This is a genomic window from Actinomadura luzonensis (assembly GCF_022664455.2).
Taxonomy (GTDB): Bacteria; Actinomycetota; Actinomycetes; order Streptosporangiales; family Streptosporangiaceae; genus Nonomuraea; species Nonomuraea luzonensis.
The window spans coordinates 4,458,410-4,516,080 of sequence record NZ_JAKRKC020000001.1; the positions used below are offsets into that span (position 1 = coordinate 4,458,410).

General features: G+C 70.2%; 46 protein-coding genes and 1 pseudogene (1 of these 47 cut by a window edge). 27 read left to right on the top strand and 20 right to left on the bottom strand.

Going from position 1 to position 57,671, the window contains the following annotated elements; all coding sequences use genetic code 11:
* Nucleotides 1–250 precede the first annotated feature (250 nt).
* The 7 genes from MF672_RS21370 (at nt 251) to MF672_RS21400 (ending at nt 8,308) form a co-directional block, all read left to right on the top strand.
* A complete protein-coding gene (locus tag MF672_RS21370; protein ID WP_242379309.1) occupies nt 251–2,743 on the top strand; it encodes a glycoside hydrolase family 2 protein in 2,493 nt (830 codons plus the stop codon).
* A complete protein-coding gene (locus tag MF672_RS21375) occupies nt 2,740–3,780 on the top strand; it encodes a LacI family DNA-binding transcriptional regulator (protein WP_242379307.1) in 1,041 nt (346 codons plus the stop codon). Before MF672_RS21370 ends, MF672_RS21375 begins: the two co-directional genes overlap by 4 nt.
* A gap of 216 nt (nt 3,781–3,996) precedes the next feature.
* Entirely contained in the window at nt 3,997–5,301 is a 1,305-nt protein-coding gene (locus MF672_RS21380) for an ABC transporter substrate-binding protein (RefSeq protein ID WP_242379305.1), read from the top strand.
* A gap of 59 nt (nt 5,302–5,360) precedes the next feature.
* Nucleotides 5,361–6,317 (top strand): carbohydrate ABC transporter permease, encoded by a 957-nt coding sequence (locus MF672_RS21385; RefSeq protein ID WP_242379303.1) that lies wholly within the window; start codon nt 5,361–5,363, stop codon nt 6,315–6,317.
* Nucleotides 6,314–7,150: a carbohydrate ABC transporter permease gene (locus MF672_RS21390; protein WP_242379301.1), complete on the top strand. Its 837-nt coding sequence runs from the start codon at nt 6,314–6,316 to the stop codon at nt 7,148–7,150. The genes MF672_RS21385 and MF672_RS21390 overlap by 4 nt, the downstream gene beginning before the upstream one ends.
* Before the next feature lie 40 nt (nt 7,151–7,190).
* Nucleotides 7,191–7,832, top strand: coding sequence for a GntR family transcriptional regulator (locus MF672_RS21395; protein WP_242379299.1), 642 nt, complete (start codon nt 7,191–7,193; stop codon nt 7,830–7,832).
* Entirely contained in the window at nt 7,829–8,308 is a 480-nt protein-coding gene (locus tag MF672_RS21400) for an OsmC family protein (protein ID WP_242379297.1), read from the top strand. Before MF672_RS21395 ends, MF672_RS21400 begins: the two co-directional genes overlap by 4 nt.
* An 18-nt stretch (nt 8,309–8,326) precedes the next feature.
* On the opposite strand, the gene MF672_RS21405 is transcribed toward MF672_RS21400, so the two are convergent.
* Nucleotides 8,327–8,659 (bottom strand): DUF3040 domain-containing protein, encoded by a 333-nt coding sequence (locus tag MF672_RS21405; protein ID WP_242379294.1) that lies wholly within the window; start codon nt 8,657–8,659, stop codon nt 8,327–8,329.
* 134 nt (nt 8,660–8,793) lie between these two features.
* Between MF672_RS21405 and MF672_RS21410 the strand changes: the two genes are divergently transcribed.
* The 5 genes from MF672_RS21410 (at nt 8,794) to MF672_RS21425 (ending at nt 16,831) form a co-directional block, all read left to right on the top strand.
* On the top strand, nt 8,794–9,834 hold the full coding sequence (locus MF672_RS21410; RefSeq protein ID WP_242379292.1) for an Rv2578c family radical SAM protein: 1,041 nt from the start codon (nt 8,794–8,796) through the stop codon (nt 9,832–9,834).
* Between the two features lie 161 nt (nt 9,835–9,995).
* Nucleotides 9,996–11,873 (top strand): elongation factor G, encoded by a 1,878-nt coding sequence (locus tag MF672_RS21415; RefSeq protein WP_242379290.1) that lies wholly within the window; start codon nt 9,996–9,998, stop codon nt 11,871–11,873.
* A 90-nt stretch (nt 11,874–11,963) separates the two neighbouring features.
* A complete protein-coding gene (locus MF672_RS51450) occupies nt 11,964–12,086 on the top strand; it encodes a hypothetical protein (protein WP_302893243.1) in 123 nt (40 codons plus the stop codon).
* 84 nt (nt 12,087–12,170) lie between these two features.
* The gene (locus MF672_RS21420) at nt 12,171–15,314 is read left to right on the top strand and encodes a S41 family peptidase (RefSeq protein ID WP_242379287.1); all 3,144 of its coding nucleotides are present in this window, start codon (nt 12,171–12,173) and stop codon (nt 15,312–15,314) included.
* Nucleotides 15,315–15,472: 158 nt separating this feature from the next.
* Nucleotides 15,473–16,831, top strand: a complete 1,359-nt coding sequence (locus MF672_RS21425; RefSeq protein ID WP_242379285.1) for a glycosyltransferase family 4 protein — start codon at nt 15,473–15,475, stop codon at nt 16,829–16,831.
* On the opposite strand, the gene MF672_RS21430 is transcribed toward MF672_RS21425, so the two are convergent.
* Nucleotides 16,812–17,735, bottom strand: a complete 924-nt coding sequence (locus MF672_RS21430) for a S1C family serine protease (RefSeq protein ID WP_242379283.1) — start codon at nt 17,733–17,735, stop codon at nt 16,812–16,814. The genes MF672_RS21425 and MF672_RS21430 overlap by 20 nt on opposite strands.
* Before the next feature lie 129 nt (nt 17,736–17,864).
* Between MF672_RS21430 and MF672_RS21435 the strand changes: the two genes are divergently transcribed.
* Both MF672_RS21435 and MF672_RS21440 read left to right on the top strand, forming a co-directional pair.
* The gene (locus MF672_RS21435; protein WP_242379281.1) at nt 17,865–18,473 is read left to right on the top strand and encodes an ArsR/SmtB family transcription factor; all 609 of its coding nucleotides are present in this window, start codon (nt 17,865–17,867) and stop codon (nt 18,471–18,473) included.
* Nucleotides 18,470–19,861 carry an MFS transporter gene (locus MF672_RS21440; protein ID WP_242379279.1) on the top strand — a complete coding sequence of 464 codons (1,392 nt, stop codon included), beginning with the start codon at nt 18,470–18,472 and terminating at the stop codon, nt 19,859–19,861. Before MF672_RS21435 ends, MF672_RS21440 begins: the two co-directional genes overlap by 4 nt.
* Here MF672_RS21440 and MF672_RS21445 read toward each other — a convergent pair.
* Genes MF672_RS21445 through MF672_RS21455 form a run of 3 tightly spaced genes read right to left on the bottom strand, consistent with a single transcriptional unit; the run spans nt 19,825 to nt 23,858 of the window.
* Nucleotides 19,825–21,417 carry a hydantoinase B/oxoprolinase family protein gene (locus MF672_RS21445; protein ID WP_242379276.1) on the bottom strand — a complete coding sequence of 531 codons (1,593 nt, stop codon included), beginning with the start codon at nt 21,415–21,417 and terminating at the stop codon, nt 19,825–19,827. The genes MF672_RS21440 and MF672_RS21445 overlap by 37 nt on opposite strands.
* Nucleotides 21,414–23,462, bottom strand: a complete 2,049-nt coding sequence (locus MF672_RS21450) for a hydantoinase/oxoprolinase family protein (RefSeq protein ID WP_242379274.1) — start codon at nt 23,460–23,462, stop codon at nt 21,414–21,416. The genes MF672_RS21445 and MF672_RS21450 overlap by 4 nt, the downstream gene beginning before the upstream one ends.
* A gap of 51 nt (nt 23,463–23,513) precedes the next feature.
* Entirely contained in the window at nt 23,514–23,858 is a 345-nt protein-coding gene (locus MF672_RS21455) for a hypothetical protein (RefSeq protein ID WP_242379272.1), read from the bottom strand.
* A 74-nt stretch (nt 23,859–23,932) separates the two neighbouring features.
* Between MF672_RS21455 and MF672_RS21460 the strand changes: the two genes are divergently transcribed.
* Nucleotides 23,933–24,553, top strand: a complete 621-nt coding sequence (locus MF672_RS21460) for a YigZ family protein (protein ID WP_242379270.1) — start codon at nt 23,933–23,935, stop codon at nt 24,551–24,553.
* Between the two features lie 64 nt (nt 24,554–24,617).
* Here the strand turns inward: MF672_RS21460 and MF672_RS21465 are convergent, their stop codons facing one another.
* The gene (locus tag MF672_RS21465) at nt 24,618–25,865 is read right to left on the bottom strand and encodes an isochorismate synthase (RefSeq protein ID WP_242379268.1); all 1,248 of its coding nucleotides are present in this window, start codon (nt 25,863–25,865) and stop codon (nt 24,618–24,620) included.
* Nucleotides 25,866–26,085: 220 nt separating this feature from the next.
* Here MF672_RS21465 and MF672_RS21470 point away from each other — a divergent pair, with 220 nt between their 5' ends.
* Nucleotides 26,086–26,922, top strand: coding sequence for a GDSL-type esterase/lipase family protein (locus MF672_RS21470; protein ID WP_242379266.1), 837 nt, complete (start codon nt 26,086–26,088; stop codon nt 26,920–26,922).
* Between the two features lie 9 nt (nt 26,923–26,931).
* Here MF672_RS21470 and MF672_RS21475 read toward each other — a convergent pair whose 3' ends face one another.
* Entirely contained in the window at nt 26,932–27,645 is a 714-nt protein-coding gene (locus MF672_RS21475; RefSeq protein ID WP_242379264.1) for an HNH endonuclease family protein, read from the bottom strand.
* Nucleotides 27,646–27,717: 72 nt separating this feature from the next.
* Here MF672_RS21475 and crcB point away from each other — a divergent pair, with 72 nt between their 5' ends.
* Both crcB and MF672_RS21485 read left to right on the top strand, forming a co-directional pair.
* The gene (crcB, locus tag MF672_RS21480) at nt 27,718–28,179 is read left to right on the top strand and encodes a fluoride efflux transporter CrcB (RefSeq protein ID WP_242379262.1); all 462 of its coding nucleotides are present in this window, start codon (nt 27,718–27,720) and stop codon (nt 28,177–28,179) included.
* Complete coding sequence (locus tag MF672_RS21485) at nt 28,176–28,535, top strand: fluoride efflux transporter FluC (RefSeq protein WP_242379260.1); 360 nt, start codon at nt 28,176–28,178, stop codon at nt 28,533–28,535. The genes crcB and MF672_RS21485 overlap by 4 nt, the downstream gene beginning before the upstream one ends.
* A 7-nt stretch (nt 28,536–28,542) precedes the next feature.
* Here MF672_RS21485 and MF672_RS21490 read toward each other — a convergent pair whose 3' ends face one another.
* The 5 genes from MF672_RS21490 to MF672_RS21510 form a co-directional block, all read right to left on the bottom strand.
* Nucleotides 28,543–29,382, bottom strand: coding sequence for a metallophosphoesterase family protein (locus tag MF672_RS21490; RefSeq protein WP_242379258.1), 840 nt, complete (start codon nt 29,380–29,382; stop codon nt 28,543–28,545).
* Nucleotides 29,383–29,574: 192 nt separating this feature from the next.
* Nucleotides 29,575–30,534: an alpha/beta hydrolase gene (locus tag MF672_RS21495; RefSeq protein ID WP_242379322.1), complete on the bottom strand. Its 960-nt coding sequence runs from the start codon at nt 30,532–30,534 to the stop codon at nt 29,575–29,577.
* A 118-nt stretch (nt 30,535–30,652) separates the two neighbouring features.
* A complete protein-coding gene (locus tag MF672_RS21500) occupies nt 30,653–31,408 on the bottom strand; it encodes an ATP-binding cassette domain-containing protein (protein WP_242379256.1) in 756 nt (251 codons plus the stop codon).
* The gene (locus tag MF672_RS21505; RefSeq protein ID WP_242379254.1) at nt 31,405–32,439 is read right to left on the bottom strand and encodes an ABC transporter permease; all 1,035 of its coding nucleotides are present in this window, start codon (nt 32,437–32,439) and stop codon (nt 31,405–31,407) included. The genes MF672_RS21500 and MF672_RS21505 overlap by 4 nt, the downstream gene beginning before the upstream one ends.
* Nucleotides 32,436–33,422 (bottom strand): sugar ABC transporter substrate-binding protein, encoded by a 987-nt coding sequence (locus MF672_RS21510; protein WP_242379252.1) that lies wholly within the window; start codon nt 33,420–33,422, stop codon nt 32,436–32,438. The genes MF672_RS21505 and MF672_RS21510 overlap by 4 nt, the downstream gene beginning before the upstream one ends.
* 428 nt (nt 33,423–33,850) lie before the next feature.
* On the opposite strand from MF672_RS21510, the gene MF672_RS21515 reads away from it, so the two are divergent.
* Complete coding sequence (locus MF672_RS21515) at nt 33,851–35,203, top strand: IS256 family transposase (RefSeq protein ID WP_247815366.1); 1,353 nt, start codon at nt 33,851–33,853, stop codon at nt 35,201–35,203.
* 195 nt (nt 35,204–35,398) lie between these two features.
* Nucleotides 35,399–37,043, top strand: a pseudogene (locus tag MF672_RS21520) (IS1182 family transposase).
* A gap of 48 nt (nt 37,044–37,091) precedes the next feature.
* Here MF672_RS21520 and MF672_RS21525 read toward each other — a convergent pair.
* The gene (locus MF672_RS21525; RefSeq protein ID WP_407654735.1) at nt 37,092–37,415 is read right to left on the bottom strand and encodes a transposase; all 324 of its coding nucleotides are present in this window, start codon (nt 37,413–37,415) and stop codon (nt 37,092–37,094) included.
* Nucleotides 37,416–37,531: 116 nt separating this feature from the next.
* On the opposite strand from MF672_RS21525, the gene MF672_RS21530 reads away from it, so the two are divergent.
* Together MF672_RS21530 and MF672_RS21535 are read left to right on the top strand one after the other, a co-directional pair.
* The gene (locus MF672_RS21530) at nt 37,532–37,900 is read left to right on the top strand and encodes a transposase (protein ID WP_302893244.1); all 369 of its coding nucleotides are present in this window, start codon (nt 37,532–37,534) and stop codon (nt 37,898–37,900) included.
* 58 nt (nt 37,901–37,958) lie between these two features.
* Nucleotides 37,959–38,807: an IS3 family transposase gene (locus MF672_RS21535; protein ID WP_302893303.1), complete on the top strand. Its 849-nt coding sequence runs from the start codon at nt 37,959–37,961 to the stop codon at nt 38,805–38,807.
* A 560-nt stretch (nt 38,808–39,367) separates the two neighbouring features.
* Here the strand turns inward: MF672_RS21535 and MF672_RS21540 are convergent.
* Nucleotides 39,368–40,735 (bottom strand): IS256 family transposase, encoded by a 1,368-nt coding sequence (locus tag MF672_RS21540; protein WP_247815236.1) that lies wholly within the window; start codon nt 40,733–40,735, stop codon nt 39,368–39,370.
* 579 nt (nt 40,736–41,314) lie between these two features.
* Here MF672_RS21540 and MF672_RS21545 point away from each other — a divergent pair.
* Together MF672_RS21545 and MF672_RS21550 are read left to right on the top strand one after the other, a co-directional pair.
* Complete coding sequence (locus MF672_RS21545; protein ID WP_247815367.1) at nt 41,315–49,663, top strand: DNRLRE domain-containing protein; 8,349 nt, start codon at nt 41,315–41,317, stop codon at nt 49,661–49,663.
* 62 nt (nt 49,664–49,725) lie between these two features.
* The gene (locus tag MF672_RS21550) at nt 49,726–50,349 is read left to right on the top strand and encodes a hypothetical protein (protein WP_242384107.1); all 624 of its coding nucleotides are present in this window, start codon (nt 49,726–49,728) and stop codon (nt 50,347–50,349) included.
* Nucleotides 50,350–50,561: 212 nt separating this feature from the next.
* Here MF672_RS21550 and MF672_RS21555 read toward each other — a convergent pair whose 3' ends face one another.
* From MF672_RS21555 to MF672_RS21565, 3 genes are all read right to left on the bottom strand, one after another.
* On the bottom strand, nt 50,562–50,738 hold the full coding sequence (locus MF672_RS21555; RefSeq protein WP_247815368.1) for a hypothetical protein: 177 nt from the start codon (nt 50,736–50,738) through the stop codon (nt 50,562–50,564).
* On the bottom strand, nt 50,735–51,793 hold the full coding sequence (locus tag MF672_RS21560) for an IS4 family transposase (protein ID WP_308210534.1): 1,059 nt from the start codon (nt 51,791–51,793) through the stop codon (nt 50,735–50,737). Before MF672_RS21560 ends, MF672_RS21555 begins: the two co-directional genes overlap by 4 nt.
* 213 nt (nt 51,794–52,006) lie before the next feature.
* Complete coding sequence (locus MF672_RS21565) at nt 52,007–52,363, bottom strand: transposase domain-containing protein (RefSeq protein ID WP_302893245.1); 357 nt, start codon at nt 52,361–52,363, stop codon at nt 52,007–52,009.
* A 525-nt stretch (nt 52,364–52,888) separates the two neighbouring features.
* Here MF672_RS21565 and MF672_RS21570 point away from each other — a divergent pair.
* The 3 genes from MF672_RS21570 to MF672_RS21580 all read left to right on the top strand — a co-directional run bounded on the left by MF672_RS21570 (nt 52,889) and on the right by MF672_RS21580 (nt 55,594).
* On the top strand, nt 52,889–53,683 hold the full coding sequence (locus MF672_RS21570; protein ID WP_247815370.1) for an ISAs1 family transposase: 795 nt from the start codon (nt 52,889–52,891) through the stop codon (nt 53,681–53,683).
* Nucleotides 53,680–54,078 carry a hypothetical protein gene (locus tag MF672_RS21575; RefSeq protein ID WP_247815371.1) on the top strand — a complete coding sequence of 133 codons (399 nt, stop codon included), beginning with the start codon at nt 53,680–53,682 and terminating at the stop codon, nt 54,076–54,078. The genes MF672_RS21570 and MF672_RS21575 overlap by 4 nt, the downstream gene beginning before the upstream one ends.
* A gap of 67 nt (nt 54,079–54,145) precedes the next feature.
* Nucleotides 54,146–55,594 carry an IS4 family transposase gene (locus MF672_RS21580; protein ID WP_247815372.1) on the top strand — a complete coding sequence of 483 codons (1,449 nt, stop codon included), beginning with the start codon at nt 54,146–54,148 and terminating at the stop codon, nt 55,592–55,594.
* A 7-nt stretch (nt 55,595–55,601) separates the two neighbouring features.
* Here MF672_RS21580 and MF672_RS21585 read toward each other — a convergent pair whose 3' ends face one another.
* The 3 genes in view from MF672_RS21585 to MF672_RS21595 are tightly spaced (at most 57 nt apart) and all read right to left on the bottom strand, a layout consistent with a single transcriptional unit that may run on beyond the window.
* Nucleotides 55,602–55,982, bottom strand: coding sequence for a transposase (locus MF672_RS21585; RefSeq protein WP_242379514.1), 381 nt, complete (start codon nt 55,980–55,982; stop codon nt 55,602–55,604).
* Between the two features lie 57 nt (nt 55,983–56,039).
* Entirely contained in the window at nt 56,040–56,582 is a 543-nt protein-coding gene (locus tag MF672_RS21590) for a winged helix-turn-helix domain-containing protein (protein ID WP_242379515.1), read from the bottom strand.
* Between the two features lie 56 nt (nt 56,583–56,638).
* A protein-coding gene (locus MF672_RS21595) for a golvesin C-terminal-like domain-containing protein (RefSeq protein ID WP_247815373.1) crosses the window boundary here: on the bottom strand, nt 56,639–57,671 show its 3' portion. Its footprint extends 224 nt past the window's final position; only the last 1,033 of its 1,257 coding nucleotides appear in the window; its start codon lies off the right edge, out of view; its stop codon occupies nt 56,639–56,641.

Below are 57,671 nucleotides of genomic sequence, written 5' to 3' on the forward strand. Positions count from 1 at the left end.
AGTGACCCTGACCCTAGATCCGCGTGACAGCCGCGTCAACACCGGAAAACGCCTGGGTTACGCGTGCCGACCCATCACCTCACCGGTTCATAGCCTCACCAGGGCCGGCGCCCCGCGACCGCCTCGCCGTCGCGCTCGGCGACCTGCGCTTCCACCCGTTTACTGAAACGCTCTAGACAGGTTTAGCGCCCATCACCTACCTTGATCGGACGCCAAGGGACATTTGCCCCATTGCCTGAAGGAGCGCCGGTTGACGAAGCAGATCACGTTGGTGGACTCGGGGTGGACGCTCCGGCTGGCGGGCGGCACGGCGCCCGGCGGCCTGGCCCGGCTCCGCGACGAGCCCGTGCCCGCCCGGGTGCCCGGCTGCGTCCACGCCGACCTCCTGGCGGCCGGGCTGATCCCCGACCCGTACCGCGGCCTCGCCGAGCTGGAGGTGGCGTGGGTCGGCCGGGCCGACTGGCGCTACGACACCGCGCTGGCGGCGTCGCCGGCCGGCTTCGAGCGTACGGACCTGGTCTTCGACGGCCTCGACACCGTCGCGCAGGTGCTGCTGGACGGCGAGGAGCTGGGCCGCACCCGCAACATGCACCGCTCCTACCGCTTCGACGTGACCGGCCTGGCGCGCGCGGGCGCGGCGCTGTCGGTGCGCTTCACCTCGGCCTACACCGAGGCCGAGGCGCTGCGGGAACGCCTCGGCGAGCGGCCGAACGAGTACCCCGAGCCGTTCAACTACATCAGGAAGATGGCCGCCTCCTTCGGCTGGGACTGGGGCCCCACCCTGGTCACCGCGGGGATCTGGCGTCCCGTCCGGCTGGAGAGCTGGAGCACCGCCCGCCTGGCCACGGTCCGGCCGCTGGTGACCGTCAGCGGAGGCGACGGCAGAGGCGAGGGCAGGGTCACTGGCAGGGTCGAGGCGCACGTCGAGCTGGAACGCGCCCCCTCCGGCGCGGGCCGCGAGCTGCTGCTGACCGTCGAGGCGGCGGGCCGCTCCGTCACCGTGGCCGTCCCCCCGGGGGCGGACGGCGCGGTGGCCGTGCTGGAGGTGCCCGCGCCCGGCCTCTGGTGGCCGCGCGGCTACGGCGAACAGACCCTGTACGCGTGCCGCGTCGTCCTGGCCGACGCCGCGACCGGCCGCGCGCTGGACGTCTGGCAGCGCCGCGTCGGCTTCCGCGACGTGCGCCTCGACACCGCGCCCGACGAGCACGGCAGCGCCTTCACGCTGCGCGTCAACGGGCAGCCGGTCTTCGCCCGCGGCGTCAACTGGATCCCCGACGACGCCCTGCCCGCCCGCCTCACGCCGGAGCGCTACCGGCACCGGCTGGAGCAGGCGGCCGCGGCCGGCGTCGACCTGGTCCGGGTCTGGGGCGGCGGCATCTACGAGGACCACGCCTTCTACGACGCCTGCGACGAGCTCGGCCTCATGGTGTGGCAGGACTTCCTGTTCGCCTGCGCCGCCTACCCGGAGGAGCAGCCGCTGCGCGGCGAGGTCGAGGCCGAGGCCCGCGAGAACGTCACCAGGCTCGCCCCGCACCCCAGCCTCGTGCTGTGGAACGGCAACAACGAGAACCTGTGGGGCTTTCGCGACTGGGACTGGGAGCCCCGGCTGGCCGGCGAGAGCTGGGGCGAGGGCTACTACCTCGGGCTGCTGCCGCGCGTCGTCGCCGAGCTGGACCCGACCCGGCCCTACCAGGCGGGCAGCCCGTGGTCGGGCTCCTGGGACCACCACCCCAACGACCCCGCGCACGGCCCGTCGCACTTCTGGGAGGTGTGGAACCGCCGCGACTACGCCGACTACCTGAACGACGTGCCGCGCTTCGCCGCCGAGTTCGGCTGGCAGGCCCCGCCCGCCTACGCCACGCTGCGCGAATGGCTCGCCGACGACCCGCTCGCCGCCGGCTCCCCCGGCATGCTGCACCACCAGAAGGCCGAGGACGGCAACGGCAAGATCGAGCGCGGCCTGGCCCGCCACTTCGCCGTCCCCGAGGACTTCGACCGCTGGCACTACCTGGCCCAGGTCAACCAGGCGCGCGCGGTCGCGACCGGCGTCGCGCACTGGCGCTCGCACTGGCCGGTGTGCGCGGGCACGGTGGTGTGGCAGCTCAACGACTGCTGGCCGGTCACCTCGTGGTCGGCGATCGACGGGGCCGCCCGGCCGAAGCCGCTCTACCACGAGCTGCGCCGCCTGTACGCCGACCGGCTGCTGACGTTCCAGAGCAGGGACGGCGTGCGCGTGCTGGCCGCCGACAACCAGTCGCCGGAGCCGTGGCGGGGCGCCGCCGAGGTGCGCCGGCTGCGCGCCGACGGCACGGTCCTGGCCGGGGAGCGGGTGCCGTTCGAGGTGCCGCCGCGCTCGGTCGCGCTGCTGCCGCTGACGGTCGCGGAGTTCAAGGAGGCGCACGAGGAGCTGCTGGTGGCCGACGCGGACGGCCTGCGCGACGTGGTGCTCGGCCGCCCGGACAAGGAGTTCGCCTACCCGCCCGCCCGCTTCGGCCTGCGCCTGGGGGCCGCCGGCGGTACGCTCAAGGTTGTGATCACCGCCCACGCCTTCGTACGCGACCTGCTGCTGCAGGCCGACCGGCTCGGCCCGGCCGCCACGGCCGACCGCGGCCTGGTCACGCTCCTGCCGGGCGAGAGCGTGACGATCACGGTGCGCGGCGCGGACGCCGCCCGCGCCGGCGAGGCGGCCGTCAGGTCGGCGCTGTTCTGCGTCAACCCGGCGGGAGGGGCTGCCCGGTCATGAGTGCTGCCGCCCGGCCCGGCGGCAAGGTGACGATCGCCGAGGTCGCCCAGCGTGCCGGGGTGTCCAAGGGCGCGGTCTCGCTGGCCGTCAACGACAAGCCGGGCGTGTCGGCCGCCACCCGCGAGAAGGTGCTGAAGGCCGCCCGCGAGCTGGGCTGGCTGCCCAACCAGGCCGCCAAGTCGTTGTCGTCGGCCTCGGCGCAGGTCAGCAACGTCGGGCTGGTGATCGCCAGGCCGGCGCGCATGCTGGGCCTGGAGCCGTTCTACATGGAGTTCGTCTCGGGCATCGAGAGCGTGCTGGCCGAGCGGTCGCACTCGCTGCTGCTGCGGCTGGTGCGCGACGTGCGGGAGGAGATCGACGTCCTCGACGGGTGGGGCCGCAGCAAGCAGATCAGCGGCTCCATCATGGTGGACTTCACCCTCGACGACCCCCGCGTGGCCGCGGTGGGAGCGCTCCACCTGCCGGTGATCGCGGTGGGGCACCCCGACCTGACCGGCGGCCTGCCGTCGGTGTGGACCGACGACGGCGCGGCGGTCACCGAGGCGGTGCGCTACCTCGCGGCGCTGGGGCACCGCCGCCTGGCCCGGGTGGGCGGCCCGGCCACGCTGGGCCACAGCGCGATCAGGAGCGAGGCGTTCGCCAGGGCGGTCGCCGACCTCAACCTCGAGCCCGGCCGCATCCTGCCCACCGACTTCTCCGGCGAGCAGGGCGCCCGCGCCACGCGGGCGCTGCTCGCCTCCGCGCAGCGGCCCACGGCCATCCTGTACGACAACGACATCATGGCCGTGGCCGGCCTGTCGGTGGCGACGGAGATGGGCGTGTCGGTGCCGGCCGAGCTGTCGCTGCTGGCCTGGGACGACTCGCAGCTGTGCCGGCTCACGCATCCGCCGCTGTCGGCGATGAGCCACGACGTGTTCGCGTTCGGGGCCGAGGTGGCGCGGCGGCTGATGGACCTCGTCGACCGGGGCGAGACGGAGGCCGGCGCGGTGCCGACGCCGGTGCTCGTCCCGCGCGGCACCACGGCCAGGGCGCGCTGACCCCTCACCAGCGTTTCCCCCGCGGCTCTCGCACGCCCCGCCCTAACTAAAACGCTTTAGTAGCTGTTTTCCCAGCTCAGAGCCTATGAAATTCTGGCCTCCAGCCCGATTCCTGGTAACGGTTATGTATCGTCAACACTTCGTCCCTTTTACCACTAAACGCGGCGTGCCACTGTTCACCGCAACCACGGTGCTTCCGATAGGAGATGGTGTGAGATGCGCAGACTCGCGCTGACCGGTCTGGCCCTCGCGATGACCACGGCCCTGACCGCCTGCGGTGGCAGCGGCACGACCACGGCGCCCGCCACGGCGGCGGCGGACCCGGCCAAGGTCTCCGGCGACATCACGGTCCTGACCAACCGCACCGACCTGGTGAACGACGGGACGATGAAGAAGTACGCCGCCGAGTTCGCCAAGGTCTACCCCGGCGTGCGGGTCACCTTCGAGGCGATCACCGACTACGAGGGCGAAGTCAAGATCCGCATGAACACCGACAACTACGGCGACGTGCTGCTCATCCCCAACGCGATCGCCAAGGGCGACTACCCGAAGTTCTTCGCCCCGCTCGGCCCCGCCGCCGAGCTGTCGCGCAAGTACCAGTTCACCGGCTCCGGCACGGTCGGCGACCAGGTCTACGGCATCGTCTCCTTCGCCGCCGCCAACGGCTTCGTCTACAACAAGGACCTGTGGACCAAGGCCGGCGTCACCGCGTGGCCGAAGACGCCGGAGGAGTTCCTCACCGGGCTCAAGGCCGTCAAGGACAGGACCGGCGCGATCCCGCTCTACACCAACTACAAGGACGGCTGGCCACTGACCAACTGGACCAACGCCAACGGCTCGGTCTCCTGCGACCCCAAGGCCGACCAGGCGCTCGTCACCGAGGACCCGTGGGCCGCCGGCAAGGACCTCAACGTCATCGACTCGCTGCTGTTCAACGCCGTGCACCAGCGGCTCACCGAGAAGGACCCGACCACGACGAACTGGGAGGACTCCAAGAAGTTCCTCGCCACCGGCAAGATCGGCGCCATGTGGCTCGGGTCGTGGGCGATCCCGCAGATGCGGGCCGCCGCCGCCACGGCCGGGCAGAGCCCGGACTCCATCGCCTTCATGCCCTTCCCCTCGCAGGCCGGCGGCTCGTTCTGCTCGGTGCTGAACCCCGACTACCAGTACGCCGTCAACAGCCACTCCACGAACAAGGCGGCGGCGCGGGCCTGGCTCGACTGGTTCGTCGACAGGTCCGGCTTCTCCGCCACCAACCAGGGCGTCTCCCCCGTCAGGTCCGACCCGCTGCCCTCGGCGCTCAAGCCGTACAGCGACGCCGGCGTCAAGCTCATCGAGCTGGACACCAGCCGGCGGGTCACGGTGGACAACATCGACAAGGAGTCCGAGGTGGGCCTGAAGTCCCCCGACTATCGGCAGAAGCTCATCGACGTGGCCCGCGGCGCCGCCAAGGGCGACCTGAGCGGCCTCCTCGCCGACCTGTCCGCCCGGTGGAAGGCCGGCCAGCAGGCCGCCGCCTGACCCTCCCCGCGCCCGGTGCCGGCGCGCCGGCACCGGGGTCCGACCAACGAAAGGCAGAGATGACACGGACCTCGTCATCCCTGAGACGCGGCGCCGCGGAGGGCGACCGGCCGCGGGACCCGGCCCGGCGCTCCCGGCGCAGGCCGCGCCGCCCCTGGAGCCAGAGCCTGACCCCCTGGCTGTTCCTGCTCGTGCCGCTGGCCCTGCTGGCGACCTTCTCCTACGTGCCGATCATCAACATGGTCGTCTACAGCTTCACCGACTGGGACGGCGTCAGCCCCGGCTACACCTTCACCGGCCTGGAGAACTACGCCGAGATCCTCACCCGTCCCGAGCTGTTCAAGGTCTTCGTCGCCAGCGCTTACTATCTGGGCGCCTCCGTCGTGCAGATCGTGCTGGCGCTGTACTTCGCCACCGTGCTCAGCTTCAGCACCCGCTTCCGCAACCTGTTCAAGGGCATCCTGTTCTTCCCCTACCTGATCAACGGGGTGGCCATCGGCTTCGTCTTCCTCTACTTCTTCCAGGAGGGCGGCACCTTCGACACCGTGCTGCGGCTGTTCGGGATCGGCGGCGAGCACCTGTGGCTGGGCGACCCCGACCTGGTCAACTTCTCGCTGGCCGGGGTGTCGGTGTGGCGCTACCTCGGGCTGAACTTCGTGCTGTTCCTCGGCGCCATCCAGTCGATCGCGCCCGAGCTGTACGAGGCCGCCGAGCTGGACGGGGCGAGCCGGTGGCAGCAGTTCCGCTTCGTGATCGCGCCCAGCCTGCGGCCGATCATCGGCCTGACCGCGATCCTGGCGATCTCCGGCTCCCTGTCGGTCTTCGAGATCCCGTACATCATGACCGGCGGGGCGGGCGCGAGCGAGACCTTCGTGATCCAGACCATCAAGCTGGCCTTCCGCTTCAACAAGACCGGGCTGGCCTCGGCCGCCGCGGTGGTGCTGCTCGTCATCATCCTGCTGGTGGCGTGGGCGCAGCGGCGGCTCGTACCGGAGGAGAGGGTGACCCCGTCATGACGGCCGTCCGTGCGCGGGTGGCGAGCGCGCTGAAGTACCTGTCCCTGATCGTGGCGAGCGTGGTCGTCCTGCTGCCGCTCGGCGTGATGCTGCTGACCTCGCTGAAGACCTCGGGCGAGCTGGCCACCGGCAGCGGGCCGCTGACGCCGCCGGACGACTGGCTCAACCTCGCCAACTACGTCACCGCCTTCGACAAGGGCCGGATGGCGCAGGCGGCGTTCAACACCTTCGTCATCCTGGTGGTGTCGATCGCCGGGACCGTCTTCGTCGGCTCGGCCGCCGCGTACGCGATCGACCGGTTCGCCTTCCGGCTGAAGAAGCTGGTCGTGGCGCTGTTCCTGTTCGCCACGCTGGTGCCGAGCATCACCACGCAGGTGACGACGTTCCAGGTGGTCGACCGGCTCGGGCTCTTCAACACCCGGCTGGCCCCGATCATGCTCTACCTCGGCACCGACATCGTCGCGATCTACATCTTCCTGCAGTTCATCCGGAGCATCCCGGTCTCGGTGGACGAGGCCGCCCGGCTGGACGGCGCCTCCTCGTTCGCGGTCTACTGGAGGATCATCCTGCCGCTGCTCAAGCCGGCGATCGCGACCGTCGTCATCGTCAAGGGCATCGCGGTCTACAACGACTTCTACATTCCCTTCCTCTACATGCCGGACCAGGACCTCGGCACCATCTCGACGTCGCTGTTCCGCTTCAAGGGGCCCTTCGGGGCGCACTGGGAGAACATCTCGGCGGGCGCCATCCTGGTGATCATCCCCACGCTCGTGGTCTTCCTGCTGCTGCAGCGCTTCATCTACAACGGCCTGACGCGGGGCGCGGCCAAGTAGCCGTTTGCATGCAATGTATGCAAACGGCTAGTCTCCCCGCATGCAGACCGATCTGGCGTGCAGCCGCCTGCGGGAGCTCATCCTCGACGGCGTGTACCCGCCGGGGTCGCGGCTCACCGAGACGGAGGTGGCCGCGACCCTCCACACCAGCCGCACCCCCGTCCGCGAGGCGCTGCGGGCGCTGGCCGCCGACGGCCTGGTCCGCCCCGCGGGCCGGGGCGTGGTCGTCGTGGCACTGGAGGAGGGCGACCTCGACGAGGCCTACCAGGTGCGGGCCGCGCTGGAGGCGCTGACCGCCGAGCTGGCCGCCGTCCGGCAGCGCGAGGGCCGCATCGCCCCCGCCGACCTGCGCGAGCTGCACGACGTCGCGGCGCGCACCGCGACGGCCACGGCCGAGGGCCGCCTGACCGACGCCGTGCCGCTCAACCGCCGCTTCCACCGCACGATCGCCGAGCTGGCCGCCAACGCGCTCGCGCTGCGCACGCTGGAGCGCGTCTGGGACCAGATCCAGGTCTCCACGCTGCGCTCGCTGGCGCCGCCCGCCCGGCACGCGCACGTCTCCGCCCAGCACGAGGATCTGCTGGCCGCGATCACCGGCGGCCGGCCCGAGGAGGCCGCCGCGATCGCCCGCGCCCACGTCCTGGACACCCGCGTCACCACGATGAAGGAAGGCCGCCCATGACCCGCCTGCACACCTATGCCACCGTCGTCACCTGGACCGGCGACCAGGGCTCCGGCACCAGCGGCTACCGCGACTACGCGCGCGCCCACGAGCTGTCGGCCGACGGCCCCGCCGAGGTCATCCTGGGCAGCTCAGACCCGGCCTTCCGCGGCGACCCGGCCCGCTGGAACCCGGAGCAGCTGCTGGTCGGCGCCCTGTCGCAGTGTCACATGTTGTCGTACCTGCACCGGTGCGCGGTCAGCGGCGTCGTCGTCACCGCGTACGTGGACCACGCCGCCGGGACGATGGCGGAGACGGCGGAGGGCGGCCATTTCACGGAGGTCGTGCTGCGGCCCGAGGTCACGGTGGCCGCGCCGGAGATGGCGGAGCGGGCCGCCGCGCTGCACGAGGAGGCGCACAAAGCCTGCTTCATCGCCTCGTCGGTGAACTTCCCCGTCCGTCACGAGCCGACCGTCCACGTCGGCCCGGCCCGCTGAGCACGGGGAACGCGGCCGTCAGGGCGCGGCGGCCGGCGCGGTCTCGGCGGCGAGCTCGGCGGCCGGCTCGCCGGGCACCGCGCCCAGCGCCACCCCGGCGGCCGGCTCGTTGTGCAGGACCATGATCAGCAGTGTGGCGACCAGCGTGGCGATGAGCAGCCAGCTGACCAGGATGATGACCGTCGAGCGGCGTGGCCGGCGCCAGGTGCCGGACTGCCCCTGCGACCTCGACTCGCTGCGACGGGCTCGCTCGTTGAACGATTCGAGCCGTGCGACGAGCCGTGGATCGTCCTCGACGAGGTGCTGCTCGATCTGGGCCAGCATCCGCTCCTCGTCCTGCGACCAGGCCATAGGTGCACCTCCGGAACGCAAGCTCTGTGGCCTCTTCCTGCCCAACCATGAAGATCATTAGCCACGGCCTGACCAGGTAATTGCACCCTCTTTTCGGTTTGCGATCAAGCTCGAACTTTTGTTCTAATCATGGGATGCGCTGGGACAATCTGCGCCTGACCCCCGCCGACGAGGCCGATCCGGCCGCTCCGCTGTTCGCCCGCGGAGCGGTCACGCGCACCTTCGACACCCCCGAGTTCCAGGGCATGACCTTCTACGAGATCCAGGCCCGCTCCATCGTCAACCGCGTGCCCGCCGCCAGCCGCGTGCCGTTCGAGTACACGATCAACCCCTATCGCGGCTGCAGCCACCGGTGCGTTTACTGTTTTGCCCGAAAAACGCATGAATATCTAGATTTGGATGCCGGAGCGGACTTCGACTCCAAGATCGTGGTCAAGGTCAACGCCGCCGAGCTGGCCCGCAAGGAGCTGTCCTCGCCCCGCTGGGGCGGCCACCCCGTCGCCATGGGCACCAACGTCGACTGCTACCAGCGCGCCGAAGGGCGCTACCGGCTGATGCCCGGCATCCTGACCGCGCTCCGCGAGGCCGCCAACCCGTTCTCGATCCTCACCAAGGGCACGCTCATCCTGCGCGACCTCGACCTGCTCGCCGAGGCCGCCGAGGTGACCGAGGTCGGCGCCGACGTCTCGGTCGGCTTCGTCGACGCGGAGCTGTGGCGGGCGGTCGAGGCGGGCACCCCCAACCCGCGCCGCCGCCTGGAGGTGTGCCGCACGCTCAACGAGCACGGCGTCCCGTGCGGCGTGCTGATGGCGCCGATCCTCCCCTACCTCACCGACTCCCCCGCGCAGCTCGAACGCACGGTCAAGGAGATCGCCGACGCGGGCGCCACGCATCTCGCGCCCATCGTGCTGCACCTGCGCCCCGGCGCCCGCGAGTGGTGGCTGCGGTGGCTGTCGCGCGAGCACCCGCGCCTGGTGCCGCGCTACCTGGAGCTGTACGGCCGCGGCGCCTACGCGCCCAAGGCGTACCAGGCGCGCGTCACCGCCCAGGTCAGAGAGCTGGCCGAGCGCTTCGGCGTGGGCCGCGACGCCCCGGCCGGGCCCCGCCGCCGGCCGCCCCGCCCGGCTCCCGTCCCGCCCGCTCCCCCGCCTCCGGAACAGCTCCGCCTGCTGTGACCCGCGCGCCCCGGGCGCGGTAAATCGCTGGCCCGGGCGCCGCCCGCCCTGGCAGGATGGCCGGGTCCCGTCCGCCTGCGATCAGGAGCATACGATGCGAGGCCTCCTCGGAATCTCCCAGCGCCCCATCGGCACGAGAGTTCTCGAGGGCTCCTTCACGCATGCACATCCGCAAGATCCTCAACATCGGCGTCCTCGCGCACGTGGACGCGGGCAAGACCAGCCTCACTGAGCGCCTGCTGTTCGAGACCGGCGTGCTCGACCGGCCCGGCAGCGTCGACGAGGGCAGCACCCAGACCGACACCGGCGCGATCGAACGCCGCCGCGGCATCACCATCCGCACCGCCGTGGCCTCCTTCACGCTGGGCGACCTCCAGGTCAACCTGGTGGACACGCCGGGCCACGCCGACTTCGTGGCCGAGGTGGAGCGGGCGCTCGGCGTGCTCGACGGCGCCGTGCTGGTGGTGTCGGCCGTCGAGGGCGTCCAACCGCACACCCGGGTCCTCATGCGGACCCTGCGCAAGCTGCGGCTGCCCACCCTGATCTTCGTCAACAAGATCGACCGCGCGGGCGCGCGCGAGGCCGAGCTGCTGGCCGACCTGCGGCGGCGGCTGTCGCCGCAGTGCGTCCCGCTCAACACCGTCCACGGCGCCGGCGGCCGGGGGGCGGTCACCCGTCCCCTGCCGGCGGAGGCGGCCGGCGAGGCGGCCGAGGTGCTGGCCGAGCACGACGACGGGCTGCTCGAACTGCTCGTCGAGGGCGGGCGGCCGGACGCCCGGCGGGTGCGCGCGGCGCTGGCCCGGCAGTGCGCGGCGGGCCTGGCCCACCCGGTGCTGTACGGGTCGGCGATCACCGGCCAGGGCGTGCCCGACCTCCTGGACGCGATCGCCGGCCTGCTGCCCGCCGTCACCAGGCCCGCGGACGAGGGCCGGACCGGGGAGCCGGTGCGGGCCGGCGTGTTCGCCGTCGAGCGCTCCCCGTCCGGCGAGAAGACCGCCTACCTGCGGGTCCGCGCGGGCGTGCTGCGCACGCGCCGCCGGCTCTCCTTCCACCGCGCCGACGGCTCGGCCTACGAGGCCCGCCTGACCGCGCTGTCGGTGGCGGGGGACCCGCGCCGGGGGCACGGGCTGGCCGGCGACGTCGTCAGGGCGCGGGGCGTCCCGGAGATCCGGGTCGGCGACCACGTGGGCGCGCCGCCGCCCGGCGGGTCGCACTTCACGCCGCCCAGCCTGGAGACGGTGGCGCGCCCGCGCGTCCCCGGCGAGGAGGCGCGCCTGCACGCGGCGCTGCTGGCCCTGGCCGAGCAGGACCCGCTGATCGGCACCCGCACCCTGGCCGGCGGCGAGACGTCGGTCCTGCTGTACGGCGAGGTCCAGAAGGAGGTGATCGCCGAGACGCTGGCCGTCGAGTACGGCGTCGAGGCGGAGTTCGAGCCGAGCCGCCCGATCCTGTTCGAGCGCCCGTCGGGCACCGGCGAGGCGCTGGCGGAGATCCAGCGGCACGGCCCCAACGACTTCATGGCCACGGTCGGCCTGCGCGTCGAGCCGGCCCCGCACGGCTCGGGCGTCGGCTACCGGCTGGAGGTGGATCTCGGCTCGCTGCCGCACGCCTTCCACCGGGCGATCGAGGAGAGCGTGCGCCTGGCGCTGGCGGCGGGCCCGCGCGGCCGGCCGGTCACCGACGTCGTGGTGACGCTGACCCGCGCCGGCTACAGCTCGCCGGTCACGGTCGCGGCCGACTTCCGGGGGCGGGTGCCGCTCGTGCTCATGGAGGCGCTGCGCCGGGCGGGCACGACGGTGTACGAGCCGTGCCACCGTTTCGAGGCGGAGGTGCCGCTGGAGACGTTCGGGCCGGTCACGGCCGCGCTGGCGGCGCACGGCGGCGAGCTGGACGGGGCGCTGCGGCGGGCCGGGGCGTGGGTGCTGACCGGCGAGATCCCGGCGGCGGCGGTGCACCTGTTCGTGCGGCGGCTGCCGGGGCTGTCGCACGGTGAGGGCGTGTGGTGGTCGGAGCCGTCCGGCGACCGTCCCACCCGATAAGCGGCATGTCGGGTTTCGTGCCGTAATGGGTACTAACGAGCTTGGTGCACGAATCGTGCGTGCACCATGTCCGTACAGGGGGGAATTCCAATGGCAGACACGAAGAAGAAACCCGCCGCGAAGTCGGGCAAGTCGAAGAAGCAGTCGATCAAGACGAACCGGCAGGCCAAGGAGACCAAGAAGGAAACCAGGAAGGGCTCCGACGAGAGCTGATCTATGGTGACATGATCAGACAGCCGGGGGCCGGGCTCCCGGCTGTCGCATCGCCCGTGGAGCCGCGACCCTGGAGCTGCTGTCATGTCGGCCTATCTGCGCTTTCCCTCCGTCTTCCAGGACGTCGTGGTCTTCGCCGCCGAGGACGACCTGTGGATGGTCTCGGCCCAGGGCGGCCGGGCCTTCCGCCTGACCGCGGGACTGGCCGAGGCGGGCTACCCGCGCATCTCCCCACGCGGCGACCAGCTCGCCTTCGTCGGCCGCGAGGAGGGCCCGGAAGAGGTCTACGTCATGCCGGCCGGCGGCGGCGCGGCCCGCCGGGTCACCTTCCACGGCGCGCGCTGCACGGTGACCGGCTGGGACCCCGAAGGCCGCATCCTGTACGCCAGCGACCAGTCCCAGCCGTTCGAGGGCCGCAAGTGGCTGCACCGGGTGGCGCCCGGCGGGGTGCCGGAGCGGCTGCCGTACGGGCCGGCGAACTCGATCGCGCACGGCCCCGGCGGCATGATCGTGCTCGGCCGCAACACCGCCGACCCGGCCCGCTGGAAGCGCTACCGCGGCGGCACGGTCGGCGACCTGTGGATCGACCCGGACGGCGCGGGCGAGTTCCGGCGGCTGATCCGGCTGCCGGGCAACCTCGCCTCGCCCTGCTGGAGCGGCGAGCGGGTGTGCTTCATCAGCGACCACGAGGGTGTCGGCAACGTCTACTCGTGCCTGCCGGACGGGCACGACCTGCGCAAGCACACCCACCACGACGACTACTACGCCCGCAACCTGTCCGGCGACGGGCACCGGTTGGTCTACCACGCGGGCGCGGAGCTGTACCTGCTGGAGCCCGGCGAGCGGCCGCGCCGCCTGGAGGTGACGCTGGCCAGCTCGCGCACGCAGCGCAACCGCCGCTTCGTCGAGGCCGCCGACTACCTGGAGAGCGCCACGCTCAGCCCGGACGGCAGCGCGCTGGCGGTGACCGCGCGCGGCAAGGCGTACGCGATGGCCGACTGGGAGGGCCCGGTGCGCCAGCACGGCGCGCCGGACGGCGTCCGCTACCGCTTCCTGACCTGGCTCAACGACGGCGTGCGGCTGATCGCGGCGGCCAGCGACGACGCCGACGAGGAACGCCTGGTCGTCCTGGAGAGCCGCGCCGGCGGCCCCGGCACCGAGGTGGCCCGGCTGGGCCGCGTCACCGACCTGGTGCCCGACCCGGCGCACGACCGCGTGGCCGTCGTCAACCACCGGCACGAGCTGCACCTGCTCGACCTCGCCACCGGCCGCTGCGACCTGGTGGAGGCCAACCCGCACGCCTCGCCCGAGGACCCGGCCTGGTCGGCCGACGGCACCTGGCTGGCCTACGCCGCCCCGCTCAACGCCCAGACCACCGCGATCAAGCTGCACCACCCGGAGAGCGGGCGGACCGTGCAGGCGACCGAGCCGGTGCTGATCGACTCGATGCCGGCCTTCGACCCGGAGGGCCGCTACCTGTACTTCATCGGCCAGCGCGCCTTCTCCCCCGTCTACGACCAGCTCCAGTTCGACCTGGGCTTCCCGCTGGGCACCCGCCCGTACGCGATCGCGCTGCGCGCCGACGTGCCGGACCCGTTCGTCCCGAGACAGCGCCCCCTGCACGACAAGGACGACGACGATGACGATGACGACGACGAGGAAGAAGAGGAGGAGCGCGAGCCGGAGCCGCTGCGCGTGGACGTGGACGGCCTGACCCGCCGCGTCACCGCCTTCCCCCTGCCGGAGGGCCGCTACGAGCGGGTGGCCGGGCTGAAGGGCAAGGCGCTGATCCTCACCAGCCCCCTGGAGGGCGACAACACCCTGCACCTGTACGACTTCGCCAAGAACGACAACGAGACCTTCGCCGACGGCGTCACCGACTTCGAGCTGGGCCGCGACCACAGGACGCTGCTGTACCGGGCCGGCTCGCGGCTGCGCGTGGTCAAGGCCGGCGAGGTGCCGGGCGGCGACGACGACCGGCCGGGACGCGAGAGCGGCTGGATCGACCTGTCGCGGATCAAGGTGTCGGTGTGCCCGGAGGCGGAGTGGCGGCAGATGTTCCGCGAGGCGTGGCGGCTGCAGCGGGAGAACTTCTGGACCGAGGACATGGCGGGCGTGGACTGGCCGGCCGTCTACGAGCGCTACCAGCCGCTGGTGGACCGGGTGAGCACCCGGGGCGAGTTCTCCGACCTGCTGTGGGAGCTGCACGGCGAGCTGGCCACCAGCCACGCCTACGAGAGCGGCGGCGAGTACCGTCCCGGCCCCGACTACACGCAGGGCAAGCTGGGCGTGGACTGGGACTACCGGGACGGCGTCTACCTCATCCGGTCGATCGTGACCGGCGACCCGTGGGACCCGAAGGCCACCTCGCCGCTCAACCGCCTCGGCCTGGACGTGCGCCCCGGCGACGCGGTGCTGGCCATCAACGGCGCGCCCATCGGCGAGGGCGTCGCCACCCCGAACGAGCGCCTGGTCAACCAGGCCGGCGAGGAGGTCGAGCTGACCCTGCGCCGCGACGGGGAGGTGTTCGCGGTCACCGTGCGGGCGCTGGCCGACGACCAGCCGGCCCGCTACCGCGACTGGGTCAACCTCAACCGCGCCCAGTGCCACCAGCGGTCGGGTGGGCGGGTCGGCTACGTGCACGTCCCGGACATGGGGCCGGACGGGTTCGGCGAGTTCCACCGGGGGTTCCTGGCCGAGTACGACCGCCACGCGCTCATCGTGGACGTGCGCTTCAACGGCGGCGGCCACGTCTCGGCGCTGCTGCTGGAGAAGCTGGCCCGGCGGCGGCTCGGCTACGACTACCCGCGGTGGGGGGCGGCGGAGCCGTACCCGCCGGAGTCGCCGCGCGGGCCGCTGGTCGCGATCACCAACGAGTGGGCGGGCTCCGACGGCGACATCTTCAGCCACACCTTCAAGGTGCTGAAGCTCGGCCCGCTGGTGGGCCGGCGCACCTGGGGCGGCGTCATCGGGATCTGGCCGCGCCACCAGCTCGCCGACGGCACGGTGACGACGCAGCCGGAGTTCTCCTTCGCCTTCGACGACGTCGGCTGGCAGGTGGAGAACTACGGCACCGACCCGGACATCGAGGTCGACATCACCCCGCAGGACTACGCGCGCGGCGTGGACACGCAGCTCGAACGGGCCATCGACGTGGCGCTGGAGCTGCTGGCCGAGCGTCCCCCGCACACGCCCGATCCGCGGCATCGGCCGCGAATGCAACCTTAGTCACCTTCACGGCGTCTAAAGATCATAGGTGGGGAAAGCACACCGGGGATGAACAGTGCCCCTCGCCGACGTGATCGCCGGCCGGCGGCAGGGGCTCGACCTTGTGGTCGGTCATGTGTGTTTGTTGACTGTTTTCGTCCTTAAGGGGGACCTGTCAGGTGCGCGCACTCGCACGCAAGGGCAAGTCGGCCGCGCGGCGGCTCTACCGGGGATACAACCGGCGTAAGGCACGCAACGCGCCGCCACCCTCGATCCAGCGGGTCCGCATCCTGCTGCTGCACGCCTACGGCATGGGCGGCACGATCAGAACCGTGTTCAACCTCGCGAGCTACCTCGCCGAGGAGCACGACGTGGAGATCGTGAGCATTCTCAAGGAGGCCGAGGAGCCGTTCTTCCCCGTCGACCCGCGGGTGCGCTTCCGCTTCCTCGACGACCGGGTCCGGCCGAGCCGTGACCCGTTGCGGGCGATGTTGTCCAAGATGCCGAGCCGGCTGATCCCTCAGGAGGAGACGGCCTACCACCGCTTCAACCTGTGGACCGACCTGCAGCTCGCCCGCTACATCCGGTCCCTCGACACCGGCGTGCTCATGGCCACCCGGCCGGGGCTCAACCTGGCGATGGCGCAGTTAGCGCCGCCCGGCGTCATCACGATCGGGCAGGAGCACGTGGCGCTGCGCACGCAGGCCGAGCCGATGCAGAACCTGATCAAGTGGCGCTACCGCCGCCTCGACGCCCTCGTCACGCTCACCAAGGCCGACCTGCGCGACTACCGCGAGACGCTGCCGAAGAAGCCGCGCAAGCTGGCCCGCATCCCGAACGCGGTGCCGCCCATGTCGGGCGGCCAGGCCAAGCTGGACGCCAAGGTCGCCATCGCGGTCGGCCGCCTCACCCGGATCAAGGGCTTCCACCGGCTGATCACCGCCTGGGAGACCGTCGCCGCCGCCCACCCCGACTGGAAGCTGCGCATCTTCGGCGCCGGGCCGCAGGAGGCCAACCTGCGCCAGCAGATCGCCGAGGCGGGGCTGGAGGACAAGGTCGAGCTTCCGGGGCCGACCAGCGACGTCGGGGCCGAGCTGGAGAAGGCGTCCGTCTACGTGATGAGCTCGCGCCACGAGGGCTTCCCCATGACGATCCTGGAGGCCATGGCCAAGGGGCTGGCGATCGTCAGCTTCAACAGCCCGCACGGCCCCAAGGAGATGATCACGCACGAGGTCGACGGGCTGCTGGTCAAGCCGCGCACCAACGCCAACCTGGCGGCCGGCATCCTCCGCGTCATCGAGGACGAGCCGCTGCGCCGCAGCCTGGCCGAGCACGCGGTGGAGACCGCGGCCACGTACGACGTGGACGCCGTCGGCCGGCAGTGGGACGCGCTGCTGGCCGAGCTGCTGGCCCGCCGCGACGGCAGCTACGTGCGCCCGCAGCCGGCCGGCGCCTCCCCCGGCACCGCTCCGGACGCCGACGCCGACGCCCCCGCCACCGAGCAGGCCGGGGCGCAGGTCATACCCCTGAACCCGTGAGCTCCACCGGCTCGGCGATGACGTCCACGAGGGCGCCGTTGCGGTAGACGGTGATCGGCAGCGGCCGGCCGATGGCGTCGGCGAACATGAGCCGCTGCAGGCTCTGCGCGTCCCCCACCGGGCTGCGGCCCGCGCTCAGCACCAGATCGCCCGAGCGCAGCCCGGCCCGGTGCGCGGGCGAGCCCGGCACCACCTCGACCACGCGCAGCGCGCCGCTCTGCCCGGTGCGCTGCCGTAGCTGCTCGGGCAGGGGGGCGGGCGAGGTGACCAGCCCCAGGAACGCGCGCCGCACCCGCCCGTCCCTGATGAGCGCGGCGATGATCGAGCGGGTCGTGCTGTTGACCGGCACGGCCAGCCCCACCCCGATCCCGGCCACGGCCGTGTTGATGCCGACCACCCGGGCCCGGGAGTCGGCCAGCGCCCCGCCCGAGTTGCCGGGGTTGAGCGCCGCGTCGGTCTGGATGACGTCCTCGATCAGGCGCATGTTGGCGCCGCTGCGCGCCGGCAGCGACCGGCCGAGCCCGGACACCACCCCGGCCGTCACCGAACCGGCGAGCCCGAGCGGCGTGCCGAGCGCCACCACGAGCTGCCCGACGACCAGCTCGTCGCTGTCGCCGAGCGTGGCGGGCTCGGGCGTGGCCGTCTGCGCCCTGATCACCGCGAGGTCGGACAGGGGGTCGCGGCCGACGACCACGAAGTCGCCCGAGGTGCCGTCGGCGAAGGCGACCGTCCCGGCCCTGGAGGTGCCGACGACGTGCGCGTTGGTCAGCAGGAACCCGTCGGCGGTGAACACCACCGCGGACCCGCTGCCCTGACCGGCCCGCACGCTGGCCACTTTAGGCAGCAGCTCGGCCGCCACGGAGGAGACGACGCGCGAGTAGGCGTCGAGGGGATCTTCCGCCATACGTGCACTCCTTTGCTTACACGATTACACGGTAACTCCGTGACGGGCTTCCCGATACGCCGCAAAACCGCCAACAGTTCTTCGCGAACGACTCTTTGCGAAGAACTGTTGGCGGTCTAGCGTGAGGGCATGAGCGATCCACGGGAGAGCGGCGTCGTCGTCCTCGACGCCAAGGGGTTGCGGGCCCTCGCCCACCCCGTCCGCGTCCAGCTCGTCGACCTGCTGCGCAGGCACGGTCCCTCGACCGCCACCCGCCTCGCCGAACGCCTCGGCGTCAACTCCGGCACCGCCAGCTACCACCTGCGGCGGCTCGGCGCGGCCGGTCTCGTCGAGGAGGACACCGAGCGCGGCAACGCGCGCGAACGCTGGTGGCGCTCGGTCCACCAGGTCACCCGGCTCAACGACGAAGGGCTGAGCGACCGCGAGCCGGAGGCCGTGCACACCTACATGCAGTCGATCGCGGCCCTGTACAACCTGCGTACGCAGCAAGCGCTCAACGAGTTGCAGACCATGCCGCACGCCTGGCGGCGGGTGTTCGACCTCAGCTCCTTCGCGCTGCGCCTGACCACCGAGGAGGGGCGGCGGCTGCGCGCGGAGCTGGGCGAGGTGATCGCACGCTACCGGCGCGACGACGAGCCCGCCCCGCCGGACGCCGAGCGGGTCGTGCTGATCACGGAGCTCCTGCCGGAGCCCGCCGGCGGCCCCCCTGGCTCCGGCGGCCCCGGGGAGGACGAGTGAGCGCGCCGTTACCGCGGCCCCTCGCCGGGGTACTGGCGGCCGTCGCGGTGTCGCTCACCGGGACCCGGGTCTCGGCCGTCGCGCTGCCCTGGTTCGTGCTGGAGACCACGGGCAGCCCGGTGCTGACGGGCGTCGTGGCGTTCGCCGAGATGGGGCCGTACGTGCTGGTCAAGCTCGTGGCCGGGCCGCTGCTGGACCGGATCGGACCACGGCGCGTGTCGTGGGCGGGCGACGTGGTGAGCGCCGGCGCGGCCGGGGCGATCGCGCTGCTGCACCCGCTGTCGCTCCTGCCGCTCGGCGTGCTGGCCGCGCTCGTCGCGGTGATCGGGGCGGCGCGCGGGCCCGGCGACCTGGCCAAGGAGATCATGGTGCCGGAGGCGGCCGAGCGCGGGCGGATGCCGCTGGAGCGGGCGACCGGGCTGATGGGCGCGGTGGAGCGGCTGGCCCAGCTCGCCGGTCCGGTGACGGGCGGCGCGCTGGTGGCGGCGCTCGGCGCGACAGCCGGGCTCGCGGTCAGCGCGGCCTGCTTCGGCCTGGGGTCGGTGGTGGTGGCCTGGGCGCTGCCACGCGGCATGGGCCGCCGCGCCACGGACGACCCCGCCGCGGCCGGCTCCACGGGCGGCTCCACGGGCGGCTCCACGGGCGGCTCCACGGGCGGCTCCGCTGCTGAGGGCGGGTACTGGCGGCGGTTCGGGCAGGGATGGGCGTTCCTGCGGGGGCAGCCGCTGCTGCTCGTCGTGATCGCCATGGTCGCGGTGACGAATCTGCTGGACGCCGGCTTCGCCCAGGTGCTCGGCCCGGTCTGGGCCCAGCGGTCCGGCAACGGGGCCGCCGCCTGGGGGCTGAGCCGGAGCATCATGGGGCTGACCGCGCTCGGGGGCGGGCTGCTCGCGGCGGCGCTGGCGCACCGGCTGCCGCGGCGGCCGGTGCTCTTCGCCGCGTTCCTGGTGGCCGGGCCGCCGCAGTACCTGATCCTGGCGGTCCCGGACGTGCCGCTGGGTGCGGTGCTGGCGGTGTTCGCCGTGGGCGGGTTCTGCGGCGGGTTCCTCAACCCGATCCTCGGGGCGATCACGTACGAGCGGGTGCCGCGCGGCCTGCTGGGCCGGGTGGGCGCGATGCAGACGTCGCTGGCCTTCGCCGGCATCCCCGTGGCCGGGGTGCTGGCGGGCGCGGCGGTCGCGGCCGCCGGTCCGGCCCCCGTCCTGGTGGCCTGCGGCGTGGTCTACGGGCTCACGACCACGCTGGCGGGGCTGCACCCGGCGGCCCGCGACATGGACCGGCTACGCGGCCGGGGCCCCGCCCCCGAGGCCCCGGCCGCCGTCGGTCCCCCTCCGGGAAGCGCGGGGCGCCGTCAGACCGGCGGCGGGGAGGCCGGCGGGGGGCCGTAGCCGCCGCCTCCGCCGGACTCGCAGCGGAGCACGTCCCCGGCCGTGACCGGCAGGGCGTTGACCTTGAGCATCCGCCGCTCCCCCGCCCGCCCCGGGTTGAGCGTGACGCGCGGCGGGGCGCCGGGCCCGCCGCCCGCCAGCCCCCACGCGGGCGTCACCGACCGCTCGAACCACAGCGACAGCGCGGCGTCGCCGCAGAACTCGTACTCGCGCACCACGCCGTCGCCGCCCCGCCACCGCCCGGCCCCGCCGGTGCCCTCCCGCACCTCGTAGCGGGTGACGCGGACGGGGAACAACGTCTCCAGCACCTCGATCGGCATGTCCCGCAGCGCCCCGTTGACGTTGTTGATCAGCGCGGTCTCGCCGTCGCCGCCCTCCCAGGCGCCCCAGCCGCCGACGGTCGCCTCCTGGGAGACGTACAGCTTGCCGGTGCGCGGGTCGACGCCGGTGAACTGCACGATCATCGAGTCGCCGTACGAGGCCGCGGCCGCCTTGCCGGGCAGCGCCGGGGCGAGGGCCTTGACCACCAGGTCGATGAGCAGCCCGAGGTGCGAGTAGTAGTACTGGCAGGCGGCCGGCGACTCGGCGGCCAGCATCGAGCCGGGGCGCGTGGTGACCGTCAGCGGCCGGAACGAGCCGCCGTTCAGCGGCACCTCGCCGGAGACCAGCAGCTTGTAGCCGACCCGGACGGCGGCCACGGCCTGGGCCGCGCCGCAGTTGACGGGGCCGAGCGCCTGGTCGGCGCAGTCGGTCAGGTCCACGTGCATCGACTCGCCCGCCACGGTGACCCGCACCGTGACCGGCAGCGGCGTGTCCAGGTCGATGCCGTCGTTGTCGAGGAAGCCGGACGCCTCGTACACGCCGTCGGGGATGGCCGCGACGGCGGCGCGCTCCATGCGCTCGGTCTGGTCGAAGATCGCGTCGCGGGCGGCCAGCACGGTCGCCGGGCCCCACCGCTCCATGATCTCCGTCAGCCGCCGCTGCCCGGTCATCGCGCAGCTCACCTGGGCGCGCAGGTCGCCGAGGGTGGCGTGCGGGAAGCGCACGTTGCGGGCGACCAGGTCGTGCAGGTCGCGGCAGGGCCGCCCGCCCGCGTACGCCCGGACCGGGCCCATCCGCAGGCCCTCCTGGAAGATCGAGGTGGAGTCCATCGAGCCGCCGGGGTCCTTGGAGCCGACGTCCAGCCAGTGCGCCCGGGAGGCCGCGAACCCGGCGAGCGCGCCGTCCACGAAGATCGGGCCGTAGACGGTGACGTCGTTGAGGTGGGTGCCGCCGATGTAGGAGTCGTTGAGCACCCACACGTCGCCCTCCTCCCACACCCCCGGGCCGTGCAGGCGCTCGGTCTCGCGGGTGCACACCTCCAGGTTGCCGAGGAAGATCGGCAGGCCGGACGACTGGCCGAGCACGTTGTGGTCGCGGTCGAGCAGCGCGACCGCGCAGTCCTTGGCCTCGTAGATGACGGGGGTGTAGGAGCTGCGGATGAGGGTGGTGTTCATGTCCTCGGCGGCCTGGAGCAGGGCGCAGCGGATGATCTCGGTGGTGACGGGGTCGATCATCGGGACTCCACCTTCACGATGAGGAAGCCGCCGGCGCCCACGGTGGCCAGGCAGCCGGGCGGGACGACGGTGGTCGCGGTCTCCTCGACGATGACGGCGGGCCCGGCGAGGGCCCCGTCGAGGGAGGAGCGGCGCAGCACCGGCGTGGGGTGCGCGACGCCGTCGAAGATCACGTCCCGGACGACCGGGGCCGCCTGCTCCGGCTCGGGCGGCGGGGCGGGCGCGGCGGCGCGCGGGAACGAGCCGAGCCCGGTGCTGCGCAGCATCACGACCTCCACCGGCGCCTCCGGGGTGGCGTGCCCGTAGCGGGCGGTGTGCGCGTCCGCGTAGCGGGCGGCGAGCGCGGTGAGGAAGCCGGGCTCGGCGGGCTCGGCGGCGTCGCGCAGCGGGACGGTGAGCGTGTAGTCCTGGCCCTCGTAGCGCAGGTCCGCGGCGTGCTCGACGCGCCGCCGCTCCTCGGGGACGCCCTGCGCGGCCAGCGCCGCCAGCGCCTCCCGCTCCAACATCACGAGATTTCCGGACATGTCGGCGCCGTCGAGCGTGTCCTGCGGCCGGAAGTACGGCTGCGTCAGGTCCCGCCGCACGTCCGCCTCCAGCATCCCCCACGCCGAGAACGCCCCGGGGAAGCGCGGCACCACCACCTCCGGGATCCCCAGCTCCCTGGCGATGAACGCGGCGTGCATCGCCCCCGCCCCGCCGAAGGCCACCAGCGCGAACTCCCGCGGCTCGATCCCGTGGTCCACGGTCAGCGTGCGGATCGCCTGCGCCATCTTGGCGTTGGCCACGTCGCACACGCCCTCGGCCAGCCGCAGCGGGTCCATGCCCAGCTCGGCGGCGAGCGCGCCGATCGCCCGGTGGGCCGCGGCCATGTCCAGGGTCATCAGCCCACCGGCGAACCAGGCCGGGTCCACCCGCCCGAGCACCACGTTCGCGTCGGTCACGGTGGCGCGCGCGCCGCCCCTGCCGTAGCAGGCCGGGCCGGGCACCGCGCCCGCCGACTCGGGGCCGACCCGCAGCGCGCCCGCCTCGGCGTAGGCGATGGAGCCGCCGCCCGCGCCGATCGTGTGCAGGTTGACGACCGGCATGAGCACCGGGTGGCCCTCGATGCGGGCCTCCGCGCTGACGTCGGGCCGCCCGCCGACCACGAGCGAGACGTCGAACGACGTCCCGCCCATGTCCACGCAGATCACGTTGTCCCGGCTCGGGCCGCCCGCGCGGGACAGGAGCCGGGCCGCGGCGACGCCGCCCATCGTGCCGCCCACCGGCCCGGACAGCAGCGTCTGCAGCGGCCGGCGCATCGCGTGCGCGGCGTTGACCAGCCCGCCGGAGGACTGCATCACGTGCACCGGCACCGTGAGCCCCCGCTCGGCGAAGCGCCGCCCGATCCTGGCCAGGTAGCGCCGCACGACCGGCCCGGTGTACGCCTCCAGCACCGCCGAGGAGGTCCGCTCGTACTCCCGCCACTCCCGCGCCACCTCGTGGGAGAGCACCACGAGCACGTCCTCGCCCAGCTCCGCCCGCAGGATCTCGCCGGCCCGCAGCTCGTGGACGGGGTCGGCGTAGGAGAACAGCAGGCACACCGCCACCGCGTCGAAGCCCTCCTCGCGGGCGCGGCGCGCGGCCCGGCGCACCGCCTCCTCTTCAAGGGGGACGAGCTCGCGGCCCCGGTGGTCGAGCCGGCCGCCGGCCTCCATGACGTCCCCGGGCGGCACGAGCGGCGCGGGCTTGCGGTAGCGCAGGTCGAACATGCGGTCCCGGTTGCCGCGGGCGATCCGGTACACGTCCCCGGCGCCCGCGCCGGCCAGCAGCAGCACCCGGCCGCCCTTGCGCTCCAGCAGGGCGTTGAGGCCCTGCGTGGTGCCGTGCACGAAGAACGAGATGGCCCCGGGGTCCTCCACGACCCGGCCGAGCGCGGCGAAGACGCCCTCGGTGAGGTCCTCCGGCGTGGTGGGCGCCTTCGAGGCGGTGACCGCCCCGGTCCGCTCGTCGTAGCAGACGACGTCGGTGAAGGTGCCGCCGATGTCCATGGCGACGCGATAACTCATGCGATGAACGTTATGCCGGATTCCACCGGCAGCACACGGGCCGCCGCGCGGTCAGAGGCCGTAGCCGCTCACCGAAGACCGCGGCAACATCGCGGCCACCTCCCGGCTCAGCGCCGGGTCGTCGCCGAAGGCCGCCACGATCGCCGACCGCAGCGCCGCGTGCGCGGGCACGTCGTCCGGTTTGGCCTCCGCCACCTGCGCGACCAGGCCCCGCGACCAGGCGTCGCCGCGGCCGAAGACCCGCTGCAGCAGCCGGGTGCCGAGGGCGACCGGCGTGTCGGCGGCCAGCTCGCTGGTCTTGGCCAGCACGCTCGCGCCGTACGCGCCGATGGCGGCGGTGGCGAAGGGCATGACGTCGTCGGCGACGTCCGTGAACGTTTCCGTGGAGCTTCCCATGAGACCCTCCCCTGAGGTCTTGAAGGAGATGGTAGCTCGCGGCACCCCGGAGGCTAGGGCATACCCTGTCGAATGTGCCTGCCCCGTACCTCACACTCCTGACCACCGTCGAACACGAGACCGAGGTGCGGCGCTCGCGCTTCGTCTGCGCGGTCGCGCCCGCGCGCAGCGTGGAGGAGGCGGCGGCGTTCATCGCGGAGCGGCGGCGCGAGCACGCGGGGGCGAGCCACAACTGCTCGGCCTACGTCATCGGGCAGCGCGTGCAGAAGGGCGACGACGACGGCGAGCCCGGCGGCACCGCCGGCACGCCCATGGTGCAGGCGCTGACCGGCCGCGGCTACAACGACGTGGTGGCGGTGGTGACCCGCTACTTCGGCGGCGTGCTGCTCGGCGCGGGCGGGCTGGTGCGCGCCTACGGCTCGGCCGTCACCGAGACCCTCGACCGGGCCGAGCCGGTGCGGATGGTGCCGGCCAGGCGGGTGCGCGTGGCCGTCGCGCACGACCAGGCCGGCCGGGTGGAGAACGACCTGCGGGCCTCGCGGTACGCGGTCGAGGACGTCGCCTACGCCGACCGGGTCACCTTCAGCGTGGCGGTCGGCGAGGACGAGGTGGCGGCGTTCGCCGACTGGGTGGCGACGCTGACCGCCGGCCGCGCGCGGGTGGAGCCCGGCGAGGACGTGCACGTCCGCGCCTGAGCCCGGCGGCAGGAGCGCGACGCGAGGAGGAGGGCGGGCGCGGCGCGGAGGAGGGCGGGCGCGCTCACCCCTCCAGCGCGTACTGCATGACGCGGAACTTGGCCTGCGCCTCGGCCAGCTCGGCGGCCGGGTCGGAGTCGCCCATGATGCCGCCGCCGGCGAACAGCCGCGCCCGCCGCCCCCTGATCAGCCCGGAGCGCAGCGCGATGCCCCACTCCCCGTCGCCGTGGGCGTCGATCCAGCCCACGGGGCCGGCGTAGCCGGCGCGGTCCATGCCCTCCAGCTCGCGGATGACCTTGATGGCGAGGTCGGTGGGGGTGCCGCCGACGGCCGCGGTGGGGTGCATGGCGGCGACCACGTCGAGCACCGACGCCCCGTCGGCCAGCCGCCCGGTGACGTGGCTGGCCAGGTGCTGGACGTTGGGCAGCACCAGCAGCTCGGGCTCGTCGGGCGTCTTCAGCGCCGAGCACAGCGGCCCGAGCGCGGTGCGGACGGAGGCGATCGCGCACTCGTGCTCGTGCCGGTCCTTGGCGGAGGCGAGCAGCGCCTTGCCGCGCGCGAGGTCGTCGGCCGCGCCGGTGCCGCGCGCGGTGGTGCCGGCCAGCACCAGCGACTCGATCTCCTGCCCCGTGCGCCGGATCAGCAGCTCGGGTGTGGCCCCGACCAGGCCCGCCACCGAGAACGTGTAGCACTCGGGGTAGCGCCGGGCCAGCCGCGCCAGCAGCAGCCGCACGTCGATGGCGCGTTCGGCGGTGGCGACCAGGTCACGGGCGAGCACCACCTTCTCCAGCTCGCCGTCGCGGATGCGGGCCGCGGCGCGGGCCACCACGTGCTCCCACTCGGGCGCGGTGAGGCTGCCGTCGCCGTAGCTGATGCGGCCGGGGTCGAGGACCGGCGTGACGGTCTCCAGCGGCGCGTCGCCGACCGTGGTCAGCCAGGCGCGGCCGCCCCGGCGGGCCAGCACGGCCTGCGGCACGACCAGGACCGAGCCCGGCGCGTCCTCGTCGAAGGTGAAGCTGCCGAAGGCGACGGGCCCGGACCCGGGGACGCGCTCCGCACCGCCCGGCCCGGCCCCGGCCTCGATCTCGGCCCTGCCGAGCACGCCGGCCAGCCACTCGCGGGCCCAGGCGAACCGGCCGGGGCCCGGCGGCACCGCGACGCGGGCGGCCTCCCCCCAGCCGACGATCCCCTCACCGTTCCTGATCCAGGCGTAAGGGGACGACCTGGGCAGGGAGGCCAGCAGGTCGCCGGGATCGCCGACCAGTGTGGTGCGAACCGGCAGCGGGCGGGTTGTTCCGAGCGCGACACTCACTCAAGACATGCTATGCGGGACCTGAACATGTTCGACTCTGACCCCCGTGAATGCCACGTTACGGCAAGCGAACCGGGGAAAAACCGGATGTCGCGGTGGATCGGCCCGCAACCCGGCCAGGCTTCGGCCTGTCAAGCCGCCATATGAAGTCGGTCCCGAAACGGCAGAGCTACCCCGAACATGATGGCCGGGACCCGGCCCGCTCTCTACCTTGATGTCCATGATCGGTCGCCTGGCCCCTGTCCTCGCCGCAGCAGTCGTCCTCACCGGTTCGGGCACGGCCGCCCAGGCCGCCGCCGCCCAGCCGGCCCCCGAGGTGATGGCCGCCCTCGGCGACTCCATCTCCACCGGCTTCAACGCCTGCGGCTGGTACGTCTCCTGCACCTCGCGCTCGTGGTCGGCGGGCGACAACACCGCCGTCGCCAGCCACTACACCCGCCTGTCGAAGCTGTCTGGAACGCTCCAGGGCCACAACCTCAACTACGCCGTCCCCGGCGCGACCAGCGCCGACCTGCTCGGCCAGATGCGCAAGGCGGTCGCGGCCAAGGCCGACTACGTGACGATCCTCATCGGCGCCACCGACGCCTGCGTGCGCACCGAGCAGGCCATGACGCCGGTCGCCACCTACCGCCGCCGGCTGGAGGCCGCGCTGTCCGAGCTGCGCGCCGGGGTGCCGCAGGCCCGGGTGCTGTTCGCCAGCATCCCCGACCTGCGCCGGCTGTGGCAGGCCGGCAAGGACAACCCGGTGGCCCGCACCTTCTGGACCGTCGGCCGCATCTGCCCCACCATGTTGGCCGACCCGTCGTCGATGAAGAAGGCCGACGTCGAGCGCCGCGCCCGGGTGCGCGCCCGGGTGATGGCCTACAACCGGGCCGCGGCCGAGGTCTGCGCCGCCTACGGCCCGCAGTGCGACACCGACGGCGGCGCCGTGTTCGGCTACCCGTTCACGCTGGAGCACGTCAGCAAGTGGGACTTCTTCCACCCCAGCGCGGCCGGGCAGCGGGTGCTGGCCGCGCAGACCTTCGGCCACGGCTTCGAGTGGATCGACCCGCGCTGAGCGGCCGCCTCACCGGCACTGGGCCAGCATCGCCTTCTTGTCGGCCGGGGTGACCGGCACGCCGTACTTCACCGCGACCTGCGCGAAGCGGGTGACGTAGGCGCAGCGCACCCGCCGCTGGGGCGGCAGCCAGCCCGACGGGCCGGCGGCGTCCTTCTGCTCGTTGGCGTCGCCGTCCACCGGCAGCAGGTTGAGCGGGTCGTTGGCGAAGTCGAGCCGCTTGGACATCGGCCAGCGCGGCGCCCCCATCCGCCAGCCGTAGTTGAGCGGCACCACGTGGTCCACCTGCACCTCGTCGGCGTTGTCCTTGTGCCAGTGGATGATCCGGCCGGTGTAGGGGTCCTCCAGCGTCATCGACACGACCTCGCAGCGCGAGCCGGCGCGGTACTCCACGTCCCGGCCGTCGCGGGCCAGCAGGTCGTCGCGGGTGCGGCAGCCGTTGCGCGCGTACGGCACGCCGCTCGCCGTGTCGGCCCAGTTCTCGCCGTACCGGGTGCGTTCGTAGCCGGCGTTGGAGCCGAGGCCCCGGGTGGGGAGCCGCTGGATGAGGGCGCGTGCCCGGGCCCTGTCGGCGTTGGAGATGATGGGAGCCAGACCGGGTAACGTGCCGCTGGCGTTGCCCAGGGGGCTGGCCGCCGTGGCGGGCGGCGTCCTGGCGGTGCCGACGAAGGAAACGGCGATGATGGCTCCTGCGAGAAGGGCGAGGGCGTCCTTCGTGCTCAATCGGGCCTCCGAGCGCTTCCAGATCTCTAGGGAAATTCCCGGCTTGAGTTGTTCTGACACGGGGAGGGTTGTGTGACCGAACGCCCTATCGATCCGGACGTCGATCTCCACGTCCCGGCGCAGCGCGCCGAGCTGCACTGGCCGGTCCTGGCCGCCATCGCCGCCGGGGGCGCGCTCGGGGCGCTGGCCCGGTACGGCGCGCAGTCCGCGCTGCCGGCCCCGCCGGGCGGCTTCCCGTGGGCGACGTTCGCGGTCAACGTCACGGGCTGCCTGCTCATCGGCGTGCTCATGGTGGTGATCACCGAGGTGCGGCGGGCGCACCGGCTCGTCCGGCCGTTCCTCGGCGTGGGGGTGCTCGGCGGCTACACGACGTTCTCCACGTACGTGGTGGACGTGCAGCGCACGCTCGGCGCGGGCGCGCCGGTGACCGCGCTGGTCTACCTCGCCGGCACGATGGCGGCCGCGCTGGCCGCCGTCGCGACCGGCATGTGGCTGGCCCGCCGGGCCGCCGGGGCGCGGGCGGCGGTGCGATGACGCTGCTGCTCGTCGTCGTGGGCGCGGCCGTCGGGGCGCCGCTCCGCTACCTGGCCGACCGGGCCGTGCAGGCCCGCCACGACACCGTCTTCCCCTGGGGGACGCTCACGGTCAACGTCGCCGGCTCGGCGCTGCTCGCCTTCCTCGCCGCGCTGCCCGCCCAGGGCGCGGTGATGGCACTGGCCGGCACCGGTTTCTGCGGGGCGCTGACGACGTACTCGACGCTCGGCTACGAGACGGTGCGGCTGCTGGAGGAGGGCGCCCGCTTCCACGCGGTCGCCAACGCGGCCGCCAGCATCGTCGCCGGTCTCGGCGCCGCCTCCTGCGGCGCCGCCCTCGCCCAGGCGCTCGCCTGAGCGCCCGCTACGGCAGGACGTCGCGCAGCAGGCGGGCGCGGGGCGGGCGGCGCTGCCACTCGCGGGGGTAGCCGAGCGAGACCTCCTCGAACCGCACCCCGTCGTAGGTGGTGACGCGCGGGATGTGCAGGTGGCCGTAGATCATGGCGGCGGTCGGGTAGCGGCGGTGCCAGTCGCGGGTGGCGTCGGTGCCGCACCACTGCGCGAACTCCGGGAACCACAGCACGTCCGTCGGCTCGCGCACCAGCGGGTAGTGGTTGACGAACACCAGCGGCAAGCCGTCGGCGGGCAGGGCGGCGAGGCGGGCCTCGGTGGCCGCCACCCGGGCCCGGCACCAGGCGTCGCGGCTCGGGTACGGGTCGGGGTGCAGCAGGTACTCGTCGGTGCAGACCACGCCGGTGCCGCGGGCGTACTCCAGCGCCTCCTCCTTGGAGGCGGTGCCCGGCGGCAGCCACGTGTAGTCGTAGAGCAGGAACAGCGGCACGATCCGCACCGGACCGCCCGGCCCCTCCCACAGCGGGTACGGGTCCTCGGGCGTGAGGACGCCCAGCTCGCGGCACATCGCGACCAGGTGCTCGTAGCGCGCCACGCCCCGCAGCTCGGGCGGGTCGCCGCGCGGGGTCCACAGCTCGTGGTTGCCCGGCGTCCACACCACCCGCTCGAACCGGCCCGCGAGCAGCCGCAGCGCCCAGCCGATGTCCTCCAGCCGGTCGGCGACGTCGCCCGCGACCAGCAGCCAGTCGCCGGGGGTGAGCGGCTTCAGGTCCTCGACGATCTCGCGGTTCTCTGCGTAGGAGACGTGCAGGTCGCTGATGGCGAGCAGGCCGCCGTCGGGGTGGGCGGGCAAGGGCGGTGCCTCCTTCCGGCCCGGCCTTCCCGCGGCCCGGCCTCCGGCTGCCACGAGCATGCCACGACAGGCCCCGCTCCCCCACCCCCTGGGCGGGCCTGGAGGCGGCCGGGGCCCGCTGGCCCCGGCCGGCGGCGGGTAATAAGGGGCCGCTCCGCAGCAGCTCCCGGCCGTGCCTCCGGACCCGGTAGATCAAGAATGCAGCCAGTTCCGCAGCGCGTGGACGGCCAGGCCCATCGCGGCCTTGTTGGCGTTGGTGTCGCGCAGCAGGTCGATCATCGCGAAGTCGTGGACCATCCCGGCCAGCCGGACCGCGGTCACGTCCACGCCCGCCTCGCGCAGCCGGGCCGCGTACGCCTCGCCCTCGTCGCGCAGCACGTCCGCCTCGCCGTTGAGGACGAGCGCGGGCGGCAGGCCGCGCAGCTCCTCGTCACCGGCGCGCAGCGGCGAGGCGTGGCTGTCGGCGCGCTGCGCCGGGTCGGTCGTGTACTGGTCCCAGAACCACTTCATGCCGTCGCGGTTGAGGTAGTAGCCGGTGGCGAACTGCTGGTAGGACTCGGTGTCGAAGTTCGCGTCGGTGACGGGGTAGAACAGCACCTGGCCGCGCAGCCGCACGTCGCCGCGCTCCTTGGCCATGAGGGCCAGCACGGCGGACATGTTGCCGCCCACCGAGTCGCCGGCCACGGCCATGCGGTCCGGGTCGAGGCCCTTCTCGCGGCCGTGCTCCATCACCCACTGCGCGGCGGCGTAGTTCTGCTCGATCTGGGTGGGGTACTTCGCCTCCGGGGCGCGGTCGTACTCGGGGAAGACCACGGCCGCGTCGCAGTGCACGGCGAGCTCCCGCACCAGGCGGTCGTGGGTGTGGGCCGAGCCGAACACCCAGCCGGCGCCGTGGATGTAGAAGATCACCGGCAGGGTGCCGGTGGCGCCGCGCGGCTTGACGATGCGCACCGGGACGATGCCCGTCGGGCCGCCCTGAACCTGGATCCACTCCTCGTCGATGTCCGGCTTGGGGACGTTCGGGTCGGACTGGACCTTCTCCAGCACCTCGCGCCCCTGCTCCGGCGGCAGCTCGTAGATGAAGGGGCGCTTGGAGTTCGCCTCGGCGAACTCCCGCGCCGCCGGCTCCAGCACGACCTTCTTGTTGATCATCGTGGTCACGGGCGACTCTCCGGGCTCTCGATTACGGCACGCCGAAGTGGTCGTACCTCCGCCCGTCTCCAGCGGACCGCCCGGAACCGTCAATTCCGCCCCAAGCCCGCCCGGCCCCTCACTCGCGGCGGAGCTCGTGCGCCAGCTCCTCCAGCTCGGCCCCGCCCGCCATGAGCGCGGTCAGCTCCTGCGGGGTGATGTCGGCCTTGCCGTGCTCGCCCAGGCTCGTCCCCCGGTTGAGCAGCAGGAACCGGTCGCCCACCGGGTAGGCGTGGTGCGGGTTGTGGGTGATGAAGACCACGGCGAGGCCCCGGTCGCGGGCGCGGGCGATGTAGCGCAGCACCACCCCGGCCTGCTTGACGCCGAGCGCGGACGTCGGCTCGTCCAGGATGAGCACCCGAGCCCCGAAGTGCACCGCCCGCGCGATGGCGACCGACTGCCGCTCGCCGCCGGACAGCGTCCCGACCGGCTGGTCCACGTCCCGGATGTCGATGCCCATGGCCCGCAGCTCCTCGCGGGCCACCCGCCGGGCCTTGGCCACGTCGAAGGCCAGGCCCTTGCGCGGCTCGGAGCCGAGGAAGAAGTTGCGCCACACCGACATCAGCGGGATCATCGCCAGGTCCTGGTAGACGGTGGCGATGCCGCGGTCGAGGGCGTCGCGCGGGCTCGCCAGGCGCACCTCCCGGCCGTCCACCAGCAGCGTGCCCGTGTCGTGCTGGTGCACGCCCGACAGGATCTTGATGAGCGTCGACTTGCCGGCGCCGTTGTCGCCGAGCACGCACAGCACCTGCCCGGCCGCCACGCCCATCGACACCTCGCGCAGCGCCAGCACCGACCCGAACGTCTTGCCGATCCTCCGCGTCTCCAGGATCAATGCCGGACCTCCTCGGCGTAGCGGCGCACCAGCCGGTTGGCCAGCGTGGCCAGCAGCAGCATCGCGCCCAGGAAGAACTTGAACCAGTCGGCGTCCCAGCCGAGGAAGACGATGCCCTTGTCGGCCATGCCGAAGATGACCGCGCCGATCGCGGCGCCGACGGCCGAGCCGTAGCCGCCGGTCAGCAGGCAGCCGCCGATCACGGCCGCGATGATGTAGATGAACTCCTGGCCGATGCCGATGTTGGCCTGGACGCTGGTGTAGCGCAGCGCCAGGATCGAGCCGACCAGCCAGGCGGCGAACGCCGTGGTCATGAACAGCGCGATCTTCGTACGGGCCGCCGGCACGCCCACCGCCCGCGCGGCCCGCTCGTCGCCGCCGACCGCGAAGATCCAGTTGCCCGCGCGGGTGCGCATGAGCACCCACGTCGCCACGGCGGTGACCAGCAGCCACCACAGGATCGCCACCCGGTAGGAGGTGCCGCCGATCTCGATCGTGCCGGCCAGCAGCGCGCTCGCCCCCTCGAAACCGGCGGCCCGGCGCAGCCCGCCGACCTGCACGGTGCCGGTGATGGCCTTGGTGACGCCGAGGTTGACGCCCTGCAGCATGAGGAACGTGCCGAGCGTGACGATGAAGCTGGGCAGCCTGGTCCTGGTGACGATGAGCCCGTTGGCGAACCCGACGGCCAGCGCCACCACCAGCCCGGCCAGCATCGCCGTCCACACGTCGAACCCGAACCGGGTGGCCAGCGTGACCAGGATCAGCCCGCTGGTGCCGGTCAGCACGCCCGCCGACAGGTCGAACTCGCCGCCGATCATCAGCAGCGCCACCGCGACCGCCATGATGCCGAGCGTGGCGGCCGGGTCCAGCCAGTTGGCGATGCCGGCCGGCGAGCGGAACACCTCCGACTGGGCGGCGAAGAACGCGAACACCAGCACCGCGCCGACCACCGCCCCCAGCTCGGGGCGGATGAGCAGCCGGCGCGCCACACCGACCCGGGCGACCCGCTCGTCGGCCGCCGTGGCCGTCATCGGGTGCCCGCCGCCGCCAGCTTGGCCACCTGGTCGGCGTTGTCCTTGGTGACGAAGCCGGGCCCGGTGTTGACCGGCAGGCCGCCGCCGACGGTGTTGAGGTTGGCCGTGTAGAGGTGCAGGAACGTGATGGGCAGGTAGCCCTGGAGGTACTGCTGCTGGTCGACGGCGAACAGGATCTCGCCGGCCTTGACCGCGTCCACCACGTCGGCCGACAGGTCGAACGTGGCCAGCTTGGCCGGCGAGCCCGCGTCCTTGATCGCGTCCCTGGCGGCCACGGCGACCGCCGGGTTGAGCGCCAGCACGCCGTTGACCTGTTTGTCGGACTGGAGCTTGGCGGTGACCTTGGAGGTGACGTCGGCCAGGTTGCCGATGTCCACCTGGAGCCGCTCGACGGTGCCGCCGAGGGTCTGCTCGGCGCCCTTGCAGCGCTGGTCGAGGCCGATGTTGCCGGCCTCGTGGACGACGCACAGCAGCTTGGTGACGCCGGCCGCCTTGAGCTGCTCGCCCGCGCCGCGCCCGGCGACGTCCTCGGACTGGCCGACGTGGGTGAGGGCGCCGAACGCCTTGGAGGAGTCGGCCCCCGAGTTGATCGTCACGACGGGGATCTTCGCGGCGACGGCCTTGCCGATCGACTCCTTCAGCGCGTCCGGGTTGGCCATGGAGACCACCAGGCCGTCCACCTTCTCCGACACGGCCTGGTCGATGAGCTGCGACTGCTTGGCCGGGTCGCCGTCCCCCTGGTAGGTGACGGTCACGCCGTACTGCTTGCCGGCGGCCTCGGCGCCGTTCTTGACCACGTCCCAGAAGGCGTCGCCGGCGCCGCCGTGGGTGATGACGGCGTACTTGGCGCCGCCCCCGCCTTGTTGCGCCGGCGACGCGGCGGCCGGGGCGCTTTGCCCGCTCTGCCCTCCGCCAGAAGATGAGCAGCCGGTCAGGGCAAGCGCTCCCAGCAGGGCCAGCACGATCGGGGTACGTCTCACAGGACACCTCCAAGACCAACAGGCTTGGCCCGGTTCTACCCCAATGTCAACTCTTTGTATAGACATAAGGACAGACCCGTGATCCACACCAGCCCACCGCCTCCGCCCGGCACGTCAGGTCGTGGACGGGTGGCGTTCCGAACGCCTTGGCCACATGTTCTTCGGAGAGAAGTCAACTCACGTAGATGCCGCCTGCGTATCGACTTCTACATCTGGCCCGCCACTCTTTGCCCTGATCCGGCCAGGACGGCTGCCACTCGTGCGGCGGAGCCGGGCAGTCAGCGTGTCGCGATGGCGGGCTGCGTTCGAACGCCGAAAGGTACTCAACGGTTGCTCGAGGTCGCGTCCGAGATGCGGTGTAAAAGTGAACGAGCGTAGGTTGCCGTGCTGAACCGACCAAAGTTCGCACAACGCAAGGACCTACGCTCGTGGCACGCACACTACCGCCCGTTCAAGCCATCCGCGCCGAGATCGACGCCCTGTTCACCGAAGGCCGTGACCTGGTCGAGGTCATCGAGCACGTCGCCCGGCTCGGCGCCCGCCTGATCATCCAGACCGCCGTCGAAGCCGAGGTGGACGCCTTCCTCGGCCGCGCCCGCTACCAACGCGCCGCCACCATCTCCGCAGACAGCAGCGAAGAGACGACGGTGCGGCCTGGTCACCGCAACGGGCACTGCCCGACCACCGTCAAGACCACCAGCGGGCCGATCACCATCGCCCGCCCGAAGCTGCGCGGCACCACCAAGAAGTTCGCCTCCCGCCTGTTCGGCACCGGCGTCACCCGCACCCACGCGCTGGAAACCCTGGTCATCGCCTCCTTCGTGCGCGGCCTGTCGACGCGCGATGTCGAAGGCGCGCTGGCCGACGCGCTCGGCCCCGAGGCCGCCCTGTCCAAGTCGACGGTCTCCACGATCTGCCAGGCCATCGTCGCCGAGTACGACGCCTGGTGCCGCCGCGACCTTGCCGCGGTGGAGCTGGACTACCTGTTCCTGGACGCCTCACACTTCAAGATGCACGACGGGCAGCGGGCCGAGCCGATCCTGGCCGCCTGGGGCATCACCACCGAAGGCAAGCCCGTCTTCGTCGGCCTGGCCGCCGCCGGCTCCGAATCCACCGACGCCTGGCACGACTTCCTCACCGACCTGACCGCCCGCGGCCTGCGCCCACCCCTGCTGATCATCTCCGACGGCGCGCCCGGCCTGATCAGCGCCGCCGAGCAGGTGTTTGCCCGCTCGCTGCGCCAAAGGTGTCTGGTGCATCGCGCTAGAAATGTGCTGGCCAAGGTCAGCGCCGGCGACCAGGCCGAGGTGAAGGCCGCCTACTGGCAGATCTTCGACCTCGCCGAGCTGGGCGAGGACGTCAAGGTCGGTCAGCAGCTCGTCGACTGGGTGCAGCGGCGCATCGACGCCTTCGCCGACATGTGGGCCGGCCGCTATCCGGCAGCGGTCAAGTGCCTGCTCACCGACCGTCAGAGCCTGACCACCTACCTGCGCTTCCCCCTCGAGCACCACAAGCGCGTGCGGCACTCCAACTTCATCGAGCGCACCTTCGGCGAGACCCGCCGCCGCGTCAAGGTCATCGGCCGCTTCCCCGGCGAGACCAGCTGCGTGTCCCTGGTCTGGGCCGTACTGGACCGCGCCTCGCGGGGCTGGCGCGGCTTCACCATGACCAGCAAGGGCCTGCGCACCCTGCACGACCTCCGCCGAGCCCTGCTCCACCCGCCCACCCAGCTCCACCCGACCGACGACCCGGCCTTGGCACCCACCACCGAGGCCGCCTAAGATCCACCCACGGCACCTACCTCGTCGAGCTATTTACACCGCTCCGAGACACTGTTGGCGAATGCGGTGATCATCTAGTGCGGTCGGGTCGCGTCCTCGGAGGACACTGTTGGCGAATTGGCCAAAGAGCCCGGGCTGATCGGCCCGCCGAGCGCACGATGAGTGCATCCACCAGCATCGTGAAGGCTGATCAAGATGTCGCTTCATCCCCGTGTCCCGGGCGAGATCCCCGCTCAGACGGAGCTGATCGCCCACCGCGCTTTCCCCAAAGGCTGCCTGTGCATGCGTCTGCGTGACGCGCTCGGTCCGCTGTTCGCCGACCGAGACTTCCTCGACCTGTTCCCGCAGCGCGGCCGCCCGGCCTGGCCACCGCACCAGCTCGCGATCGTCTCGGTCCTGCAGTTCCTGGAGTCTCTCCGACCGGCAGGCGGCAGCCGCCGTCCGTGCCCGTATCGATTGGAAATACCTGCTCGGGCTGGAGCTGACCGATCCGGGATTCGATCATTCGGTGCTGAGTGAGTTCCGTGACCGCCAGTTCGCCGGCACTGCCCCGGAACACCTGCTGGACCTGGTCTTGGACCGGCTGCGCGAGCATGGCCTGCTGAAGCGGCCGGGTCGGCAGCGCACCGACTCCACTCACGTGCTGGCCGCGATCCGCCGGCTCAACCGGCTGGAAAACGTCGCCGAACATGTGCGCGCCGCGCTCAACGCCATCGCCACGGCCGAACCGGACTGGCTGGCCGCCTGGGTCCCGATGGTCTGGTTCGACCGCTACGCGCGACGCATCGAGGACTTCCGGCTGCCCCAGGACAAGGCCGAGCGCACCGCGTACGCCGAGCAGACCGGGCACGACGGCCGCACCCTGCTGCAGGCCCTCCACCACGCCGACACGCCCCGCCAACTCCGCGACCTCCCGGCCGTGCAGGCGCTTCGGATCACCTGGATCCACCAGTTCGTCACCGACGACGGCCAGATGCACCTGCGCGATGCCAAGGATCTGCCGCCCTCGCGCCAGCGCAACGCCTCCCCCTACGACGACCAGGCACGCCACAGCCTCAAGCGCAGCATCGGCTGGACCGGCTACAAGGTCCACTACAGCGAGACCTGCGACACCGACGCACCCCACCTGATCACCCACGTGGCCACCACCGACGCCACCGTCACCGACGTGGAGATGACCGCGGCCATCCAGAACGCGCTCATCCGCGCCGACCTGGCGCCCCGCGAGCATCTGCTCGACACCGGCTACATCAACGCCCAGCTCCTGACCACCGCGGCCGGCCCCGGCGCCACCGAACTGATCGGGCCGATCCGGCCGGACGTCTCCTGGCAGGCCAAAGCCGGACAGGGCTTCAGCCTGGACGACTTCACCATCGACTGGGACGCCGAGCACGCCACCTGCCCACAAGGTCACCGCAGCATCCGCTGGAAACCGCATCGCGGCCGCGCCGGACACCCCGCCATCCACATCGACTTCGACCAACGGCACTGCACTGCCTGCCCGGTCCGCGCCCAGTGCACCCGCTCGGCAAGCGCCGCCCGCGCCCTGACGCTGAGCACCCGCGACGAGCACGAGAGCATACGGCGAGCCCGTCAAGCGCAATCCACCACTGCGTGGCAGCGGCGCTACCAGCAACGCGCCGGCGTCGAAGCGGTGATCTCCCAAGCCTTACGCTGCTGTGGCCTGCGACGATCCCGCTACATCGGCCAGGACAAGACGCACCTGCAGCATGTGCTCACCGCCGCAGCCATCAACCTCATCCGCATCGACGCCTGGCTGACCGCAACCCCGCTGGCCAAAACCAGGATCTCCCCGTTCGCCCGGCTACGACCGCACTAGAACCGCATTCGCCAACAGTGTCCTCCGAGGACGCGACCCTGGACGACATCACGCCTTCAACTCGAATCGCCCCGCCTTCTCCCGGACCTGAAACCGCAGCAGGTCATGGATGGTCTTGTCGATGCCGTCCCTGCGCCAGGCGGTGTAGTAGTAGACCACTGCGCTACGAGGTGGCAGGTCGTGGGGCAGCATGTTCCACTGGCAGCCGGTGCGGCTCTGGTATAGCAGGGCGTTGACGATCTCGTGCATCTCGTATCTGCCCTGGTGGCCGCTGACCGAGGGGTGCACGGCCTTCCAGGCCGTGATGACCGGCTCGATCAGGGCCCACCGCTCATCGGATAAGTCGCTCGCGTATGGCTTGCGCTCAGTCACGCCGCCATCCCAGCACACCCACGCCCACCAGGCAGGCATAACGCTACAGATTCACTCAACCACACTGCGATATCACAGGCATGGACTCTCGAATCGCCCTCAGATGAGGTTGGGTCGTGGGAGGCACCAGGCGTAGGTTTGAACCGGAGTTCCGGGCGGGTGCGGTGCGCATCGTCAAGGAGACCGGCAAGCCCGTCGCGCACGTCGCGAAAGATCTTGGTATCAACGCCTACACGCTGCACAACTGGGTGCAGATGGACCGGCACGCCGCCGGCCAGGACGGCGGCAACGGCACGAGGAGTACGACGCTGAAGGAATCGGCGGCGGAGGAACTGGCCCGGCTGCGGCGGGAGAAGGCCGAGCTGGTCAAGCAGCATGCCCGGGAGAAGGCCGCCTGGGAGAAGCAGCGCGAGCAGCTGGAGGACGAGCGTGATGTCCTCAAGCGTTCGGTGGTCTTGTGGGTCAAAGAGGCGATGGGCCGGTGAGCGTGGCGGCCTTCATCTGCTCCCAGAAGACCGATCATGGCGTTGACCATGCTGTTCGCTGGGCGTCTCGCAGCCGTGGTTTTACAAGTGGCGGAGACGCATCGGCCAGGCCGCCCGACGGCGCGGCAGCAGCGGCGGGCGGCTGGATGAAGAGATCAAGCGCCTGTTCGAGGCCTCGGGCGGCACCTATGGCTCGCCCTGGATCACCCAGGACCTGCACGAGCTGGGCTGGAAGGTGTCGGAGAACACCGTGGCGTCGAGGATGGCCGAGCTCGGGCTGGCCAGTCGGCCGCCGAAGAAGCGCAGGTCGCTGACCCGGCAGGGCAAGCGAGTGGCGGCGCCGGACCTGGTCGGACGGAAGTTCACCGCGGTCGCGCCTGATGTGCTGTGGGTGGGCGATGGCACGATGATCGACACCGACGAGGGGCCGCTGTACCTGGCCACGGTCGAGAATCTGTTCTCTCGCCGGCTGCTCGGTTATGCGATGTCGGAGCATCACGACGCGGCGCTGACGGTCGCTTCGCTGCAGATGGCGGTCGCGACCCGGGGCGGCGACGTGGACGGGGTGATCTTTCACTCGGATCGCGGGTCGGAGTACACTGCCGCCCGCTACCAGGCCGAATGCCGTACGCATGGAGTGGTGCAGTCGATGGGCCGGGTGGGATGTGCGCTCGACAATGCCGCCTCGGAGGCGTTCAACAGCACGCTCAAGGTTGAGTACGTGCACCGGCAGCGTTTTCGGACGCGGGCGGAGGCTCGGCTGAAGATCGCGACTTGGATCACCGATTTCTACAACGTCAGGCGGCGGCACAGTGCCAACGATGGGCTTCCGCCCGTCACATTCGAGCGTCACATGATCGAGAAGAGGCAAGCGTCAATGGCCCTGCTGAGGGCTGCTGTGGCATAGGACCGTCTCTACGCTTTGAGGGGATTGACACGCGGCTGCAGGTGGAGCCGCGCCATCGCTGTCGTGGGGCGTGTCGAACAGGTCCAGGGGGTGGGAAAGCCAGGAAGGCCGATCACGATGGCGGCCAAAGCCAGGGACAGAATGCCCGCTGACAGGATGGTGATCTTTAGGAGTGATGCGGGAAGACGACGGCGTTTGGGAGGCAGCGAAGACGACTGCGCTGTCACGTGAGAGAGCGCTGTCCGATCGATGCCATCCTGATCCCTTCTGTCGATCTCTTGGAATCGGCTCGATCTAGCCACGAGACGCCTGTGCTCGTCAAGGCGGCTGTCAGCATTCGGACCCGCGTTGCCCGAAGCATGGAGTCCGGGCCAGGGATAGTGGCGACCAGGTCCGGAATCCAGGGCGAGAGGTTGAGGGACTTCCGGGGGAGGATTTTGGTGGGCTGGCATTGGTGAGGGGCCCGGCGTCACGGCCGATGAGGTGACGTGGTGCCATGCCTGGGTCGCGTCTTCGGAGCGGTGTAAAAGGCTCAACGAGGTAGGTGCCGTGGAGCGATCTTAGGCGGCCACCGTGTCGGGTGTCGACTCGGCCGTCGTGGTGCTGGTCGGGCGAAGCTGGGCGGGCGGGTGGAGCAGGGCACGGCGCAGGTCTTGAAGGATGCGCAGGCCCTTGCTGGTCATGGCGAAGCCGCGCCAGCCTCGCGCGGCCCGGTCCAGCACCGCCCACACGAGGGAGACGCAGGAGGTCTCGCCGGGGAAGCGGCCGATGACCTTGACGCGGCGGCGGGTCTCCCCGAAGGTGCGCTCGATGAAGTTGGAGTGGCGGATGCGTTTGTGGTGCTCGGGCGGGAAGCGCAGGTAGGTGGTCAGGCTCTGCCGGTCGGTCAGCAGGCTCTTGACCGCGGCCGGGTAGCGTCCGCCCCAGGTCTCGGCGAAGGCGTCGATGCGGGCCTGTACCCAGGCCACCAGGGCCGGGCCGGGCTCGATCTCCGTGCCGTCGTTGTTCAGGCTGCTGGTGTCGAAGATGTTCCAGAAGGCGGCCTTGACCTCGGCCTGGTCGCCGGCGCTGACCTTCGACAGGACGTTGCGGCATTTGTGGATCACACAGCGCTGGCGCAGCGAGCGGGGAAATGCCTGCTCGGCAGCGGCGATGAGGCCGGGCGCGCCGTCGGAGATGACCAGGAGCGGCGGACGCAGCCCGCGGATGGCCAGGTCGGTTAGGAAGTCGTGCCAGGCGTCGGTCGACTCGGCCGCGGCGGCCGACAGGCCGATGAAGACGGGTTTGCCCTCGGTGGTGATGCCCCAGGCGGCCAGCACCGGCTCGGCGCGCTGGCCGTCGTGCATCTTGAAGTGGCTGGCGTCCAGGAACAGGTAGTCCAGCTCGATGCCGGTCAGGTCGCGCCGGCTCCAGGCGTCGTACTCGGCGACGATGGCCTGGCAGATGGTCGAGACCGTCGACTTCGACAGTGCTGCCTCGGGGCCGAGGGCATCGGCCAGGGCGCCTTCGACGTCGCGCACGGACAAGCCACGCACGAAGGAGGCGATGACCAGGGTCTCCAGGGCGTTGGTGCGGGTCACGCCGGTGCCGAACAGGCGGGAGGCGAACGCCTCGGTGGTGCCGCGCAGCTTGGGCCGTGCGATGGTGACGGCTCCGGTGGTGGTCTTGATGGTGGTGGGGCAGTGCCCGTTGCGGTGGCCAGGTCGTACCACGGTCTCCTCTTCGCCGCTGCCGGTGACGGCGGCGGCGCGCTGGTAGCGGGCGCGGCCGAGGAAAGCGTCCACCTCGGCCTCGACGGCGGTCTGGATGATCAGGCGGGCGCCGAGCCGGGCGACGTCCTCGATGACCTCGACCAGGTCACGGCCTTCGGCGAACAGGGCGTCGATCTCGGCGCGGATGGCCTGAACGGGCGGTAGTGTGCGTGCCACGAGCGTAGGTCCTTGCGTAGTGCGAACTTTGGACGGTTCAGCACGGCAACCTACGCTCGTTCCCTTTTACACTGCATCTCGGACGCGACCCCATGCCTGACCCTTTCGTGCGGCGCGAGACCGCATTGATCTACGCATGGGACGCAGGCGCACGTCAAGAGGTTAGGCGTGGCTGTGATCTGGTAATTCGGTCTGCTTGTTAGTTAGCTGTGAAGTTGCTGGGAGTCGGAGATTTCCAGCCTTGTGTCAGGTTCTTCCGTGATCTGCGGTGTTTACGCACCGTCACATTGACCGCGAGTCGACAAGGCGGTCCGCTCGTAGCGGATCACGCCAGCGAGAGAGCCGCTCGCTGCGAGCGGGAGCGAGTGTTCGAAAGTCGCCCCTAATCACTCGGCGTGATTATTGACCAGATGTCCCGATTTGTGGCGTGATGCGGATGTTTTGCTCCGCCGATCTTTATCCCGCCCTTCTCGGTAGCCTCTGCTGGCCTGTCTGGACTGGAGTGCCTCGTTGTCACCGTTATCCCCAAAACGATCCCCTGAGACGCAGGGGCGCCGCCGCCGTTCACGGTGGCGGAACATGCCGGCTTCCCTGACCGCTCTCACACTGCTGGCATCACTCACGCCAACCACTCCGGCCCTCGCAGAAACGCCTTCATCGCCGACCACGCCCAGCCTGGTGTCTCAATTCACCTCCTGGGCCAGCTCCACCGTGGCCGGCTGGTTCACGGAGGACCCCGAGGGCGAGACCCGCCCGTCCACGCGGCCAATCACCCTGCCCGGCCGCGACACCTCACAGGCGGCCCAGCGGAAACAAGCGGCACCCCCTGGTAAACGGGTCAAGGAGGTGCCCGGCAAGCGTTCCCGATTCGCCAGCGTGTACGAGCTGGAGGACGGGCGTCTGCAGGCCGAAGTCTCCACTCGCCCTGTCTCCTACCAGGACAGCAAGGGCAACTGGCAGCCGATCGACACCCGGATCGAAGCGAACTCGGAGGACGGGTTCGTCCACGGCAATGACAAGGCGGGCTATGGCACCCGCTTCGGCGACAAGTCCGACAAGCTGGTCCGGATCAAGATCGGCGAACATCAGCTCACGCTCGGCGTACCGGGTGCGGCGCGCCCGCTCACGCCGAAAGTCGACGGCTCAACCGTCACCTATCCGAGCGTGTGGGACGGTGCTGACCTGGTTTACAAGGTCACCCAGGAGGGGGTGAAGGAGTACCTGGCCTTGTCCAAGGCGCCGGCGGCGGGAACGTCGTTCGCATTCACCGTCAAGACCGGCGGCCTGACGGCGCAGGAGCAGCCGGACGAGTCAATCGCCTTCCTCGGTGAGGACGGAACGCCGGCGTTCACGATCCCGAAGCCGTTCATGATTGACGCTGAGGCGGATGCCGCCTCTCCGTACGGCAAGCGCTCCAGCGACGCGGTCACCCAAACCGTCCAGCAGCAGGGCGACGAGGCGACGATCACCTTGGCTCCGGATGCCGGTTGGCTGGCGGCGCCGGATCGCAAGTGGCCGGTGGTGATCGACCCGACCATCCGCATCCAGCCGGAGGCCGCCGAGGCGACCGACACCTACATCGACTCGGCCAAGAAGAGCACCAACTTCGATGAGGCCTGGAACCTGCCGGTGGGCAAGACCAGCGCGGGCGCGATCAACCGGGCGCTGCTGCACTTCAACCTGCCGATGCCGCTGGGCACCCAGGTCGACCAGGCCAGGTTGGAGACCTACTTCGACCAGGCCTTGGGCGAGGCCGGGCCGGTCACGGTGGAGGCGCGGGAGATCACCGGCGACTGGGACTCGTGGCTGGTGACCTGGAACAACCAGCCCGCCGTCGCCACTACGGCAGCGGCGACGGTGACGCGCAACCCGGGCGAGCTGTCGCGCTGGCACTCCTTCGACGTCACCGGCGTGGTCAACAAGTGGATGACCAGCGAGGGCGACACTCCCGGGTTCATGCTCAAGGCGGCCGACGAGTCCACCACCGGCAAGGTCGGCGGGCCGGTGTACGAGGCCGCCGCCGACGTCTACGGCGGCGACGGCATGACCGGCGAGACCGTCAACTTCCCCAAGCTGGTGGTCACCTACGGCACCCCCAGCGTGACACTCAAGCCGGTCACCACGGCCACCTCGGTCGGTGCGTCGCTGTCCTGGACCGCCTACCAGGACCCCACCCCCGGCAACGACGCCGATGACCTGGTCGGCTACGAGCTGTACCGGCACTGCCCGTCCGGGTGTCAGCTCGGCAACGGCACCTCCAGCCTGGGCGACGAGCTGGTCACCACGCTGCCGACCGACATCACCTCCTACACCGACACCTCCAGCGGCGGCGACCCCGATGCGGTGTCCGACCCCTCCTACGTCCACGAGGCCACCTACTGGGTGACCGCGGTGCTGAAGAACGGGCAGCGCTCGCCGTCCCAGGAGCTGACGGTGATCCTGCCGCGCCCCGGCAAGATCGCCAAAACGCTGTACGGGTCGGCGGACACCACCCTGGCCTCCGGCGAGCCGTCCATCGCCCATGACGTGATGCTCGGCCAAAAACGGCTGCAGGTCGGCAACACCGCCACCGCCCAAGCCAATACCCGCGCGGTCGTGAAGTTCGACGACTTCGCCGCCGAAATCCCCGCCGATGCGCAGATCAGCCAGACCACGCTGTCCCTGTGGGGGGCCACCTCGACCGGGTCGGGGGCGAGCTTCACCGCGCACAAGCTGACCAAGACCTTCGACGAGACAGCCACGTGGACCAATCCGTGGACGACGGCGGGCGGCGACTTCGACGCCGCCGCGCTCGGCACCGTCACCGCGGTCACGGCCACTCCGGGGTGGCGGCGATGGACTGTCACCGACGCCGCGAAGGCCTGGGTGAGTGACCCGGCAAGCAACAAGGGCCTGCTGGTCAAGGTCGCCAACGAGGCCGGTACGGCCAAGCAGTCGGCCTCCTTCCTGGCCACCGAGGCCGACGAAAGCGTGCTGCGGCCCCGCCTGCGGGTGGAGTACGCGGAGAAGACCTCCGGGTCCTCGGCGTTCTACGTGCCCGGCACGCCGGAGCGGCTGAACGCGGGCGAAAGCCGTGAACTGCCGGTGGTGGTGACCAACACCACCGCCGAGACCTGGACAGCAGCCTCCACCGCAGTCTCCTACCACTGGCAACTGCCCGACGGCACCGACATCTCCACCGCCGACAACCAGCTCAGGAAGCAACTGCCGACCAGTCTCGCGCCGGGCGAGTCGACCGTGGTCTACGCCACCGTCAAGGCTCCCACCGCAAGCAGCACGAACCTGGCCGAAGGCGCGGTGCTGGTATGGGACGTGCAGGACACCGTCACCAACAACTGGAAGTCTGCCACCCACCACCTGCCCGAACTACCCCAACAGATCCGCGTCGACTCCCCGACCAGTGACCTGCTCGGCCTGGAGAAGTTCTACGCCTACACCGGCAAGAACACCGGCGCCGGAACGACCGCGCTGGTCAACCCGTACGCGGGGAACGTGGTGTGGAGCTACAACGCCTTCTCCAACCCCTCGCGCGGTCCGCAGACGTTCGCCCGCATGACCTACAACAGCCTCGACACCAGCACGGCCTCGCTCGGCTACGGCTGGTCGCTGCAGACCTCGACACTGGCCAAGCTGGGCTCGCAGCTGCAGTTCCACCCACCCGGCCAGGACTGGCCCTCCCAGGTGCGGCTGACCGACGGCGACGGCACCACACACGTGTGGACGCTGCCCGAAGGCACCGACACCTCCACCTGCAACCCCTCCACCTGCGCCTACAAGAACCCGCGCGGCGTGCACCTGTACCTGCAACAGGTCGCCCGCCCCGACGATCCCACCCGCCGCAGCACCGACCCGCTGCGTCAGTGGGTGTTCACCAAGCCCGACCGCACTCAGTTCTTCTTCGACGACGAGGGCTTCCAGTCGGCGATCGTCGACAAGAACGGCAACACCATGTCGTTCACCTACGAACGGCGCCGTTCCAACAACAAGCCCACCAAGTTCCTGCAGTACATCACGGACGCCACCGGCCGTAAGACGCTGAGCCTTTCGTACTACAAGAAGGGCCAGAACTACACCTACATCGACGACACGACCTGGCAGCCGGTCGACGACACCAAGCTGACCAACCCGCACATCATCGACAACGTCGAGTCGATCACCGACATCGCCGGTCGCAAGGTCACCTTCGACTACACCGACAAGGGCCTGATGGCTCGGATGATCGACGGTGCCGGTGACGAACAGGCCAAAACGTTCCGGTTCCGCTACGACGCCACCCAGGGCAACAAGAACGTCAAGCTCGTCAGCGTCAAGGACCCCCGGGGCAACGACACCGACCTGAAGTACTACGAGGCGCCGGTCGACCCCAAGGACCTGTGGAAGATCGAAACCCTCACGGACCGCCTCGACGGCGTGACCAAGTTCGACTACGTCGACCCGGACGGCCCGCAAGGCGGCGTGATCAACGCCACGGTCACCGACCCGCTCCAGCACCCGACCAAGTATGTGCTGGACGCCTACGGCAGACCTGAGTCGATCACCAACGCCAAGAACGAGACCACGAGTCTGCAGTGGGACCCCGACCACAACGTCGTCAAGCTGACCGAGGCGAACCAGGCGTACGCGACGTGGGCCTTCGACCAGAAGACCGGGTACCCGCTGGAGCTGAAGGACGCCGAGGCCAATAAGAACGGGACCACCCCCACCACTCTGGTCTACCAGACCGGCCTGAACGGCTACGTCGCCGACCTGATCGAGAAGACCTCGCCCGAAGGTCGCAAGTGGAAGTTCGGCTACGACGCCAAGGGCAACCTCAAAACGGTCACCGACCCGCTCGGCGTCGAAACCGCGACAGTCGACGACTACACCACGAAGTACGACTACGACGGCTACGGCCAGCTGCTCAAGTCGACGGATGCCAACACCAACCCCACCACGTTCGGCGACTACGACCCGACCGGCTACCCCAAGACCATCACCGACGCCTACAACAACGTCACCACCACCGTCTACGACGTGCGCGGCAACGTCCTGTCCGTCACCGACGCGCTGGGCAAGAAGACCACCCAGACCTACGACGTCTTCAAGCGTCCGCTGGAGTCGAAGGTCCCCAAGGACCAGGACAAGAACGACTTCATCGTCACCCCGGCCCCGGTCTACGACCGCAACGACAACATCACCAAATCCACCGCTCCGAATGGCGCCGTGGCCACCGCCGCCTATGACGCGGCCGACCAGCTCACCGAATCGCTGCTGCCCAAGGACAGCGACACCAGCCCGGAGCGCAAGGCGACCTTCACCTGGGACCTGGCCGGCAACCTCAAGACCCAGACCGAGCCGAAGGGCAACCTGGCCGGCGCGACCGCGACCGACTTCACCACCACCTACGTCTACGACCCGATCTACCAGCTGACCGACGTCCTCAACGCCGACCAGCACAAGATCACCTACGAGTACGACAACGTCGGCAACACCACCAAGGTCATCGACCCCCGCAAGAACGCCACCGCCGACGCCGCCGACTACACCGCCACCTACACCTACGACCTCAACCACCAGGTCAAGACGTCCAAGGACGCGGCCGGCTTCGTCACCTCGGTCGACTACGACCTGGACGGGCTTGTGGTCGGGCAGACCGACCAAGAGAACAACAAGACGATCACGACGTACGACAAGCGCGGCGCCGTGATCGAGACCAAGGTCCCGCACGCCAACGTCGACGGCGACATCAAGTACATCACCACCCAGTACGCCTACGACCAGGTCGGCAACAAGACCAAGACCATCACCCCGCGCGGCGTGGAGACCGCCGACGACCCCACCGACTTCATCGCCGAAACCAAGTACGACAAGCTCAACAGGCCGGTCGAGGAGATCTACCCCTTCGACAAGGACGACCCGGTCTACAACCAGCCCGACAGCGTCACCTACGCCTACGACGAGGTCTCCCAGCTGAAGGAGATCTCCGCGCCGCCCTCCCACGGGCAGACCATCCGCAACATCACCAAGATGACCTACTGGGACAACGGCTGGTCCAGGACCACCACCGACCCGTGGGACATCAAGACCACCTACGACTACAACAAGCTGGGCCTGCAGACCAACCGCACCGTCACCTCCGCGGGCGGCTCCTCCCAGCGCGCGCTGGACTGGGACTACTACCCCGACGGCAAACTCAAGACCCACTCCGACAACGGCGTCCCACTCGGCCTCGACGTCGTGCTGGAGGACAACTCCGACACCGGCCAGGTCGTCGCCACCGGCTCCTGGACACCGACCTCAGGCGCCTCCGCCTCCAACATCGCCGGCCCGCAGGTCGCCGCCTCCACCGGGTTCGTCGGCTACGACTACGCCACCGCTCCGGCCGGCACCGGCCAGAGCAGCTTCACCTGGAACCTGACCACCCCCACCGCCGGCACCTACAAGGTCGCCGTCCAGTACCCCTCCGGCGCCACCGCCACCAACGCCAAATACACCGTCAAGCACGACGGCGGCACCGCTGACGTGGTCGTCGACCAGACCAAGAACGCCGGCACCTGGGTCGAACTCGGCTCCTACACCTTCACCGCCGGCACCGCCCACAGCATCACCCTCACCGACGCCGCCAACGGCACCGTCGTCGCCGACGCCGTCAAGCTCGTCCGCGACCCCGGCGGCGCCAATGACACCGAGAAGAAGGACTTCTCCTACACCTACGACGTCAACGCGAACCTGACCCAGATCGACGACAACTCCCCCACCGCCAAGATCGACCTGTGGGACATCGCCTACACCAACCTCAACCAGATCGAGAAGATCCAGGAAAAGCTCGACGGCGTCCTGAAGAACACCACCACCTACGACTACAACGAGAACAGCGCCGTCACCGTCCGCACCCATGACAAGACGGTGGCCACCTACGGCTACGACGTGCGCGACCTCGTCAACCAGGTGGTCAACAAGAAGACGGCCACCGACCCGTCACCCAAGACCACCGCCTACACCTACACCCCGCGCGCCGAACGCCAGAGCGAGACCAAGGCCAACAACAACACCGTCACCTACGACTACTTCCTGTCCGGCGTCCTACGCCACTCGGTGGAGAAGAAGCCCAACGCCGCCATCGTGGCCGAGCACACCATCGGATACCAGGGCAACCTGCAGCGGGCCAGCGATCACGCCAAGATTCAGAACGCCGACAACCCAGGCGCCTACCTCGACAACACCTACGCCTACACCTACGACCCCCGCGACCGCATCGCCAAGACCGTCAAGACCCCGACCGGCGGCGGCACGGCCGAGACCGAGACCTACTCCCACGACCCCAACAGCAACGTGTGGGAGGAGGAAGTCCTCGGCAAGAAGACCACCTTCACCTACGACCGCAACCGCCTGATGACCTCGGTCACCAACGGCCAGACATCGACCTACACCTACGACCCCTACGGCCGGCTGCGCACCATCCAGGGCGGCGGCAAGACCTGGGAGAAGTACACCTACGACGGCTTCGACCACGTCACCAAACACGAAAAACTCGGCACCGACGGCGCCACTTCAACGGTAACTACCTACACCTACGACCCGCTCGACCGCACGACCACTAAGACAGAAAAGGAAGGCACAGCCTCCGCCAAGACCACCACCTACTCCTACCTCGGCCTCTCCGGCGAGGTCCTGGACGAAGAAGTGGCCGGCAAGCTCACCAAATCCTTCCAGTACTCACCTTGGGGCGAGCGCCTGTCCCAGGTGAAGATCAAGGCCGACAGTTCGGAGGAGTCCTCCTACTACGGCTACAACCCGCACACCGACGTCGAACAGATCACCGCGGACACGGGCGACACCCGCGCCACCTACGGCTACACCGCCTACGGCAAGAACGACGACAAGCTCTTCACCGGCGTCGACAAGCCCGACCCCGTGGACCCCACCGCCAAGGAGGAGTACAACCCCTACCGCTTCAACGCCAAGCGCTGGGACAACTCCACCGGCATGTACGACATGGGGTTCCGCGACTACAACCCGGGCCTCAACCGCTTCCTCAGCCTCGACTCCTATAACGGAGCCCTAGATGATCTAGCCCTGGGCCTGGATCCATGGACCAGCAATCGCTACACCTTCGCTGGCGGGAACCCCATTGGCGGGATCGAAATAGATGGGCACGATTTCTGGGACAGCGCGGCGAGCTGGCTCGATAACAACAGGGATAATATTCGCGATGCCGCTCTGAGCGCAGGCGAAATGGCTCTAGGCGCATACGCAGCATACGAAGGCATAAGCATCTCTGTTGTAGGTGCCGCAGCGTGCCCGCTGACGGCTCCGGCGGCAGGAGGCAGTTGCTGGGCGGTCGTAGGCGGAGTGGCAGCAGCAGCTGTCGGAGCTGCGGCCATGGCGGATGGAGCTGACCGGTTTGCGAATATTCGCTGGCGGCAGGCTCAGACCACGAGTAAGGGTAACACGCCCGCTTCCAAGGGCAGCAGCGTAAAGCCTAGACAGCATCTCTCCAACGCGGAGGAAGAAGCTCTCGAAGGCCAGATCGACTACGGCGCCGGCCTCAGCAAAAAGGCTATTGAATTCCGGAAGTCCGAGGGCATTACTGGTGGCCGCAACGTTTCCGTCTGGGAATATGTAGATCTCGACGGGAACATTCGGACCATCAGCAGAGTCAGCAAAGGACGGCATGCCGAAAAGATCATCAGAATGGAGCTTGAGGAACTGGGCATTCCAGACGCGAATGTCAGAAGAATTTATACGGAGTACAGCCCCTGCGACTTTCAATGCGACAAGTGGATCGGAAGGTACAAGAACGCGAAGGTCACATACAGCTTCCAGTACAACCCGAAGGGCGCGACGCGCAGAAAAGCCGTTAGAGATTTGAAAAAAGCTGTAAAGGAGGCGCTCGCCAAGGAAGCGATTGCCGAGACGAATGCGCGAATGGACGCAGCGTTCGGATGACAGCCAGGGGCATCGCAACCCTGTCGGTTGCGATGCCCCGCCTTTGCTGCTATTATTTCCACATGTCAATAGCAGTTATGCGGCTAGATCAATCGATCCTCGACCTTGCACTCCAACTCGCCGACCTAGAGTGGAACGTGGAAGAAGTTGACACCTTTTTCCACACCAAAGGCGTGGAATGGGGCTCGACAGACCCTCTCTCCAAAAGGCTCTTCGAGGATCTGGATGGACGAATCAGGCTAGGCGATAGAACTATCTATGCCGTACCGGATCCCGATTCTGGTAGAATTTTGAGTTTTCACATTCCTTCCGCCCTTTGCTATCTAGCCGACAACGATCCAACCGACCCGGACTTCCGGTTCTTTCGAGAGCTTCGCGAAGCAGAGTCAGGATGGCAGGTCGACATGACCGGAGATGGCGAAGAGTACAGTCAGGCATGGCGAGATGGGCGGTGGCTCGTACAGAAAACCTTGGGTCCTCCCGCAAAACTTGGCGTTCACGGCATCGGCGGATGGCTGCATGCCGTTTGGCGCAGAGGTGAACGTCTGATTGCCGTGATTCAGACGGAGAGTTTCGCCACGTATATACCGCTCAAGCAAGTGGCTCTATGGGTCGTGGATTTTTCCTCTGATCAGCCGATTCCCTCTGGCGACGAGCTGTACGAAGTGATCACCAAGAACGCCTGACACTCTGGTCCGACTCGATCAGGGCCCTCGGCCCTTCGAACTCACTGTCATGCAAGGTCCTGCATCCGCTACCGCTTTTCGTCAGACCTGACACAATCATGCGCTGCATTGCGCCCTGCTGATGCGGCGTCACTGTGTTTTTCGGAATTCCGCCCGAAGAGCCCTCCCCACCCTGAGTACACAGGTTGAATGCGTAGAGGCAGGTGACGGCATCACCTCGGCTCGATCGTCAGGCCGGTCCCGGCCAGGCATCCGGTGAGCAGATGGGGCCGGTACTGGATCTTCTTCAGCTTGCGTTTGACGATGCGGACCAAGGCATCAACATCGGGGGCGTAGAAGTTGGCGACGGCGCGCTTGAGCCCAATGCCGTTTAGATAGAGGATGATCATGGTCCTCGCTGGGTGGCCGAGGGGGTGGGCAACAGCGCGACGGTCGGTGGACCCGCGTACCGGATCCCCTTGTCCGATGGGCGGCGTTCACGGTAGCTGCTGCGGCGTGAGCGTTTGACGGCTCGTGGATAGGAGCGGTGTCGGCGGCGCGGGTTGACGTTGCGTCGGTGCGCGACCTGGTGGAGAGCCCGGGTCCAGGAGGCGTCGGGCGGCTCAGGGGGAAAGGCCGCGCGGTCGGTGACCGAGCGGCGCACGATGCGGACGGTGCCCAGGAACTTGATCCGGTCGGGGTCGAGCCCGGCCGTGGTGGCGGCGGTGCAGATCAGCGTGCATAACGCCCAGTGGGTGAGCAGGTAGGCCCAGATCTCCTGATAGGCCGGCTCGGGGGTGCGGGAGCGGAGGATCCGGCCCGGCCCGCGCAGGTGTGTCTTGAGCTGATCGATACCGGTCTCGGCCTCCCAGCGGTCGTGGTAGCAACGGGCCAGTTCCTCGGCGGTGACCTCGGCCGGGTCGAGGATGCTGGTGATCAGCCGGATGTGCTCGCCCTTGCGGTCGGGCACGGTGTAGTCGACCACCCGGACGATCACCGCGTGCTCGGGATCGAGGTCGCGGCCCTGACGGGCGGCCGCGCGCAGCCGGTCCTTCTGCGATTGGCGCAGACCGGCGGGTTTGGTGATGACGGCGAGCCAGGACCCGTCGGCCAGATCGCGAAGCCAGTATGGGCGCAACCCGGCCTGGACCCGCCACAGCAGATGCGCGCCACTGTGACGGGCCTCGTTCCAGGCGGGGAAGCTATAGAAGCCGCGGTCGGCGGTGAGCAGCATCTCCTCGGTTAGCCGCCGATACAGGGAGAAGGCGAGCGTCTGCTCGCCGGCCCAGCAGCCCGCCACATCGGCGGCCACGATGGCGTGGCTGGCGCACTCGCTGATGGCGACTACCCGGGCCTGTGGGAAGGCGGTCTCGTACCCGCCCGCGCTGTCGCGGCCGAACTCGGCGACGTTGGCCTCGGTGTCGGGCAGGTCCAGGACGACGGTCCCCTCGTCATCACCCTGGATGACCTGCCGACCGTTACCTCGGTTTCACGTTCGACGCGACCTTTGCTTTTCACTCGGCTAGTTTTCCACACTTTTATTGCCCCGGTCTCGCATCCGCACCCGCACCTGCACCGCACTTCTGGATCACACCTCACCTCTCTTGCATGCCGAACCACCACCATGCCGCACCACACACCACCACCACCACCACCTTCACCGCCACCGGTACCTCCGTTACATCACCTTACGGCTACCTGGGATCAGCAGAGCCTCGTCTGCAGGCACACCGCCACACCACCACCACCTGATCACCACCATGACCGTCACCCTTTCGGTCCACGAGTTCGGGACGAACCCGTCGATCGCCATCACCCGCTGGCCGTGCAACCATGCGCCCGGCGTCGACTCGGTTGCAGCAGGCCGCGCGACCTGCTGGAACACCTCTTTGACCGGCTCGGTTCCCAGGCGCTGGCGGGCTTGGGTGATCGCCCCGCGGGTCGGCGCCTGCCAGCGCGCCCCCGGCACCAGGGCCAGCATGCCCGTCAGCTTCTCGGCTACCTCCTCGTAGTCGTCGTCTGGGTAGAGGCACAACGCGATCCGCCAGTGCGATCATCATGGACTTGGTGAAGTGAGAAAGCGCCTTTACCAGCGCTTACGATTGGCGAGCGTGCGTCACTGTGCGACGCTCATCGAGTACCCGTGCGCTGTTGGCGTCGTGCATGGGTGAGCTGGCAGACGCGCCCAACGGCAGCCTGTGAGCCAGCCTTGTACCCGCTGCACTGCACTGGCGCTCCCGGCATCCGTGCGTGGCGATCACCGCATCCAGGACCTGGCGGGGGACCAACGACGTCAGCGCACCGACCGCGACCAGATCCGTCAACCGCCCCGAATCACCCGCGTCACCCGACAAGATCACCGAGCGAAGGTACCAGCAAGATCGCTATCTAAACGGCATTGGCGCTTGAGCCAGGGCCGAAGCGTTCTCGTCTGACGAGACATGCACGGGCTCGATGAAGCCGGGCGGTTGAGGGCACCCCGGCGGGCAGACGGCAAACGCGACCCCTGAAGATCGTTGGGTGTCTACGCCAGTCGATCAAGAACAGGGGCCGCGTTCGCGTGCCATCATCCCCGATCGACGTGCTCACCCGCCACCTGGAGCACGTCACCATCACCGACCCACCGGCTGACCTGCCCACACTCGCCGAGCTCCTGGACGCCATCCCGGACCCGCGCAGCCGACGAGGCCGCCGCTACCGGCTCGGCCCGCTGCTGGCGATATCCCTGCTCGCCGTGCTCGGCGGCGCAACCTCCCTGACCAAGATCGCCCGATTCATCACCGGATACGACCCCGACCTGCGCGCCCGGGCCGGCCTGCCCGGCACCGTGCGCCTGGCCGCCAGCACCCTAGGACGGCTGCTCGCCCGGCTGGACGGCGACGCCTTCGACACGGCGACCTGCACCTACCTGGCCACACTCGCCGACTGCGGCCCGCCCACCACCGACATCCAACTCCCGGCCCGGACGGCGCTGTCCGGCCTGGCCGTGGACGGCAAGACCCTGCGTGGCAGCCGTACCCCGGACGGTGTCATCCATCTACTGGCCGCCACCCGCCACGACACCCAGACCGTCGTCGCCCAACGGCAGGTCGAGGCCAAGAGCAACGAGATCCCCGCCTTCACACCCCTGCTGTCCCACCTGGACCTGACCGGCGTGGTGGTCACCGCCGACGCCCTGCACACCCAGCAGGAACACGCCCGGCACGTCATCGCCGCCGGCGGCCACTACCTGTTCATCGTCAAGGGCAACCAGCCCACGCTCCTGCACCGGCTCAAGGCCCTGCCCTGGCGCGAGCCATCCTCAACGACCGCACCGACGAGACCGCGCACGGCCGCCGCGAGATTCGCCGCATGAAGATCTGCACCACCCGCCCCCACCTGCCCTTCCCGCACGCCGCCCAGGCGATCCAGATCAAACGCCGCCGCACCGACCACCGCACCGGCAAAACCACCATCGTCACCATCTACGCCATCACCGACCTGCCACCAGGCCGGATCACCCACGCCCAACTCGCCGCACTCATCCGCGGCCACTGGAGCATCGAAGCCCTGCACCACATCCGCGACGTCACCTACCGCGAAGACGCCTCCCGCATCCGCACCGGCACCGCACCCCGCATCATGGCCGGCCTCCGCAACCTCGCCATCGGCCTGGCCCGCCTGATCGGCTGGACCAACATCGCCGCCGCCACCGACCACTACCGCAGCCACCCCGCCGACGCTCTTCAGCTACTCGGTTTCATCACATGAGAACGCAACGGCCCTGCCGCTTGAGCCAATGCCGTTTAGATAGCGATCTTGCTGGTACCTTCGCTCGGTGATCTTGTCGGGTGACGCGGGTGATTCGGGGCGGTTGACGGATCTGGTCGCGGTCGGTGCGCTGACGTCGTTGGTCCCCCGCCAGGTCCTGGATGCGGTGATCGCCACGCACGGATGCCGGGAGCGTCGTGTGCGTAAGCTTCCCGCGCATGTGGTCGTCTACCTGCTGATCGCGTTGTGCCTCTACCCAGACGACGACTACGAGGAGGTAGCCGAGAAGCTGACGGGCATGCTGGCCCTGGTGCCGGGGGCGCGCTGGCAGGCGCCGACCCGCGGGGCGATCACCCAAGCCCGCCAGCGCCTGGGAACCGAGCCGGTCAAAGAGGTGTTCCAGCAGGTCGCGCGGCCTGCTGCAACCGAGTCGACGCCGGGCGCATGGTTGCACGGCCAGCGGGTGATGGCGATCGACGGGTTCGTCCTGGACCTGCCCGACACCGAGGCCAACGTCGCCGAGTTCGGCCGCGACAGCGCGGGCGGGTACGAGACCGCCTTCCCACAGGCCCGGGTAGTCGCCATCAGCGAGTGCGCCAGCCACGCCATCGTGGCCGCCGATGTGGCGGGCTGCTGGGCCGGCGAGCAGACGCTCGCCTTCTCCCTGTATCGGCGGCTAACCGAGGAGATGCTGCTCACCGCCGACCGCGGCTTCTATAGCTTCCCCGCCTGGAACGAGGCCCGTCACAGTGGCGCGCATCTGCTGTGGCGGGTCCAGGCCGGGTTGCGCCCATACTGGCTTCGCGATCTGGCCGACGGGTCCTGGCTCGCCGTCATCACCAAACCCGCCGGTCTGCGCCAATCGCAGAAGGACCGGCTGCGCGCGGCCGCCCGTCAGGGCCGCGACCTCGATCCCGAGCACGCGGTGATCGTCCGGGTGGTCGACTACACCGTGCCCGACCGCAAGGGCGAGCACATCCGGCTGATCACCAGCATCCTCGACCCGGCCGAGGTCACCGCCGAGGAACTGGCCCGTTGCTACCACGACCGCTGGGAGGCCGAGACCGGTATCGATCAGCTCAAGACACACCTGCGCGGGCCGGGCCGGATCCTCCGCTCCCGCACCCCCGAGCCGGCCTATCAGGAGATCTGGGCCTACCTGCTCACCCACTGGGCGTTATGCACGCTGATCTGCACCGCCGCCACCACGGCCGGGCTCGACCCCGACCGGATCAAGTTCCTGGGCACCGTCCGCATCGTGCGCCGCTCGGTCACCGACCGCGCGGCCTTTCCCCCTGAGCCGCCCGACGCCTCCTGGACCCGGGCTCTCCACCAGGTCGCGCACCGACGCAACGTCAACCCGCGCCGCCGACACCGCTCCTATCCACGAGCCGTCAAACGCTCACGCCGCAGCAGCTACCGTGAACGCCGCCCATCGGACAAGGGGATCCGGTACGCGGGTCCACCGACCGTCGCGCTGTTGCCCACCCCCTCGGCCACCCAGCGAGGACCATGATCATCCTCTATCTAAACGGCATTGGCCGCTTGAGCAGCGACCACACCCCTTCGGCCGGGTTCAGCTCGGGCGCATAGGCAGGCATCCGGTAGATGCGCAGCCAGTCCTTGTTATCGGTGGCGAAGTCGGCCAGCTCGGCGGCCAGGTGCACGTTCAAGTTGTCCCAGCACCACACCAGCGGGATGCCGAGCTGCTGATGGGCGGCGGTGATCAGGTCGCGGTAATCCCGCCAGCCGAACGCCTTCGGCTCACCTCGCCGCCCACGGTAGACGTGCAGCCGACACAGCAGGTGCGGTTGCCGCCCGCCGGGCGGGAAGCTGTGCTTCCCGCCCGGCGGGCGGGAAGCACAGCACCCCGGCGATGTTGACCCGGCCACTGCCCCGGCCACGCACGCGCACCACGGGCCGGGCGCCGCGCGGCGCCCAGGTGCGGCCCTTGGGCGGTCTCAGCCCTTGCCCGCTCTCGTCCTCGAAGCAGATGGCGGCGCCCAGGTCCGCAGCGGTTCTTTTACCTGTGGCCACACCTCGGCCTTCCACCCCGCGATGGCCTCCTCATCCCGCTCAACGGCTTGTCGGGACGGCACCTGGCAGGACCAGTCGTGCCGGCGCAGCAGCCGCCACACCCCCTCGACCGTGTAGCCGATGTGGAACAGCCGCCCGATCATCGTCTTGACCCGGCTCAGCGTCCAGTACTGATCCTCGGTGAAGCCGTGCGCGAGCGGCCCGCGCTTCAGTTCGGCCTCCAGCCGTGCCCATTGGCCGGCCGACAGCTTCTCCTGCGAGACCGGCCCGCGCGACCGCAGCGCCTCCCGCCCACCCTGTGTCCAGGCCCGGCGCCATTTGGCCACCGTCCGCTCGTGCACCCGTAACTCCCGGGCGATCTCCCTGGTGCTGTGCCCGGCCGCGAACTCCTCGGCCGCGCCCAGCCGCAACCGCTCCCGGCGCTCCTGCTCGGCGGGCGTGTACCCACCATGCTGGCCATATCGCATGACCCCGTCGTACCGCGCAGACGACGAACTGTCACGACCCCACAGCCTCTACGCATTCAACCTGTTGTAACTGTCCTCCTCGATGAGCTGCCATCGTGCTTGACGGTGTACTTGGCGTTGGTCGCGGTGGCACCGGACGGGTAGTTGACCTGGACCTTGTAGATCCCGTCCGCAGGAATGGTCAGGTTCCAGGAGAAGCTGCCCGCGCCAGTGCCGACGGAGGCGATGGCATAGTCGTAGCCGACGAATCCGCCGGTGGGCGTCGTCTGCGGGCCGACGACGTCCGACGACGGGATGCTGCCCGAGGTAGCCGTCCAGGATCCCGTGACGGTGACCTGCCCGGTGTCGGAGTTGTCGTTCATGACGACGTCGAGGCCGAGGGGGACGCCGTCGTCGGAGTGGGTCTTGACTTTGCCGTCGGGGTAGTAGTCCCGGCCCAGGGCCCGCTGGGAGGAGCCGCCCGCGCTGGTGACGGTGCGGTTGGTCTGCAGGCCGAGCTCGTTGTAGTCGTAGGTGGTCTTGATGTCCCACGGGTCGGTGGTGGTCTTGGACCAGCCGTTGTCCCAGTAGGTCATCCTGGACACGTTGCGAACCGTCTGGCCGTGCGAAGGTGGGTGGGAGATCTCCGTCAGCCGCGAAACCGCGTCGTAGGCGTACCGCACGCTCTCGGGCTGGTTGTAGACCGGATCGTCCTTGTCGAAGGGGTAGATCTCCTCGATCGGCCGGTTGAGCTTGTCGTACTTGATCTCCTGAAGGAAGTCCGTCGGGTCGTCCGTCGTGTCCACGCCCCGCGGGCTGATCGCCTTGATCTTGTTGCCGACCTGGTCGAAGACGAATTGTGAGACCGTGTACTTGACCTGCCCGTCGGTCTCGGAGTGGGGGACCTTCGCTTCGACCTGATCGCCGCGCTGGTCGAGGGTGAAGAGGACCTTGTTCCCCTCTTGATCAGTCTGGCCCGTGATCAGACCGTCCAGGTCGTACTCGGTGACGGTGTCGTGGCCGACGGCGTCTTCGGCACTGGTCACCCGGTGGTTGAGGTCGTGGGTGAAAGTTACGGTGCGAGCAGGAGCGGTGACATCAGCGGACCCC

Bases quoted from the DNA above. Each gene is read 5' to 3' on its own strand.
- MF672_RS21550 (WP_242384107.1), top strand. From the start codon at position 49,726: ATGTCAATAGCAGTTATGCGGCTAGATCAATCGATCCTCGACCTTGCA.
- MF672_RS21410 (WP_242379292.1), top strand. From the start codon at position 8,794: ATGCGCTGGGACAATCTGCGCCTGACCCCCGCCGACGAGGCCGATCCG.
- MF672_RS21495 (WP_242379322.1), bottom strand. From the start codon at position 30,534: ATGATCAACAAGAAGGTCGTGCTGGAGCCGGCGGCGCGGGAGTTCGCC.
- MF672_RS21445 (WP_242379276.1), bottom strand. From the start codon at position 21,417: ATGATCGACCCCGTCACCACCGAGATCATCCGCTGCGCCCTGCTCCAG.
- MF672_RS21555 (WP_247815368.1), bottom strand. From the start codon at position 50,738: ATGATCATCCTCTATCTAAACGGCATTGGGCTCAAGCGCGCCGTCGCC.
- MF672_RS21380 (WP_242379305.1), top strand. From the start codon at position 3,997: ATGCGCAGACTCGCGCTGACCGGTCTGGCCCTCGCGATGACCACGGCC.
- MF672_RS21375 (WP_242379307.1), top strand. From the start codon at position 2,740: ATGAGTGCTGCCGCCCGGCCCGGCGGCAAGGTGACGATCGCCGAGGTC.
- MF672_RS21420 (WP_242379287.1), top strand. From the start codon at position 12,171: ATGTCGGCCTATCTGCGCTTTCCCTCCGTCTTCCAGGACGTCGTGGTC.
- MF672_RS21395 (WP_242379299.1), top strand. From the start codon at position 7,191: ATGCAGACCGATCTGGCGTGCAGCCGCCTGCGGGAGCTCATCCTCGAC.
- MF672_RS21450 (WP_242379274.1), bottom strand. From the start codon at position 23,462: ATGAGTTATCGCGTCGCCATGGACATCGGCGGCACCTTCACCGACGTC.
- MF672_RS21485 (WP_242379260.1), top strand. From the start codon at position 28,176: ATGACGCTGCTGCTCGTCGTCGTGGGCGCGGCCGTCGGGGCGCCGCTC.
- MF672_RS21390 (WP_242379301.1), top strand. From the start codon at position 6,314: ATGACGGCCGTCCGTGCGCGGGTGGCGAGCGCGCTGAAGTACCTGTCC.
- MF672_RS21430 (WP_242379283.1), bottom strand. From the start codon at position 17,735: ATGGCGGAAGATCCCCTCGACGCCTACTCGCGCGTCGTCTCCTCCGTG.
- MF672_RS21415 (WP_242379290.1), top strand. From the start codon at position 9,996: ATGCACATCCGCAAGATCCTCAACATCGGCGTCCTCGCGCACGTGGAC.
- MF672_RS21400 (WP_242379297.1), top strand. From the start codon at position 7,829: ATGACCCGCCTGCACACCTATGCCACCGTCGTCACCTGGACCGGCGAC.
- MF672_RS21385 (WP_242379303.1), top strand. From the start codon at position 5,361: ATGACACGGACCTCGTCATCCCTGAGACGCGGCGCCGCGGAGGGCGAC.
- MF672_RS21575 (WP_247815371.1), top strand. From the start codon at position 53,680: ATGAAGATCTGCACCACCCGCCCCCACCTGCCCTTCCCGCACGCCGCC.
- MF672_RS21505 (WP_242379254.1), bottom strand. From the start codon at position 32,439: ATGACGGCCACGGCGGCCGACGAGCGGGTCGCCCGGGTCGGTGTGGCG.
- MF672_RS21590 (WP_242379515.1), bottom strand. From the start codon at position 56,582: ATGCGATATGGCCAGCATGGTGGGTACACGCCCGCCGAGCAGGAGCGC.
- MF672_RS21435 (WP_242379281.1), top strand. From the start codon at position 17,865: ATGAGCGATCCACGGGAGAGCGGCGTCGTCGTCCTCGACGCCAAGGGG.
- MF672_RS21470 (WP_242379266.1), top strand. From the start codon at position 26,086: ATGATCGGTCGCCTGGCCCCTGTCCTCGCCGCAGCAGTCGTCCTCACC.
- MF672_RS21455 (WP_242379272.1), bottom strand. From the start codon at position 23,858: ATGGGAAGCTCCACGGAAACGTTCACGGACGTCGCCGACGACGTCATG.
- MF672_RS51450 (WP_302893243.1), top strand. From the start codon at position 11,964: ATGGCAGACACGAAGAAGAAACCCGCCGCGAAGTCGGGCAAGTCGAAG.
- MF672_RS21545 (WP_247815367.1), top strand. From the start codon at position 41,315: ATGCCGGCTTCCCTGACCGCTCTCACACTGCTGGCATCACTCACGCCA.
- MF672_RS21405 (WP_242379294.1), bottom strand. From the start codon at position 8,659: ATGGCCTGGTCGCAGGACGAGGAGCGGATGCTGGCCCAGATCGAGCAG.